The 57,671-nt window shown below is 38.0% G+C and carries 41 protein-coding genes (1 of these 41 running past the window's edge); 26 read left to right on the top strand and 15 right to left on the bottom strand.

Features of this window, described 5'->3' with window-relative positions; genetic code table 11:
• Together ACSQ6I_RS00205 and ACSQ6I_RS00200 are read right to left on the bottom strand one after the other, a co-directional pair.
• Window positions 1-4,871, bottom strand: partial view of a phytase gene (locus ACSQ6I_RS00205; protein ID WP_438888203.1) — the 5' portion only. The gene continues 247 nt to the left of window position 1, outside the view; the window shows 4,871 of its 5,118 coding nt (coding positions 1-4,871); its start codon is at window positions 4,869-4,871; its stop codon lies beyond the left edge, outside the window.
• 557 nt (window positions 4,872-5,428) lie between these two features.
• Window positions 5,429-9,379: a glycerophosphodiester phosphodiesterase family protein gene (locus ACSQ6I_RS00200; RefSeq protein WP_438888213.1), complete on the bottom strand. Its 3,951-nt coding sequence runs from the start codon at window positions 9,377-9,379 to the stop codon at window positions 5,429-5,431.
• A gap of 535 nt (window positions 9,380-9,914) precedes the next feature.
• Here ACSQ6I_RS00200 and ACSQ6I_RS00195 point away from each other — a divergent pair.
• The gene (locus tag ACSQ6I_RS00195; RefSeq protein WP_438888202.1) at window positions 9,915-10,130 is read left to right on the top strand and encodes a hypothetical protein; all 216 of its coding nucleotides are present in this window, start codon (window positions 9,915-9,917) and stop codon (window positions 10,128-10,130) included.
• A 72-nt stretch (window positions 10,131-10,202) separates the two neighbouring features.
• Here ACSQ6I_RS00195 and ACSQ6I_RS00190 read toward each other — a convergent pair whose 3' ends face one another.
• Window positions 10,203-11,705 (bottom strand): phenylacetate--CoA ligase family protein, encoded by a 1,503-nt coding sequence (locus ACSQ6I_RS00190; protein WP_438888201.1) that lies wholly within the window; start codon window positions 11,703-11,705, stop codon window positions 10,203-10,205.
• An 82-nt stretch (window positions 11,706-11,787) separates the two neighbouring features.
• Between ACSQ6I_RS00190 and ACSQ6I_RS00185 the strand changes: the two genes are divergently transcribed.
• A complete protein-coding gene (locus ACSQ6I_RS00185) occupies window positions 11,788-12,822 on the top strand; it encodes a WD40 repeat domain-containing protein (RefSeq protein WP_438888199.1) in 1,035 nt (344 codons plus the stop codon).
• 91 nt (window positions 12,823-12,913) lie between these two features.
• Window positions 12,914-13,420 carry a DUF1993 domain-containing protein gene (locus tag ACSQ6I_RS00180; protein ID WP_438888197.1) on the top strand — a complete coding sequence of 169 codons (507 nt, stop codon included), beginning with the start codon at window positions 12,914-12,916 and terminating at the stop codon, window positions 13,418-13,420.
• A gap of 306 nt (window positions 13,421-13,726) precedes the next feature.
• Here ACSQ6I_RS00180 and ACSQ6I_RS00175 read toward each other — a convergent pair whose 3' ends face one another.
• Window positions 13,727-16,135, bottom strand: a complete 2,409-nt coding sequence (locus ACSQ6I_RS00175) for a beta strand repeat-containing protein (protein WP_438888195.1) — start codon at window positions 16,133-16,135, stop codon at window positions 13,727-13,729.
• A gap of 497 nt (window positions 16,136-16,632) precedes the next feature.
• Between ACSQ6I_RS00175 and ACSQ6I_RS00170 the strand changes: the two genes are divergently transcribed.
• Both ACSQ6I_RS00170 and ACSQ6I_RS00165 read left to right on the top strand, forming a co-directional pair.
• Window positions 16,633-18,351: a protein kinase domain-containing protein gene (locus ACSQ6I_RS00170; RefSeq protein WP_438888212.1), complete on the top strand. Its 1,719-nt coding sequence runs from the start codon at window positions 16,633-16,635 to the stop codon at window positions 18,349-18,351.
• A 103-nt stretch (window positions 18,352-18,454) separates the two neighbouring features.
• Complete coding sequence (locus ACSQ6I_RS00165) at window positions 18,455-20,611, top strand: protein kinase domain-containing protein (protein WP_438888193.1); 2,157 nt, start codon at window positions 18,455-18,457, stop codon at window positions 20,609-20,611.
• Window positions 20,612-21,072: 461 nt separating this feature from the next.
• Here the strand turns inward: ACSQ6I_RS00165 and ACSQ6I_RS00160 are convergent, their stop codons facing one another.
• From ACSQ6I_RS00160 to ACSQ6I_RS00145, 4 genes are all read right to left on the bottom strand, one after another.
• The gene (locus ACSQ6I_RS00160; protein ID WP_438888191.1) at window positions 21,073-21,801 is read right to left on the bottom strand and encodes a hypothetical protein; all 729 of its coding nucleotides are present in this window, start codon (window positions 21,799-21,801) and stop codon (window positions 21,073-21,075) included.
• Entirely contained in the window at window positions 21,794-23,281 is a 1,488-nt protein-coding gene (locus tag ACSQ6I_RS00155; protein WP_438888189.1) for an AAA family ATPase, read from the bottom strand. The genes ACSQ6I_RS00160 and ACSQ6I_RS00155 overlap by 8 nt, the downstream gene beginning before the upstream one ends.
• A 77-nt stretch (window positions 23,282-23,358) precedes the next feature.
• Window positions 23,359-24,594: an LL-diaminopimelate aminotransferase gene (locus ACSQ6I_RS00150; protein WP_438888187.1), complete on the bottom strand. Its 1,236-nt coding sequence runs from the start codon at window positions 24,592-24,594 to the stop codon at window positions 23,359-23,361.
• 248 nt (window positions 24,595-24,842) lie between these two features.
• Entirely contained in the window at window positions 24,843-25,595 is a 753-nt protein-coding gene (locus ACSQ6I_RS00145) for a PEP-CTERM sorting domain-containing protein (protein WP_438888185.1), read from the bottom strand.
• Between the two features lie 560 nt (window positions 25,596-26,155).
• On the opposite strand from ACSQ6I_RS00145, the gene ACSQ6I_RS00140 reads away from it, so the two are divergent.
• The 3 genes from ACSQ6I_RS00140 (at window position 26,156) to ACSQ6I_RS00130 (ending at window position 28,696) form a co-directional block, all read left to right on the top strand.
• A complete protein-coding gene (locus ACSQ6I_RS00140) occupies window positions 26,156-26,866 on the top strand; it encodes a TIGR04283 family arsenosugar biosynthesis glycosyltransferase (protein ID WP_438888183.1) in 711 nt (236 codons plus the stop codon).
• A 66-nt stretch (window positions 26,867-26,932) separates the two neighbouring features.
• Window positions 26,933-27,709, top strand: coding sequence for a TVP38/TMEM64 family protein (locus ACSQ6I_RS00135; protein ID WP_438888181.1), 777 nt, complete (start codon window positions 26,933-26,935; stop codon window positions 27,707-27,709).
• 216 nt (window positions 27,710-27,925) lie between these two features.
• A complete protein-coding gene (locus ACSQ6I_RS00130; protein ID WP_438888180.1) occupies window positions 27,926-28,696 on the top strand; it encodes a TVP38/TMEM64 family protein in 771 nt (256 codons plus the stop codon).
• A gap of 138 nt (window positions 28,697-28,834) precedes the next feature.
• Here the strand turns inward: ACSQ6I_RS00130 and hisG are convergent, their stop codons facing one another.
• Entirely contained in the window at window positions 28,835-29,467 is a 633-nt protein-coding gene (gene hisG, locus ACSQ6I_RS00125; RefSeq protein ID WP_438888179.1) for an ATP phosphoribosyltransferase, read from the bottom strand.
• 55 nt (window positions 29,468-29,522) lie between these two features.
• On the opposite strand from hisG, the gene rppA reads away from it, so the two are divergent.
• From rppA to dusB, 3 genes are all read left to right on the top strand, one after another.
• Window positions 29,523-30,215, top strand: coding sequence for a two-component system response regulator RppA (rppA, locus tag ACSQ6I_RS00120; protein WP_438888211.1), 693 nt, complete (start codon window positions 29,523-29,525; stop codon window positions 30,213-30,215).
• A gap of 527 nt (window positions 30,216-30,742) precedes the next feature.
• A complete protein-coding gene (locus ACSQ6I_RS00115) occupies window positions 30,743-34,873 on the top strand; it encodes a response regulator (protein ID WP_438888178.1) in 4,131 nt (1,376 codons plus the stop codon).
• Between the two features lie 229 nt (window positions 34,874-35,102).
• Window positions 35,103-36,158 (top strand): tRNA dihydrouridine synthase DusB, encoded by a 1,056-nt coding sequence (gene dusB / locus ACSQ6I_RS00110; RefSeq protein ID WP_438888177.1) that lies wholly within the window; start codon window positions 35,103-35,105, stop codon window positions 36,156-36,158.
• 69 nt (window positions 36,159-36,227) lie between these two features.
• Here dusB and ACSQ6I_RS00105 read toward each other — a convergent pair whose 3' ends face one another.
• Window positions 36,228-38,762, bottom strand: a complete 2,535-nt coding sequence (locus ACSQ6I_RS00105; protein ID WP_438888176.1) for a VIT domain-containing protein — start codon at window positions 38,760-38,762, stop codon at window positions 36,228-36,230.
• 279 nt (window positions 38,763-39,041) lie between these two features.
• On the opposite strand from ACSQ6I_RS00105, the gene ACSQ6I_RS00100 reads away from it, so the two are divergent.
• The 7 genes from ACSQ6I_RS00100 (at window position 39,042) to ACSQ6I_RS00070 (ending at window position 45,331) form a co-directional block, all read left to right on the top strand.
• Window positions 39,042-40,289 (top strand): ATP-dependent nuclease, encoded by a 1,248-nt coding sequence (locus tag ACSQ6I_RS00100; RefSeq protein ID WP_438888175.1) that lies wholly within the window; start codon window positions 39,042-39,044, stop codon window positions 40,287-40,289.
• A gap of 33 nt (window positions 40,290-40,322) precedes the next feature.
• Complete coding sequence (locus ACSQ6I_RS00095; RefSeq protein WP_438888173.1) at window positions 40,323-40,808, top strand: hypothetical protein; 486 nt, start codon at window positions 40,323-40,325, stop codon at window positions 40,806-40,808.
• Between the two features lie 89 nt (window positions 40,809-40,897).
• Entirely contained in the window at window positions 40,898-41,242 is a 345-nt protein-coding gene (locus ACSQ6I_RS00090) for a hypothetical protein (protein WP_438888210.1), read from the top strand.
• 5 nt (window positions 41,243-41,247) lie between these two features.
• Window positions 41,248-42,726, top strand: coding sequence for an NB-ARC domain-containing protein (locus ACSQ6I_RS00085; RefSeq protein ID WP_438888172.1), 1,479 nt, complete (start codon window positions 41,248-41,250; stop codon window positions 42,724-42,726).
• Window positions 42,727-42,800: 74 nt separating this feature from the next.
• Window positions 42,801-43,712, top strand: a complete 912-nt coding sequence (locus ACSQ6I_RS00080) for a polysaccharide deacetylase family protein (RefSeq protein WP_438888171.1) — start codon at window positions 42,801-42,803, stop codon at window positions 43,710-43,712.
• Between the two features lie 246 nt (window positions 43,713-43,958).
• Entirely contained in the window at window positions 43,959-45,059 is a 1,101-nt protein-coding gene (locus tag ACSQ6I_RS00075) for a Gfo/Idh/MocA family protein (RefSeq protein WP_438888170.1), read from the top strand.
• Between the two features lie 131 nt (window positions 45,060-45,190).
• Complete coding sequence (locus ACSQ6I_RS00070) at window positions 45,191-45,331, top strand: hypothetical protein (protein WP_438888169.1); 141 nt, start codon at window positions 45,191-45,193, stop codon at window positions 45,329-45,331.
• A gap of 90 nt (window positions 45,332-45,421) precedes the next feature.
• Here ACSQ6I_RS00070 and aroC read toward each other — a convergent pair whose 3' ends face one another.
• Window positions 45,422-46,510, bottom strand: coding sequence for a chorismate synthase (aroC, locus tag ACSQ6I_RS00065; protein ID WP_438888168.1), 1,089 nt, complete (start codon window positions 46,508-46,510; stop codon window positions 45,422-45,424).
• 986 nt (window positions 46,511-47,496) lie between these two features.
• On the opposite strand from aroC, the gene ACSQ6I_RS00060 reads away from it, so the two are divergent.
• The 3 genes from ACSQ6I_RS00060 to ACSQ6I_RS00050 all read left to right on the top strand — a co-directional run bounded on the left by ACSQ6I_RS00060 (window position 47,497) and on the right by ACSQ6I_RS00050 (window position 50,029).
• Window positions 47,497-47,913 (top strand): XisH family protein, encoded by a 417-nt coding sequence (locus ACSQ6I_RS00060; RefSeq protein WP_438888167.1) that lies wholly within the window; start codon window positions 47,497-47,499, stop codon window positions 47,911-47,913.
• Window positions 47,901-48,236, top strand: coding sequence for a XisI protein (locus tag ACSQ6I_RS00055; protein WP_438888166.1), 336 nt, complete (start codon window positions 47,901-47,903; stop codon window positions 48,234-48,236). The genes ACSQ6I_RS00060 and ACSQ6I_RS00055 overlap by 13 nt, the downstream gene beginning before the upstream one ends.
• A 119-nt stretch (window positions 48,237-48,355) precedes the next feature.
• Entirely contained in the window at window positions 48,356-50,029 is a 1,674-nt protein-coding gene (locus tag ACSQ6I_RS00050) for a P-loop NTPase fold protein (protein ID WP_438888165.1), read from the top strand.
• Between the two features lie 27 nt (window positions 50,030-50,056).
• Here the strand turns inward: ACSQ6I_RS00050 and ACSQ6I_RS00045 are convergent, their stop codons facing one another.
• From ACSQ6I_RS00045 to ACSQ6I_RS00035, 3 genes are all read right to left on the bottom strand, one after another.
• The gene (locus ACSQ6I_RS00045; RefSeq protein ID WP_438888164.1) at window positions 50,057-51,250 is read right to left on the bottom strand and encodes an MFS transporter; all 1,194 of its coding nucleotides are present in this window, start codon (window positions 51,248-51,250) and stop codon (window positions 50,057-50,059) included.
• 57 nt (window positions 51,251-51,307) lie between these two features.
• The gene (locus tag ACSQ6I_RS00040; protein ID WP_438888163.1) at window positions 51,308-51,802 is read right to left on the bottom strand and encodes a hypothetical protein; all 495 of its coding nucleotides are present in this window, start codon (window positions 51,800-51,802) and stop codon (window positions 51,308-51,310) included.
• Between the two features lie 142 nt (window positions 51,803-51,944).
• Window positions 51,945-52,658, bottom strand: coding sequence for a rubrerythrin family protein (locus tag ACSQ6I_RS00035; RefSeq protein WP_438888162.1), 714 nt, complete (start codon window positions 52,656-52,658; stop codon window positions 51,945-51,947).
• A gap of 591 nt (window positions 52,659-53,249) precedes the next feature.
• Here ACSQ6I_RS00035 and ACSQ6I_RS00030 point away from each other — a divergent pair.
• The 3 genes from ACSQ6I_RS00030 to ACSQ6I_RS00020 are packed head-to-tail and all read left to right on the top strand — an operon-like array spanning window position 53,250 to window position 55,839.
• Window positions 53,250-54,248 (top strand): GDP-mannose 4,6-dehydratase, encoded by a 999-nt coding sequence (locus tag ACSQ6I_RS00030; protein WP_438888161.1) that lies wholly within the window; start codon window positions 53,250-53,252, stop codon window positions 54,246-54,248.
• A complete protein-coding gene (locus tag ACSQ6I_RS00025; protein ID WP_438888160.1) occupies window positions 54,238-55,416 on the top strand; it encodes a glycosyltransferase in 1,179 nt (392 codons plus the stop codon). Before ACSQ6I_RS00030 ends, ACSQ6I_RS00025 begins: the two co-directional genes overlap by 11 nt.
• A gap of 51 nt (window positions 55,417-55,467) precedes the next feature.
• On the top strand, window positions 55,468-55,839 hold the full coding sequence (locus ACSQ6I_RS00020; protein ID WP_438888159.1) for a hypothetical protein: 372 nt from the start codon (window positions 55,468-55,470) through the stop codon (window positions 55,837-55,839).
• A gap of 105 nt (window positions 55,840-55,944) precedes the next feature.
• Here ACSQ6I_RS00020 and ACSQ6I_RS00015 read toward each other — a convergent pair whose 3' ends face one another.
• Complete coding sequence (locus ACSQ6I_RS00015) at window positions 55,945-56,379, bottom strand: hypothetical protein (RefSeq protein ID WP_438888158.1); 435 nt, start codon at window positions 56,377-56,379, stop codon at window positions 55,945-55,947.
• A 389-nt stretch (window positions 56,380-56,768) separates the two neighbouring features.
• Between ACSQ6I_RS00015 and ACSQ6I_RS00010 the strand changes: the two genes are divergently transcribed.
• Window positions 56,769-57,113 (top strand): hypothetical protein, encoded by a 345-nt coding sequence (locus ACSQ6I_RS00010; RefSeq protein ID WP_438888157.1) that lies wholly within the window; start codon window positions 56,769-56,771, stop codon window positions 57,111-57,113.
• Between the two features lie 55 nt (window positions 57,114-57,168).
• The coding region (locus ACSQ6I_RS00005) for an RDD family protein (RefSeq protein WP_438888156.1) at window positions 57,169-57,671 on the top strand (503 nt) is incomplete at its 3' end.

Below are 57,671 nucleotides of genomic sequence, written 5' to 3'. Positions count from 1 at the left end.
AAGTTACCACCACCTTCTTGGACATAGAAGATATCATTACCGTCACCACCTAAAGCGCGACCATCTGCACCCAGGAAGAAGATATCATTGCCTGTACCACCGGAAAGACGGTAGTCGGTGGCATCTGTAGCATCTATTTCATCATTGCCACTACCACCAAAAGAGCGATCGCCATCAGCAACAAAAATGGTATCCTGACCACTACCTGTAAAGATGCGGTTGTCACCAACTAAACTCCCACCAAAGGGGATATCTACTTCATCATTGCCGGCACCAGTAAACACAATATCTTGAATACCGTCTAACTGGACAACTCCATTGACCGAAGCACCTGCAATTAAAGTATCTGCATTGGGACTACCAAACACAAGTTCTGGAACTTCTACAAGATTATAGGGTAATTCCAAAATACCCAATTTTTCAGGAGTTGTAGTTCCGGCAACGTTGAAGTCGTTATCGTTAATTAAAGCTAGAGTATTGGGTGAAACTAATGCTAAACCTTCTAATTTCTCAACTCCTGTGTAACCCAATTGGGCAGCATTAGCAATCAAACTCTTACTAACGGGAGTAATTCCAGCAGTTACTAACTCAGATGGGGTGAGTTGTTCAATAGTTTTACCAGATGGTAAATTAAAGTTGGCAGGATTATTGATATTAGTAGCTGTTGCTAAATCAATTTGGTAGATGAGTTTATTAGCAGTGTTATCACTTCTATCATCTCTTTCGACAACTGCGAATTTACCATTACCTAAAGAAACAGCATCACCAAGTTTATCTGTTTTCGCAGTACCACTACCTGTAATATCGTCGAGAAGGTAGAGATATTCACCTGTTACCTGTTTAGAAATAATGTCAAATTCTAGAATTCGTAAATTACGAGAATTTCTAGATGTTGTATCACTACCATTATCAGGATTATCAATGGGACTCTGAATAAAAGCATAAAGCTTATTACCCTCTAAAGCCACTGCTTCAAATCCCCGATTAGCGCGTCTTTGGGAGTAAACTGCTGGTAATACCTCAGTCCCAAAAGTTCCTGCGGCTTGGTCTGGTTCAGGTGCGGTGGCTGTTCCTTGGGGGATAAAACGGTCAAGTAATTTACCGTTAACATCAAAGTGGTAAATCGCAGGACGGTATTCATCAACCATCCAATAGTCGCCATTTGGGGCAACAACAATACCCTCTACGTCAGCACCTAAAGGATCATTTGGAAGAACTTGACCATTCAAATCTACACCAATTTCATCGGTGTAAGCTGTGTTTCCTGACCCTGCTTGCAGATTAGGAAGTCCAGTTAATGGTGTTGTTCCATCTGATGCGAATAACCCAGTTCTCTTGGTAATGCTGATGTCACCAGTAGTTTGATTAAGTTCAAAACTGACTATTTCTGGTTGGAAGTCAGGTAATAGAAATGGTCTATTTTGACCTGTGGGTTCTCCATTTGGCCCTCTGTCTGTGTGGGTAACAAATTTCAAGTTACCATTAGCTGCTACTCCTTGGAAATACAACCCAGAGAAGCCACCTAAAAAGATATCTTGACCTGTAGAGGTTGTTCCTAATTTGGGTAGGTTGTCAAATTCGTAATTAGTTAATCTGGGTTGAAGTACGGGGTTGCGGGGGTCGTAACTGGTGGTGTCAATTTTGAGGATATCAGGAAGGGTATTCGCAATATTTTCCCAAGGAACAAATTTAAAGTTGCTGTTGACATTTTCTATTTCCCCATCATCTTCAACTAGTTTAGCTGGGTCGTTGTTACCATCTTGGGTGACAAATAAACCATAGGGGAAATTTGCACCCAAGGGGACGTTGATGACATCTGCACCGTCTGATTCTTGGACGCTATCAATTGCACCGTTGTTACCGACACCAAAACGCCCTAAAAATTCGTTGTTTCCTTCACGGGTGTATGCTGCAAAGGTGTTATCTCCTTGACTGGATGCGAGTAAGTAACCTGTACCGTTAGCACCGTAGTAGATAGTTAGTCCTTCTACGTCATCTACGAGATTAGTACCACCCAAATTTTTGACTACATCAATCAATTTACCTGTGTTGCTACCGTTGGGTTCTGCATCAAATTTCCAAATACCAACATTTTCTTGACCGATATAGAGGAAGCCTGTTTCTTGGTCTACAACCATTCCCTCGGTTTGGGGGTCAATGCCATTAATTGTAGGTACAGTAAATTCTCGGACTAGTTCTGCACCAATTTTACCGTTGCCGATGTCAATTAATTTTAACTGGGCTATATCTCCAGTTTCTCTGCGTCCTGTGAAGACATAGTAATCATTGGTAAAAGGACTGCGATATATTGTGAGTCCGTAGGAACTGCGAGAAGATGGTTCGTAGGGAGGGTCAAAGGGTGCAGCTTGGAAAATTGTACCGATATTGCTGTCGGTGATATCTTCTAAATAGTTGCCGTTGGTAGAGTTGGGGTTGATTTTGAAGATTACTAGTTTATCATTATTGCGATCGCTCGCTACGGCAATATCAATGGACTCTCCACCCAGTTGGAAACCATATTGCAGGTCAATGTTGTTATAACGAATCCCCCCAGGATTTACTGTTTGCAATAAATTCCCAGACAAGTCATAAACCCGCAATCCGGCATTTTTGACCGCAGTTAATACCAGGCTATTCGCAGAATCTTCCGCATTGACATAGATTGCTGGGTCGTCCGCATCTGCATTTTGATCTACTGTAGCCTGTCCTGGGTCTTCATCATCAAATAAGTCGGGGCTGGTTTCAACTGTAGGTGCAGCACTGGGAAGTATTTCATAAAAGCTAACAGTATTACTAACTTCATTAGCAACTGTCAGCATTGGTTTAGCATTAGGACTATCTTCAGCAGAAATGAATTTTAAACCTTCAGGACTAACATCACCTTCGGTTCTAATGTACTGGACAAACTCAGGTGCAGATGGGTTACTCAGGTTATAAACTATTACCCCACCACCAGCACGTTCTAAGCCCACAAATCCATAAGTTTTGCCATCAATAACACCAACTACTACACCTTCTGGTTCAGGGCCTTTATTATCTGAACGAGTGTCAACCTCATCAGGATCTCCATCATTAGCATTGAAAAGTGCAGGTGTTTGTTGTGCCAGAATTTGTTCAATCTGGTCGCCACTATCATATACTAATTGACCTTGAGAATTCCAAATGGAGAAAGAACGAGCGCCGTAAGCATAAAGTTGATCAAAATCTCCGTCTCCGTCAATATCTCCTAGTGTATTAGTAATGAGCAAACGACCCAGATTTTCATCTTTTTGCAGTTCAGCTGCATTAGGAAAAGCCGTTGGATCAAGTATGACATCTTTAACCCTTGTTTCTTCATTAAAAATATCACCTTCTCCATCATTAGGCGCAGGTAAAATATCATCACCAGTGGGACGAATGCGAGCATCTCCTTCATTAGCAGTGATGTAGTAAGTGTTGCCATCAACTTGAAAAGAGTTGATAGCATCTGGCTGGTACATTCCCAAAACAGGCCAATTTTGGATATTTATACCATCATCTCTATCACTAGCATCAAGACCATTTCCAGCTAAACTATGGTCTTTAAAACCCAGAGGTACAACATCGGTAATAGTCCCGCTGGCTATATCAAGAACAGCAACAGCATTATTTTCTTGGAGAGTAATAAAAGCAGTTTGATTATCAGGTGAAACCGCTATATACTCTGGTTCCAAATCTTGAGCTACCGAAGCATTAAGTCCAAACAGTCTCACTCCTGCTGCTTTTAAACCTTCTTCTTGTCCATTAAATGCGGTGAAATTAGCAGTTTTAATATTCTGATCATCAAAGACCTTTTGTAGTTTTCCACTGTCAAATGAGACAATTGACTGCTGAGTATTGGATACAGGTTGGATGCCATGAATTTCAACGATCATGTCATCGAAGTCCTGATTGGACTGTGCAAATGGCAACTCCTCTGCACCAAGAACTAATACATCTTGATCCTTAGAATAAGTCACAAACTGTGAACTACTATCAGGATTTAGTAGATTATTGGTAGAAAAGGTATAACTATCAGCACCGTTGCCAGTTGGATCACCATTAGGGAGATTATTTATTAATCCAAAGTGAAATTGCTGAGTAAATCCTGTACCGACTTGTACGCCATCAATAGCTAAATTACCTGATGCATCAATAGTAATATCAACTGTTTTACCAGATCCATCTGGCCCTTCAAAAATAATAACTGTCTTACTAGGATCAGATGCATCCTGAAGAATAAACTGGTTGGTATCTCGGACATTACCAAACAAATCTAAAACATTTTGTGGACTATCTAGCCCAGGATTTTGTTCAGCTATTAATTTGACTGTAAAGGTTGTACCTGTGAAAGTTGCAAAATTGCTCTGGTCATTATTTACGTCAATTACATTAATTGCACCAGCAACATCAATAATGCTAATTGAACCTTCTGGATCAATTGTATAATCTTCATTTGGTTCTCCTTCGTTAGCAACAAGTAATTTGCTACCATCGGGAGTGAAGGTGATCATATCGGGTAAAGACCCTACTATCACTTCTGAAAGTTTAGTGAGAGTCACAGCATCATAAAAAGCAACTTTACCAGAATCGGTACTATTATTAGCAGAAATTGCCACAGCAAAAATGCTATTTGCTGTTCCTATACCTTTTCTGACGGCGACACTTTGAATTCCGCCACCTAAGCTAGAAAAATCAATGTTGGTAATTTTAGTGGGATTGGTTGGGTTAGAAACATCTACTACTTGAATAACTGGGTTGCCTTCAGATTCCCCAATCACGAAAAGGCGTTGAGATTTGGCATCAAAATCAGAAATTTCTGCACCGTCTAATTGAATTGTGCCTATTTGATTAAGTTGAATTGTATTTGTCATGGTAAATATCTGTAATTAAAAGATGAGCATTAGGGACTTCCAAATAAAAAAATCTCCAATTCGTAGGGTGGGTTAGCGCAGCGTAACCCACGATTATCCCTAAATTTATGGTGGGTTACGGACTAAAGTCCTATAGCCTGCGTGGCGTAGCCATACCCACCCTACGATTTTTGGGTAATTTATTTTTTGGTGTTCCCTTAGTTAGTTTGTAGTCAGGACTTTAGTCTTCTGAAAATTTAGAGGAAAGGGTTAAAACCTTGGCTACAAACAAAAAGCTATCCCAATAAAATTAAGAAATAAATAACAAAAGGTTAAGAAGTGAGGTGTTACAGAATTTTGATATTGCATTTTAAAATGCTACTATTTAAATAGTGATTTTTTGCGTTTGTGAATCAAGTGTTTTCATAGCAATTCCATCCATTAAAAAACATAGGAGAGGAAAGAAAACCTTTCTCTCTCCCTTTACTTTAAGACTTACGCAAAAACTCTCCCAAACGCCTATTCCTCTGTGTCCTCTGCGTCCTCTGCGGTTCGTTTCTCCATAAAAGAGCCGCTTTTTACAAGAAGGCGAAATTAGCAGCAGTCAAGCTAGTGGTATTAATTCCATTGAGAACTGCAATAGTTGTACTACCCACAGCAATGCTGTTACCACTTAAGGTCAAGTCAGTGAAGTCAAAACCTGCACCTTGACCACCAATACCTAAAACATCAGTACCGATTTCAAAGTCAAGGACGGTGTTAGCGGCACTGGGTAGATCACCAGTGAGTATCCAGAATTTGTCAGCACCTGCACCACCAGAAAGCAAGTTACCACCACCTTCAACAACGTAGAACTGATCATCACCGTCACCACCTAAAGCACGACCATCTGCACCCAGGTAGAAGATATCATTGCCAGCACCACCAGAAAGACGGTAGCCTGTGGCTTCTGTAGCGTCGATTTCATCATTTCCACTACCACCAGAAGTGCGATCGCCATCAGCTACATAAATAGTATCAGCACCACTGCCTGTAAAGACGCGATTATCACCAGCTAGGATACCACCCAAGGGAACATCTACTTCATCGTTTCCAGCACCAGTGAAAACTATATCGCTGATACCATCAAAGTCAGTTCCAGCTATCAATATATCTGCACCGGGAGTTCCTGTAACTAAATCTTTTGCTGGTTCACCGACACCCGCAGCCAGGTTGAGGGTTTGATCTAATTTGAGGATGATGATTTCGTTATTGTCGATATCTGGACCACGACCGACAGAGAAAGGATAGTTGTTGTCATTGGCAACCAAAATGGTATTTGCGTCAATAACTAACACATTTTCAATGGTGACAAATGGGAAGTCAAATGTAGTTTGGCCATCTCCGTTGAGATCATTGGGGTCTTGGATATTCAGAAGATCCACTACTTCGACTTTTTCTACAAAGCCGTTGGCATCTTTTTTAGACAAATCAACTTTGTAGACTTTCTTGAATTCAGCAGAGTCACCTTGACCATTATCTCTCTCAACTATCAGATACTCATTGTTATTAATGACTGTGAAATCACCAATGGCATGGCTAGAGTTTTCCAACTTGTAGAAGCCTTGTAACCCTTGATATTGTTGAGAAGCGACATCAAATTTATAGATTCGCAGTGAACCGACAGGATCACCGAAAACAGTTCCTTCTAGTAAAGGATACAAAGTTTTTTGATCAGCACTAATTGCCAGTCCTTCAAACCCTTTGGAACCACCAAGATTAGAAACAACAATTTCACCTACAAATTGGTCACGCACCAAATCGCCTGTACTGGGGAAGTCGGTAAAATAACCATCAATTCCCAATTCGATGAACTGTTCATATTCAGCTTTCGGATCACCGTTGTAGTCTGATGCTAGAAAAAGTCCTTCATTACGGAAGGTGTAGGGATGGACAAGCAAACCTGCTTCATGGGCATCTTGAACTAAGGTTGTGGGAGTACCAAGAACTCTATCGGCTTCGTTAATTGTGCCATCACCATTGAGGTCATCTGGTTGACCATCACCATTGTTATCTACGGTGTTAGCAGGGATAATTAAACGTTTATTAGGGCCAATACCAGAGGCATATTCGACAATTTTAGCTAGTTCTGCTGGTGTGGTCAGATCGCCGTAGGTGCGAGAGTCTCCACTAACTACAAAATCATAGGGCTTTTGTGTGGCTCCCCCATATAATTGAATTAGCGGGATGTCAATATTCTTGGCAGGCATGATCACATCATGTAGTTCTTGAAGATTGCCTACTTCAAAAGATTGGATAAATACCCGCTTTGGATCTGTGAAGTTATTAGCAACTAAGGTGTCAACTAGCAACTGTCCTAAATTGGTGTTGATTTTGGTAGTCCCATCTAGGAGTGTACCTTCAGTTGCAAAGTAAGTGGGGTGTTTGGTTTCTGGATAAATACCAATTTTGCGACCTGTTTCTGTTTCTACCTGTTTGACTAAATCAATGATTTCTTGGAGAGTGGGAACTTCTAAGTTGTCATTGTCATATTCTGTTCCCCGCAGGTCTGGTAGACGTTCGATCGCTTTGAGGGTTTTAATTTCTGCTAGGGTCAGGTCTTCGGTAAACCAACCGGTAATGGTGCGACCATCAACAACTTTAGTGGTTTTACGGTCTGCAAATTCTGAACGGGTCGCAATATCTGTGCTGGTATCAGTGCGGTTAATTGTACCATCAGCATTGAGTATTGCTAAGGCGTTTTCGTGACGTGCTACTAAAATTCCATCTTTGGTGGCTACCAAATCAGGTTCAATAAAATCAGCCCCATCTGCGATCGCTAATTTGTAAGCTGCTAAGGTATGTTCAGGACGAGAACCACTTGCACCTCTGTGACCAATAACTAAAGGTGCATTACCATCTAGGGTGTTAAATTCGGTTTTAGCAAGTACATCGGGGTTTTGGGGCGATCGTACAAACTCTGCGGTAATTTGGTCGCGTACTAAGTCACCAGTGTCGGGAAAATCGGTAAAATAGCCATCAACACCCAAATTGATGAACTGCTTAAATTCTTCTTCTGGGTTGCCATTATAGTCTGAAGCCAAATAACGTCCTTCGTTGCGGAAGGTGTAGGGGTGTACCACCAAACCCGCATCATGGGCATCTTGGATTAAACTAGTAGGAGCAGTTAAAGTTTTATCAGCATCATTAACTGCACCATCACCATTCACATCATCTGCAACACCATCACCATTAGCATCCACACCCTTAACAGAAACAATCATTCGTTTCCAGGGGCCAATACCATCCGCATAGGTAGCAATTTCCTGCAAACCTGCAACTGTTCGCAAATCTGCATAGTCGCGGGTGTCACCACTAACCACAAAATCGTAGGGTTGAACTTCTTGCAGAGAACCATCAAGATTCACATCATAAGCATCCAACAACTGAACCAGAGGAATATCAGTTTTCCCATTTAGTTCTTTGAGGTTAGCAACTTCAAAAGATTGGATGAATATGCGATTAGGATCAGTGAAATTTGCTGCTTCTAAAGTTGCTAACAGCGGTTCTTCTAGAGACAATCCTAAATCATCGTGAAAAGTTGGATGTTTGGTTTCTGGATAGATGCCAATTTTGCGACCCGTATCTAATTCTACCTGTTTAACTAATTCAATGATTTCCGCAAAGGTAGGAATTTCATACAAATTATTAAACACTTGAGGGCGGAAGCTTTGGGGCATTTTTGCCCGCAGAGTTTTGATTTCTGCCAAAGTAAAATCAGAAGCAAAGTATGCCGTAACTTCGACACCATCCAGCATTTTGGTAGATTTGCGATCTGCACCAAAAACTTCTGCTACATTGGTAGTATCATCCAGCATTGGTTCGTGACGGGCAATCAGCACACCATCTTTAGTAGAAACCAAATCTGGTTCAATGAAATCTGCACCTCGTTCAATTGCTAACTTATAAGATCCTAGAGTATGTTCTGGTAATTCACCACTTGCACCCCGATGTCCAATAACAATTGGCGCTTCCCCATTTAAGGTATTTAGTGTAACGGTATTAGGTGTAGAAATAGGTGCATCTAACAATTTGCCATTGGCATCAAAATGTAACAGATAAGGTCCAAATTCTTCACCAATCCAGATTGAACCATCTTTAGCAATTACAAATGATTCAATGTCAAAATCTGCACCAGTTAATAATCTAGCGCTAGTTCCTTCATTGACAATTGTGAAAGGAATCTTGTTATCAGGATCAGCAAGTTGAATAAAATCTAAAGTATTAACAGTGCCATCACCATTTTCTACTCCCTTAAAGTTGGGGTCTACCCGATGGATACGCAGTAAATAATCTGCACTATTATTTTTTGCACCGTAACCATTATCTGACAAAAAATAGAAACTATTATCGTCCGCAAATTGTACACCGCTGAAACCTTGGATTGGTTGTCCTGGAAAAGGTCCAGTTCTACCATTGCCAGAAATACCATTTCCTGATGCGGGCCCTTCAGCAAAGGTATCAGCAGGGAGAGAAGCAAAACCTATCAACTCAACTTGGGAAACCATATATTTAGTATCTCTACTTTTTGATTTTCGCTTTTCAGGCAATATTGAATTTCTTTTGACTCATTGCAATCGAGTACTCCCCTCAGTTCAAAAAGAGGAGTTTATAGAAATGAAATTTTTAATTCAATTTGCTCGAAATGAGTATGGTAAAATCCTCACCTCACCAGCAATAATTTCATGAAAAGATTAAGATAATACTAAGTTAGGTAAAACACAAGATTAAGATAATACTAAGAATTTATGAGTCAAAATAATTGTTAAATCAGGAATCAACGCTTTCAAGTTTATTCTGAAACCCTCACAAATAATGTTTATAATCTTCAGCTTTTTGCCAGCAATAACAAGGCATCTAGCAGAAATTTACAACTCCGATCAGCATGAGGAGATTTTATGATAAAAATCTTTTTATTCACGAATAATTTTTGGTGATAATATCTATTTAAAGCTTGATTGGAATCTCCGCTTCGTCAACTTCCTACGCTCGTAGAAATAATTACTGACTCTTCAAAATATACCTATGAAACGTATTGCATCTGTTGTTCTCGCTACCTTGATAGCGTCTATGTCAGTGTTGGGTATTGTGGAAGATGCTTCTGCACATAATAGTTATCGTCGTCACACACATACGCAAGTCAGACGTTATCGGACTTGTACTGGCAGAAATCGTTACAGATATTATCATGGCAGGTATTACAGATGTCGTTACTATAGAAACAATAGACGACATCATTAGACCTTTTGCAAAATAAATCATACTCTAGAGACGTTGTTATTCAACGTCTTTAGTGATGATGCACCCTAAATCCTATTTTCGTGTATATCTATGTTTGACACCCACAGGGAAATACTCAATATCACCAGTAGGTTTTAATTCTACTTGTGGTGTTTGATATTCTGGGGGAACATAATTCGCAAATTCACTATTTAAACGTAAGAGTTGAGAAAGAATGGAAGCAGTGATAGTATTACTTTTTTCTTCACTACTTTCTACACCCGATGCTAATTCCACAACTACAGATAAAAAGCGATTTTTGTCTGAGTCTTCTTTTACCTGTAAAACAAATTTACCTGTTACCCATTCTCTAATTATTGGTTGTTCTAAACCGACTGTCACATTTTCTGGGTAAATATTTGCACCAAAATAAGAAACTGTAAAATTAGAACGTCCAAAAACGTAAACAAACGGTAATTGATGAATTCCTCGATTTTGCTGTAATTCTGCAAGGGGGTTAAAATCCCATTTCGCTAAAAATTTTAGCATCTCTTCATAACTGATTAAACCACCTTGGTCTAAGATATTATATCTAATTAAAGGAATGCCATTTTTACCAGAAAATAGCAAATTCCCATTTTCAACTTCAAAGAAGCGACTACAAGGATCATATTGTACTAATGTCGGTAAACGAGATTCACCAAATAATGCTTTAGCTGCTTGAGGATTTGCTGCTAAAAACCGCCGAATGCAAATACTTAAAGGTGTTTCGTTACCTAAAACTCCTGCGTCTGCTGTTCCATACATGGAAGCAAAATCATAACAGGGATTTTGAGAATTTACTCTTTCACCAACTAGGTTACGCCATTCTTCACTAAATACTTCTCCAGCCATCACTAGTTTAATTTGATATTGCCCCCACTGCACATTATTGGCAATACCACTATCAATTACATCTTTAAGAAATGGTGGATATCCTAATAAGACAACTTGTTCAAAGTTATTACCAAGTTCCTGGACAATTCGCAATATTTCGGTTTTGTTGTTGCCTGGTGTAATGACTGTGATAGGATAACCTTTACAAGCAAGATATCGGCAGCAATTGGTGGTGAACATTCCCCCCACCCATGTTCCCAAGGTGAAACAAATTACAGCTAATGTCTGTTTATTATCTGCATGAAAACTATCGTGAAATATCTGTTCAAATCTTGTGGCTATTTCTAGTTCATCGGTAAGGAAGCGCGGCCAAAATGTAGGTTTACCTGTTGAGCCAGAGGAAGCTGCGATCATATCACAGCTTCCTAATTTTCCATTATTACACAATTGGGGCAAAGGATAACGAGAAATATAATTTTCTTTATTAATTTTTGGTAATTTCTGGAAATCTTCTAATGTTTGAATATCTCTAGGGTTGATGCCTTGTTCTGTTAAAAAAGCCTGGTAAGCGGGTACACTGGCAGCGACATCTTGAAATAATGTCAAAGCTATTTCTTGAGAGTCAATGTTAAGATGCTGTTCTAGTTTCTCTGCTAAGGGAGTCGATATAAAACTTTCTAATCCCAGAATTGCCCTTTGCGGTGGTGTTTGGGGTTTCATAAGGCTTGTGCGTGGAAAAAATCTGGTCGCTCTTTCTCAGTATTTTATCTATAAATGCAATTTTTTAGCGTGCTATTCACCTATGAATCTAATCTCCTGGAGAATTTTGACAGCAGCCACTTTCAGCCTGACTATTCCTTGCCTTCCCTCCAACTCATTGATGCCTACGACTCCTCGTTCAACAACTCACTTGAGCCAAAGTAGTCAACCAATTTTTACATTAAAAGAGTCGGAAAGAGTTCCAGCAATTATGATTAGCTCTGATGGCAAAAAATTAATTGGTGGTAGCCGGTCAGGAAGCATCAAAATTTGGAACTTGCAAACTGGTAAACTTCTGAATACTCTGACAGAAAAATCAGAAGGAATTACCTCCATTGCTATGGGTGCAGCAAACAGTCAGATTCTCGTCAGTGGAGATATTGATCATACCGTCAAGGTTTGGAATCTGTCTACAAAAAAACTACTTTTAACTATCGGGGGACATTCACTGCCAGTAGAAACAGTCGCTATCAGTGCTGATGGCAAAACACTTGTCAGTGGTAGTGATGACCGTCAAATCCAGGTTTGGAATTTACAAACCGGAATACTACTCCATACTCTTGTAGGACATTCAGATTATATTAGTCGTGTTGCCATTAGTCCCAATGGTCAAATTCTTGTCAGTGGTAGTGGTGGAGCAGCCACAGAAGAGATTAAACTGTGGAATCTGCATACTGGAAAACTCTTGCACAGTATGAATCATCCACCGGGTATTGGTGCATTGGCTATCAGTTTAGATAACAAAATTTTGATTAGTGGGAGTTTTGGTCAGCTTGTGGATAAAGATAGTGCCATCAACACTATCAAGCTTTGGGAATTGAGTACAGGTAAATTGTTGCGCGATTTCAGTCAGAATACAGATTCGATTAATTCAATTATCCTGACTCCAGATGGAAAAACCATGATTACCGGCAATTTTAATGGCAAAATAAAATTCTGGAATTGGCGAACTGGGGAACTAATTTCTACTATCAGAGGTGATTCAACTCCGGTAGAGGCAATTGCTATCAGTCCTGATCAAAAAATTCTAGCTAGTAGTAGCGAGGATGGGACAATTAGAATTTGGAAACTCCCATAATAAATATTAGCTTTTTACCTACTCTTAATTAATCCTTTAAGATTAGATGGGACATATCGAACTTGTTTGAACTCTTTCTGGAGAAATATCAATGACCATTTCCATGTACAAAGCTTCAATACCCGTATCTATTCACTCACTGAATAACCTGATAGGTATTCTTGAAAAAGGTGCTAAATATGCAGAAACCAAAAAAATAGATCCTGCTGTTTTGATTAATAGTCGTCTATATCCAGATATGTTTCCATTATCAAAACAAGTACAAATTGCCACCGATATAGTAAACAGAGGTCTTGCCAGACTAGCAGGAACAGAAGCACCTAAATTTGAGGATACTGAAACTACATTCCCTCAACTGATTGACCGTGTTCAGAAAACTATCTCTCATTTAAATACATTTAAACCTGAGCAAATCGACGGTTCAGAGGAGAAAGCAATTACCCTAGAGGTGGGTGGTAACACTCTTTCTTTTCAAGGAATGCCATATCTCCTGTATTTTATTTTACCAAACCTTTATTTCCATGTCACAACAACGTATAACATTCTCAGACACTGCGGTGTAGAAATTGGCAAAAGAGACTTCCTTGGTGAGCCATAGAAAGTTTCAATAGGCTTCATAGCAGTAGGGAAGAGATTTGGTTTCTCATCTGTTAATGTTTTTAGTCCTTGGGATTAATATTTGACAGGATGCTTAGGATGTTTATTATTCGAGAAGCTGTTGGGTTTCATACTTCAACTCAACCTACAGCGAGCGATCGCACTAAGGCTGTAACCCTTGCTGGATAAGCATTTTGTTAATCAATATTTTGAGCAATTCTCAATGTAGCAATTGAAGCCTATTTTGGCACAAGAAAAATATCCCCAGCTTTTTTGATAAGCTGGGGAACTATGGGTATCTACAAAGTTAACTAAACAAGAAATTGCCACCAAACAGATTAACATTCACATCACCAGAAGTAAAACCAGATGTACCGGATAATGTTACCAATAACAGACCTGTACCAAAACCTGTATTACCAACAATGCCATCACCCAGTTGCAGTTTGGTAGAAGTACCTGATGTCACTACATCAATATTAGCAATGTTGGAGAAATTGAGTTTATCACCACCCGCACCCCGGACAAACTGATAAATTGTATCCATACCATCATTCAAAACATAGTTAACGATATCCACTGCATTATCGTTTAAACCTAAATACAATTTATCGTTACCCGACCCACCAATTAAGGTATCTGCACCTGCATTACCTGTGAGAATATCATTACCCGCACCACCTGTAAGAAGGTTATCTGCTGTATTGCCTGTAATGTTATTATTCAAACCATTACCTGTACCGTTAATTGCAGTTGTTCCTTGTAAAGTCAGGTTTTCTAGGTTATCCCCCAATGTGTAATTGATAGTGCTGAAAACCTTGTCTGTTCCTTGGTTCAATAATTCTGTAATGCTATCTCCGGCATTATCCACATAATATGAATCGTTACCAAGTCCACCAATTAGAGTATCCGCACCAGCACCACCATTGAGAACATTATTACCAATATTGCCAATGATGATATTATTGAGTTTATTTCCTGTACCGTTGACGTTGGCTATACCGATGAGGGTTAAATTTTCTAAGTTGGTTTTTAATGTCCAAGTGATAGAGGATTCAACAGTATCAATTCCCGAATTAAGACTTTCACCAATGATATCGCCAATATTGTCTACTACAAAGGTATCATTGCCGGCTCCACCAATTAAGAAATCTGCACCAGTTCCCCCGTTCAAATAGTCATTTCCATCTCCACCACCTAAATCATCATTTCCCGCACCTGCTTTAATCCAATCATTACCAGCAGTGCCAATAAAGTTGATTGTACCAACAAAGCTGTTTAAATCAAAGCGTTCAAATCCGAGTACCGTTGTTCCAGGAATATCTAATTGATTGGTGGTGTTATTGACATCAATGGCAATGCTGTCATTAACTGTTCCCCCGGTAATAATTAAAGTATCTGTGCCAAAACCACCGTTAATTGTGTCATCTTGTTGTAAATTAGCAAAAGTGCTGGTAATTATGTCGTCTCCACCTTGCACGTCAATAATATCTTGTTGCGGTGTGGTAGTTAAGGTGTCGTTAACATTTTCAGCAACATCAATTAACTTGGTGATAAAGGCATCCATTCCACCACTATTCGTCTGTCCACCCAGGTTTCCACCAGTAAAACCACTGACATATATAGCACCGTCGCTGCCTGTGGTTAGGGCATTAGCATAGTCGTAATCGCTGGTTCCCAAGAGCTTAGTCCAGGCTTTGGTACCATCAGGATTGTATTTGGTGATAAAGGCATCAGCCTCACCAGTACCGCTATAGGTCTGTCCATCCAGGTTGCTAGTAGTAATACCACTGACATAGATAGCACCGTCGCTGCCCGTGGTCAGGGCATTGGCTTCCTCGTAACCGCTGGTTCCCAACAACTGAGTCCAGGCTTTGCTGCCATCGGTATTGTACTTGGTGATAAAGGCATCATAGCCACCGCTATTGGTTTGTCCATCCAGGTTGCCATTAGTAAAACCACTGACATAGATAGCACCGTCGCTGCCTGTTGTCAGGGCTTTGGCAATGTCGTAACCACTGCTTCCCAACAACTGAGTCCAGGCTTTACTGCCATCGGTATTGTACTTGGTGATAAAGCCATCATAACCACCGCTATTGGTCTGTCCATCCAGGTTGCTATTAGTAATGCCACTGACATAGATAGCACCGTCGCTGCCTGTGGTCAGGGCAAAGGCAATGTCGTAACCACTGCTTCCCAACAACTGAGTCCAGGCTTGGCTGCCATCGGTATTGTACTTCGTGATAAAGCCATCCCAGCCATAGCTATTCGTACTTCCACTGACATAGATAGCACCGTCGCTGCCTGTGGTCATGGCTGTGGGTTCGTTGTAGCCGGTTCCGAAGAGCTTAGTCCAGGCTTTGCTGCCATCGGTATTGTACTTGGTTATAAAGCCATCCATTCCACCGCTATTCGTCTGTCCATCCAGGTTGCCTTCAGTATTTCCACTAACATAGATAGCACCGTCGCTGCCTGTGGTTAGGGCATAGGCAATGTCCTGACCACTGGTTCCCAAGAGCTGAGTCCAGGCTTTGCTGCCGTCGGTATTGTACTTGGTTATAAAGCCATCATAAGTACCGCTATTGGTCAGTCCATCCAGGTTGCCATAAGTATAACCACTGATATAGATAGCACCGTCGCTGCCTGTGGTTAGGGCATAGGCTTTTTCCTCACTGCTGGTTCCCAAAAGCTTTGTCCAAGAGATAGTAGGGTTCATAATTTCGGTGTGTGAATAAGGTTATGGGTATTGTGTAAATTAAACTTTAGGCTGAAGATAAAATGCGATCGCTTCGCTCTCTTTGAGACGCTCCGCATAGCTTGCTTCCCCGGAGAGGTACGCCGTAGGTATGGCATACCGCCCTGCCGTAGCCTTTGCACAAAACTAGACCTCAGTATATATCTGTAAAGCAGTATTTTTACTGAATTAAACATAATTTAATGTTTGTCAATCTTTAGTGGACTGGCTCTCTAGGAAACGAGATTTCCAATAGTTTTTGTAAAATTATCGAAGTATTTAAACGGCTTTGAATATTTCTACAACAAATCTGCGTAAATTGCTTTTTACCTGTTGTAGCCATCAATGAATATCTGGAAATATTGACTTGCTGGGAAAGAGGAAAGGTAGAAATTTCAGCCTTGTCTATGTCATATTGTTTCCAGGTGATACAATCTAAAATCCCAAATCTAAAATTGGTTAATTCATCCTCCCGTACCATGCTGGTATATTGTAGTAAAAAACACGCAAATAATGATAGTCACAGTTTTTGTACTAACTGTGGGGAAGCATTACCTTTAACAGTAGGACAGGTGATAGATAATCGCTATGAAATTGCGCGTATATTGGGACAAGGTGGTTTTGGCAGAAGCTATTTGGCGATTGATAGGCAAAAATCGCGCCAAACGTGTGTTTTAAAGGAATTTGCACCCCAAATTGTGAAACCGCAGGATTTACAAAAAGCCAAAGAACTATTTGAACGGGAAGCAAGTGTCCTCAAAAAAATCCAACATCCCCAAATACCGCGTTTTCACGCTTCGTTACAAGCAAAGATTGGCACTAAGGATTTTTTCTTTTTAGTCCAAGATTATGTTGAGGGTGCAAATTATTACCAATTATTTGAACATCGTCAAAGTCAGGGAAAATCTTTTAGTGAGGAGGAAGTTGTTAACCTCCTGCACAATATTCTCCCTGTGCTGACTTATATTCATTCTCTAGATATTGTTCACCGGGATATCTCACCAGATAATTTAATTTTACGCCAAAGTGATAATTTACCCGTTTTGATTGATTTTGGTGGGGTGAAACAATTACCAGCTTCTCAGGGTTTTTGGCAGACTCAGTTGGGAGGTAATGGGACTTTGTTGGGTAAAAAAGGTTACGCACCTGAAGAACAGTTAATTCAAGGCAAGGTATTTAGGAGTAGTGATTTATACTCTTTAGCAGTGACGGCTTTGGTGTTAATTACTGGGAAGGAACCGCAATCACTTTACGATAGCTATAACGGGAATTGGTATTGGGGAAAGGAAATTAAGGTAAGTCCCAAATTAGAAGCTGTCTTAAAAAAGATGTTGGCATATAAGCCGAGCGATCGCTATCAAAAAGCTGAACAAGTTCTCAAAGACTTACCTGCATCATCTTTTATCCAAACAGCAAATACCATTCCACCGACTGTTAATAGCCAAAATGTCTACATGACTAAATTGAAAACAATGGTAGCTGCACCAGGTATAAAAAGTGTTAGAGCTATCGGCAGTAAATTTCATAGTCGGACTCAACTTGCTGTTCAACAGATACCCATGCCAGTATGGCTGCGTCCTTTTGCTGTCAGCTTTTTGGGAACCAGTGCCATTGTTTTAACTGGTGCGGGGGTTTTTGCAGCAGGAAATTTTGTCTATCGTTCAGTCACATCTATTACAGTTCCGACAATTTCACTTCCACAAATACCCTTAGGAGGAAAACCAAACACTCAACCCGTTAGTGATAAACAAACAACTCCCAGTCTGGAAAAAATTTCTAATCGTCGTCAACAGCTAGAAATTCCTTCAGGATTTTTTACACGAACTGTAGACGAGATATTTTATACTAGCAAACCAGAATTAAGAGGACGTACCCTCACCGACAAACCAGAAGATGCAGCATTACGTGAACAATGGTATGGCGTTGCGGAGGAATTGTTGAATAAAATAGAACGTGCAAATCTCAGTGTTTCAGCCCGCAGGAAACTGGGAAGTTATACTAGACAAGATTACGAAACTTGGGGGCAACTAGCACAGTCAGGTAAATTGGGTAAATATAAAACTATTGAACAACTGAGATCAGATACATATCAAAAATTTGACCCGTTGTTTCCTGGTCAAGTGCGTGGGAAACTAAATCAGCAAACCTTTTTACAAATTTGGTATGCGATCGCATCTGATAAAGTAGGGAACAGGTGATTAGGGACTGGGGACTGGGTAATGAGTAATAACCTGTTTTCTCAATTACGAATTACGTTCGCGCAGCGTTTCCGAAGGAAATATTACGAATTACGAATTACCAATGACTAATATTTATTGTTCTCAAGGTCATCAAAATCCGTCGGGTAGTAAGTTTTGTCTCCAATGTGGGGAGAAAATGTCGGAGATCCCTACAACTTCTGGTAGCAATGGTATTCAAGCAGGACAAACTTTAGGCGATCGCTATGTCATTGTACGTCAACTCGGACAAGGAGGGTTTGGACGTACTTATTTAGCTGAAGATATCAACCGCTTTCGGGAACCTTGCGTTTTAAAAGAATTCTCTCCCCAAGTTCAAACTCCCTACGTTGTCCAAAAGGCAGCAGAACTCTTTCAGAGAGAGGCAAGTGTTCTTTATAACCTACAGCATCCCCAAATTCCCCGCTTCCGGGAACTGTTACGCATCAACTTAGTAGGGAAAGAATACCTGTTTTTGGTGCAAGATCATGTAGATGGCGACACTTATAATACTTTATTAAATAACCGCAAACAGCAAGGTTTACGATTTACAGAAACAGAAGTACGTCAGCTATTACAGCAACTTCTACCAGTACTGGAATACATCCACTCTGTCGGTGTCATTCATCGTGATATTTCTCCTGATAACTTAATGCTTCGCACTGTTGATCAATTACCCGTATTAATTGATTTTGGTGGTGTCAAACAAGTAGCCGCAACGGTCGCTTCTCAATATTACCAAAGCGGTGCTATGACATCTCCCCCAGCAGCAACCTTATTAGGGAAAATAGGATTTGCACCCCCAGAACAAATGCAAACCGGTGTGGTGTCTCCCCACAGTGACTTATATGCTTTAGCTGTCACGGTGTTAGTTTTACTGACAGGTAAACAACCCCAAGAATTAATTGATAATTATGATTTTAGTTGGCAATGGCGACGAGAAGTAAGCCTCAGTCCCATGCTAGGACAGATACTAGATAAAATGTTATCGTCAAACGTGAGCGATCGCTATCAAACAGCCCGTCAAGTTTTAGACGCACTCAACCCCCAACCAACAAACTATCCCCCCACAGAACTACCACATCATACCAACCCACCAGTTCCTGCTTACGTTCCCACCTCTGCAACTGTCGCTGTATCGTCTCCCTCTTCCCCCAAAAACCCAGTACCTCAACCTGTCAATACACCCATTCCTCAACCCCCAAGCGTTTGGACTCCAACAAACATCTTCATCGTTACCTTAGCTTTATCAGCCAGTATCGGTCTACTGTGGTGGGGAATCAATAACCGGACAAGGAATCTAGCAGGAAGCGACCCTTTAATTACATCTAGTCCTACCCCTAGCGAAAGTCCAACCCCAGAACCTTCAGATAATTATTCTCCAGCGGAAAAAGCACGCAAACAAAAATTAAATAATCTCCGGGAACAGTTAGATATAAATAATGGCTTTTATGTAAGTTTAATTAATCAAGTTTTTTGGGAAAAGAACCCCAGCTTAAAAGGGCGTACCCTGAGCGATAGTCCAGAAGATGAAAGTTTGCGCTCAGAATGGGATAAAACCGCCGCAGAAGTCCTAGAAAAGCTCTCAGGACTCACTTCTAACGCTCGTCGTCAGCTAGGAAATTACACTCCTTCAGAACGCGATCGCTGGAAAGTCGAAGTTAATAAAGTCAACGTTGGTAGTCGTTCTTTATATGATTTAGGTGATGCCGCTTTTTTAAATAAATTTCCTGAACAGAAGGGTAAAGATTTTCTCAAACAACCCATTGGCCAAGTTTGGTATGGTTTTGTCAATGATCAACTTAATGCTATCCTCTCAAATAGCGCACTTCAAAGAATAGTTTTTCCTGAAGGTGGTATCAGTAAAACAGTTAGCGGAACTCTGCAACCTGGTAGGGGTAAAGTATTTATCGCTGGACTGGCTAAAGAACAAAATATGGAAGTTGAACTAGAAGCAAATTCCCAAATTTTGCTATCAATTTATTCTCCTTCTGGGAAAGTGACATTTTTAGAAGATTCTCAACAACGTACAGTTTCTAAAACATTACCAGAAACAGGATTTTATGAATTTGTAGTTGTTTCCACAGCCACGAAACCATTAGATTATCAACTGACTCTGACAGCAGAAACTCCGACACCACCAGAACCAACTGCAACTCCCACCGAAACTCCGACAGCAAACCCAACCGAAACCCCAACAGCAACTCCCACCGAAACTCCAACCGAAGCCCCGAAAAACTAAACCGATCTTCCGCACCCTCAACTGTCACAATCGGTTTTTACTGTTTTTTATGATGATATAAAGCCGTATTATATACCAAGCCTCAAAGAATTAACGGATGCATGATGCTGGGAAAGCATAATTTGTATCCGAAAAACAAGAGAAAATCAAGTGATAATACTATGTGACACCCCAGGGTGCGGAATGTGGGCTAAAAGTAGAACTAAAGCGTGTCACACTTGATTAGGGATTACGCAATTGTCACATTGAATATCTTTTGTAGGTGCGTCAGATATCAAAAATCCGTTGACAATAACCAATTTAGAAGTTTGACGCATTGCAATACTTGTTGTATTTGAAAGTGACTACATCAAAGGCAGATATGGTGCTATTCCTTTTATCGGTAATTTAAGTCAAATCCTCGGTGAATCTAATGCCTAAAAAAATTTCAAGTAGAGTGTCATTGCGTGGTTATTCTGAAATTATTGATATAACAAGTCTTTTAAATTTCTCCTTATTTCTGTTTCTAAATCATTATCTTGATGACAAAAACACTGAACTTTGATTTTATCTTGATCTGTTAAAATTGTCTGACAAGTTAATATACCTGATTTATTATAATTATTTAAAATTAGATATAATTGGCTATCCCTATGTGCTTCAAACTTCCTTTTTTCAGAGAATGTTTTATAAAATAAAATTCCTTTAAAATCTACATATATTTCTTCTTCATTATAACCTTGCTTGAGATTTAAGTGATTATTGAGAACGAGTAACATACATACTCTCGACATTGCAGAACTAAACTTTTCTTCAATTTTCTCTAATTCTTTGTTGTCTATGCTAGATTTTAACTCAATTAAAATAATATTTAATCTATAACTACTTTCATACTTTTGTAAAACTAAAATAGCGCATTCCGTAGTTTTGCTGCTAGTTGAGATACCGCGTATATCTTTTTCTAAGTTAATTTTCCAAATTCTTTCTACTTGGGACTTCTCATCAACATAGTTTAATTCCTGAATAGATACCTTTTTCAATTTTGCATTAGCATTTTTTTCAGTAATTTCAATTATTTCATCTTCAGTCACAGGAATTTCAAGAATAAATTCTTGTTGAGATAAAGCTTTGTGCAATTCATCCCTGAGTAAAGGAACATTTTTATTGTTGGGATTATTTAAAAAATACTTATTTTTCTGGCTTTTACTCATCTTCAACCTTATCTTCCTGACGGTAAATATAATCTGTCAGAATGCGAAGCGATTTATCTAAATTATTTTCAACTTCTCTAAAGTTTCTAAAATAGATACCATAATCACTGCTTTCATAGTCGATAATTTTATCACCTGTGAAGAAATAAACACCCACCTTTTCCTTTGCTATAGATACAGATGAATCAACATATTTTAATTGATTATCTTCAATAATTTTTTCCACCTCAACACCATACTGATTTTTCAGAACATCCAAATATATATTATTATTAATAGCATTGGCTAAAATTGAACTATGGGTTGTGATTAATACTTTATTTCCTGTTTGACTTTGAATAAACTGGATTAATATATTTAAGAGTTTAATCTGATTTTCTGGATGTAAATTTACTTCTGGTTCATCTATCATTAAAAAATTGTCTTTTTCTGATGCCCAATATTTTAAATATAAATAAATAAGTGTTAATTGATTAACAGATGAAGAAGCTAAATACATCGGCAAAGGTTCATCAATTGAATTAATTTGAAAATAAAATTCTATAGGACTAATTCCTTTTAAACTAATAGGTTTTATTTGCCCTCCAATAATTTTTTGTAACTGTTGAACAAGATTGATATAATGTCCTTGAATGCTTTCTTCAAGATTAAGAGAAAAAAGTTTTTCAAAAACCTGATTCATGGGTTCTGTATATTTTCTTTTAAAAACATCTAATTCTTCAAAATCGTCTAATTTAATCTTACCTTTTTTACGAGGATTTTCCAATAAATCTACAAGTTTTTTGATATCTTGTTCACGTTGCTTTCTATCAACTTCATAAATATAACGATAGAATGTAGGAAAGAAAATTCGACTAGCAGGTAAGAAAAAAGTCTCATGCTGATGTTTCAACATTGTTCTAATTATTGTCGAAATTAGGAGAAATTTTTTTTCATCCTTTAAATCTCTGTCTAAATATTTTTTAGGAATTATTTCTTTAATACTTTCTGGTAATTGTTTTTCTTCAAATCTATATATTAAATTACCTTGATCTTTCTTAACTTCTATATACTCTAATGTATCCTCTTCATCATGTCCTATTTTGACAACTACTTTAACTGGTTGCTCCTTTAATTCAGATATTTCATAAACAAAATTAATCTCAACATTATTTAATATTTTTGACTGCTTACCTGTATTAAATATCTCTTTTTTTGTTTCTTTTTGCAAAAACAAACTATATCTATCCAAAATTTGTCCCAGCAATTCGGAATTCACTTCTACACAGTTGACATTTTTAATAAATTGATTATCAATAATATCTAAATTATTACGTGCAAATTTATGAATTATATCTTGATTGAAAATTGCCCATAATAATTGAGCGACATAGCTTTTACCACTGTTATTGCGTCCAACAAACACAAAAAAATCTTTGGATAAGTCAATTGCTTGAGTATTATTTTTAATAGGTCCCAAATTTTTGATTATCAATTTCATATAAATTCGCCTCTAAATTAATTTACTCATAGATCAAGTCTAACAAAAATAGGGTGGGCATCGCCCACCAAAATTTACTAAAGCTTAAACTTCTCAGTTATCCGCTTCATTGCTTCTTCCACATTTTCCCGACTATTAAATGCAGAAATACGGAAATAACCTTCACCAGCAGCACCAAAACCTGAACCTGGTGTTCCTACAACGTTAACGGTTTGCAATAGCTTATCAAAAAATTCCCAACTAGATAAACCATTAGGAGTTTTCACCCACACATAAGGTGCATTTACACCCCCATAAACTGATAAACCTGCGTTGGTGAGTTGTTCACGGATAATTTTAGCGTTTTCTAAATAGAAACTTACCAAAGCTTTGATTTGCGCTTGTCCTGCTTCTGAATAAACCGCTTCTGCACCTCTTTGGACAATGTAAGAAACGCCGTTAAATTTGGTAGATTGACGACGGTTCCATAGTTTCCATAGTTCTACGTCGGAACCGTCTGCGGCTTTAGCAGTGAGGTTTTTAGGAACAACGGTTAAAGCGCAACGTGTGCCGGTGAAACCTGCATTTTTGGAGAAAGAACGAAACTCAATTGCACAATCTCTAGCACCTTCAATTTCATAGATAGAATGGGGAAGGGCAGGATTTGTAATGTAGGCTTCGTAAGCAGCATCAAAGAAAATGATAGAACCGTTGGCTTTCGCGTAGTTTACCCACGCTTGTAAATGTTCTTTGGTAGCAGTTGCACCGGTGGGGTTGTTGGGAAAGCAGAGATAAATTAAATCTACTTTCTGGGCAGGAATTTCTGCTGTAAAGTTGTTATCTGCGGTGACAGGTAAATAAACTAAACCCTCAAATTCGCCTTTTTCATTAGCGTCTCCAGTGTTACCCGCCATCACGTTGGTATCTACGTAAACGGGATATACAGGGTCAGTAACAGCGATAACGTTATTTTTGCCAAAAATTTCTAAAATATTGCCTGAGTCGCACTTGGAACCGTCAGAAATGAAGATTTCATCAGCTTCTATTGCTGCACCTCGTGCTTGGAAGTCTTGGATGGCGATTTTTTCCCTTAACCAAGCATAACCTTGTTCTGGGCCATATCCTTTGAAAGTAGAGCGATCGCTCATTTCTTCCACTGCTTTAATCATTGCAATCCGGCAAGCTTCTGGCAAGGGTTCAGTTACATCACCAATTCCCAATCTGATAATTTTAGCATCTGGGTTAGCTTGGGCGAAAGCATTCACCCGACGGGCAATTTCTGGGAACAGGTAGCCAGCCTTGAGTTTCAAGTAGTTGTCGTTAATAGTAGCCATTCTAGATTTTGAAGAAACGCACTAAAATAGCTTACTGCAAATAATTCCAGGACTTATGCAAAAACTCTCTGAAACCTTCTTTTCTTCCCTTCGAGACGCTACGTAAACATAGTTCATTATAGAAAGAAGAATTTTCATCACCAAATAAAATAAGCCGCTACAGGTCTTATCCTGAGACGACTTGGGAATTTTAGGCTACATACAAGTTTGAATAATCTTGAATGTAAGCCATCAAATGTTATGGAGTATTAATTACTAAGGGTGCGACGACGACGAGCCATTACCATACCACTAGCTACTAAACCTAAACCTACTAAAGACGCTGGTTCGGGAACTTCGGTAACAGGAGGCTCTTGAGGTTTGATATTAGAAAGAAACAATGAAGCGTGAGATAAACCTTGAGCGGTTCCTCCGCCATTCTGAGAAACACCAATGGTATTATATGCTGCCTCTAAAGTTGTACCTTGGAAATTTTCAAAGAGATAGGCACTATAACTGGTACTAGCTTTCAGACTCACGACAAATGTCTTGCCTAAAAAGCTTGTCAAGTTTCCTGCCAATGTCAAATCACCAATGGCAGAGCTGCCTGCGGTAAAAGCATCACTGGCACTATCATCTGATTTGCCAGCCAAAGTCCATTTTACGCCAGTACCAATTTCGCTACTAAACAAATTATTATTTAATTTACTCAATAAAGTACCTCCATTGCCTGTATCATTACCTTCAAATGCACCCTCGCAAGCTGTAGCACTCAGTGCGCCAAACTTAACATCTGAATTATTACAAGCAAGACCAGTTAGACTGCCGTCAGCAATGCTAGTGCCGCTACCACCATTATTGTTGCCACCGCCACCACCACCGTTACCGTTGCCGCCACCACCGTTACCGCCGCCGCCACCACCGTTACCGTTGCCAGCATATGCTGGTGCAGCGATTGAAGTATAAACAATTCCGGTTGCTAATAATGCAGAAGCTAGTAGAGTAGAGAATTTAGATTTCATTTAAGTCGGTTTCCTTAGTTGTTTTTTTAACTTTTCGTTTGTTTGTCCCGATGTATTCCACCTTACAACCAATTGAAAAAATATCAAATAGATAAAGTAGCATTTTTGTCATCTCTTTAAATAAACAGAGCTTGTTTGAAGGCAACATAAAGTTGCTCTAGGGTGATTGAAAATACTAAACAACGTAGAAAAAGGGGTAAAGAAAAACCTTTAAGCTTTGCCCAGCAAGCTTTTTCTAACTAAATTGAAATTTATACGTGTAAAATTCTGTGCAGTATAGGGGTGTCTTGAAAACTCGATCAAAATAGATAGTGGTCAATTTCCATGAAAACAAATTACGGAAAATTACGTATATTTTCTCCATATAGAGAGATGATAGTTAATCCATTCCCATTTACTTATGTATGTGAACGGCTGACAGCATGATAAATCAATCCTGTAATGGCTACAGAAGTCATGATCATGACGACAAAAGTCGTGAAAATATGTATCTTACTGATATTTGACAGAGAATACCCTGAAGGTAAACCAAATCATAAAAACCCGAAATCACATCAACTATGATTCAAAATCTTGATCATGCGAGAATTTCTATCATCATTCCGACTTTGAATGAAGCGGAAAATATCAAAAATGCGATCGCTAGTACCCAACCCAGTACAAATATAGAAATAATTATCGTCGATGGTGGTTCTCAAGATCGTACAACAGCGATCGCACAATCATTAGGTGCAACTATCATCTCCTCTCAACCTGGACGCGCTATACAAATGAATATCGGTGCAGCAGTCGCTACTGGTGAAATTCTCCTCTTTCTCCATGCTGATACCCGTTTACCACCTGGGTTTGATGACATGATTCGCACCATCTTACAACAACCGGGGATTATAGCTGGTGCTTTTGCATTGCAGATAGATGCACCGCATTGGGGTTTGCGACTGGTAGAATGGGGAGTGGAAGTGCGATCGCGCTTTTGGCAAATGCCTTATGGTGATCAAGCAATTTTTTTAACTCAAGTAGCATTTGCAAAAATTGGTAACTTTCCTGAATTGCCAATTATGGAAGACTTTGAACTCATCCGCAGGTTAAAACATCAGGGTAAAATCTCTATTATTTCCATACCTGTAATTACATCCTCCCGCAGATGGTTAAAAAAAGGAATTTTCATCACCACCTTCCTTAACCAAATTATCATCTTTGCCTATCTACTCGGTATTTCACCAGAACGCATCCGTAAATTGTATCGTTGGGAAAAATTCAGGAGAATTTAATCTCTTTCTCATTTAAAGAGCGTATTTTAGGAGATGATAATTGGTAAAAATCGTATTAATCCCATAATGCCAAAGCATAAATCCAGATTAAATAGCAAATTACAACTATTATTATTAAGTTGCCTAATTGCCACCCTGATTATTGCTACTAAATTGATTAATTTTCAGGAACTTTTACAAATTTCAGTAACTTGGGTACAAAAATTAGGCATTTTTGGACCAATTACATTTATCATTATCTACAATTTGGCAACCTTGCTGTTTATTCCTGGTTCCCTACTAACCCTCAAAGGTGGTTACTTATTTGGCCTATTTTGGGGGTCTATATATGTATTAATAGCCGCACTTATCGGATCTATTCTAGCTTTTGCCATTGGACGTTATCTATCACAAGACTATATCTGCCGACAGCTTGAAAAATATCCTAAATTTAAAGCCATTGATTTAGCAGTTGCTAAAGAAGGATGGAAAATCGTTTTACTAACTCGGCTTTCTCCCATCTTTCCTTTCAATTTATTAAATTATGCTTTTGGGGTAACAAAAGTCTCCCTCAAAGACTACATATTCGGTTCACTTGGCATAATTCCTGGTACTGTAATGTACGTTTACATTGGCTCAATAGCTGGTAATATTGCGATGATTAACACACCCAATCAACCAACCAATCCAGAAACGCAAATTTGGCAATGGGTAATGCAAGTAATTGGTCTAATTGCTACAATCAGCATGACTTATTACATAACAAAAATTGCTCAAAAAGCTCTCAATCAAAGTGTGTCAATAATCGAAAATAACTCTCAGACAAGTTGGGAATCTGCACCCCCTAAATTACCAACCAAATAGCTAAGAGAACTCCACAAAAAAGATGACCTAATCTTGTTGTGGGATGGGCATACTTCGACAAGCTCAGTACAAGTCCTGCCCGTCCTTCCATTCTTAGCAGGCAAGACTTCGGCAGGATCAATCCAAGGATGCCTGCACCACAAGAAATTTTGGGATATTTTTTTCGTTGGCAGTCTCTAAATAAAAATAACCTACATTCCCAAGCACTTTTAAATTATGAATAATCGAATTTCCACAAAAACCTTGATCATTAACAAAAACTTGCAGAAATTAGCAAAGCTGTGTACTTTTACTTTATTCGCATTTAGCATAGCTGGCTTATTACATACAGACTTGGCCTTAGCACAAGAATCTATTAATTCATCTTCTTTTAATCCTCAAGAAATTTTACGCAATGCCTTACAGTGGATTGATAATTTGGGGACAGTGGGGGCAATAGCCTTTATTGGCATTTATATTATTGCCACAGTTGCATTTTTACCCGGTTCAATTCTCACATTAGGTTCTGGTATAGTCTTTGGCGTAATTTGGGGATCTATATATGTTTTTATTGGTGCAACGATAGGTGCAACAGCAGCATTTATAGTAGGACGTTATCTAGCTAGAGGTTGGGTTTCTCAGAAAATTGCCGATAACAAAAAATTTGCTGCTATTGATCAAGCGGTAGGTAGAGAAGGATTAAAAATTGTTTTATTAATGCGACTTTCGCCAATATTTCCTTTCAACTTATTAAACTACGCTTTGGGAATTACCGGCGTATCTCTCAAAGATTATATTATCGGTTCTATAGGTATGATTCCCGGAACAATTATGTATGTTTACATTGGTTCCCTAGCTGGAAACTTAGCACTAATTGGCACTGAAGCTCAACCAGGTAATCCTACTTTAGATTGGGTAGTTAGAATCGCAGGTTTAATAGCCACAGTTGCAGTTTCATTGTACGTTGCTCATATAGCCAAGAATGCCCTAGAGGAGGATATTTTGTAAAAAATATTATCGCTGTTTTTATATCAGTAAGTTACAGTTTTTTATCACCTGTAGGGGCGGGGAACCCCCGCCCTCTATATCTATTGCATCCAACCGAAAACCGTCATAACAGCAAAAAGATTAATAACTGAATAACTGTTAAACTTCTTTTCTTAACTGTTCCACCACTTTATGCAAATCACCCGTATTCAGACGATAACTCAAAGGATGAACAATTAACCTGGCCGTACTTTCATACAAAGTTGCAATTTCTACCAAACCATTTTCGCGCAAAGTCTTACCTGTAGATACTATATCCACAATCGCCTCAGACATCCCCGTAATTGGTCCTAATTCTACTGAACCATACAAAGGAACTATTTCTATAGGCAAATCCAGACCTTGAAAATATTCCCGCGCACAATTGACATATTTAGAAGCAACTCGACCATGAGCAGGTAAATCTACAGGCAACTTGTAGGAACTAGAAGCTTTTACCGCCACACACATTCTACAATAACCAAATTGCAAATCCACTAATTGTGCAACTTGCGGTTTTTTTTCTTGTAGTACATCGTAACCAACAATACCCAGTTGCGCCTGACCATATTCTACATAAACAGGTACATCCTGCGCCCGTACTAGCAGACCTTTCGCTTGTCCACTAGCATCAGGAATTTGCAGTTGGCGGTTTCCAGAATCTAAAAAAGCACTAAAATCTAATCCTACAGATTGCAGCAGCCGGATGCTATTTTTAAGTAATTCCCCTTTTGGTAGTGCAACAGTCAGCATTCTTTTTCTTGGTGTCTTTATCTTTGCGGTTAATTATATGCTTACCACAAGCAGCATGAGAATTTTATTAGTTGATGATGAAGTTGAACTCACAGATCCCTTAAGCCGCATCTTAACTCGTGAAGGATATATTGTAGATACTGCTTATAATGGAACAAGCGGTAGTCAACTGGCACAAGCAGGAACTTATGACTTACTAATTTTAGATTGGATGTTGCCAGGAAAAACAGGGTTGGAAATTTGTCAGGAATTACGCCAACAAGCTAAAACTACCCCTGTTCTATTTCTCACAGCCAAAGATACTCTAGATGACCGTGTGCAAGGTTTAGATGCTGGTGCAGATGATTATTTAGTGAAACCCTTTGAACTGCGGGAGTTACTAGCAAGAGTCCGTGCTTTGTTGCGGCGCTCAGGTGTTGAGTTACACAGCACTTCATCAGTACGCTTAGTAGTAGCTGATTTAGAACTAGATGTAGAAAACCAAATATCTTATCGTCAAGGGAGAATTATTGAGCTATCACAAAAAGAAAGCCAGCTACTACAATATTTTATGGAACACGCTGGACAACTGCTGACTCATGGGCAGATTATGCAACATTTGTGGCAAGATGATGAACAACCAGGAAGTAATGTCATCGCTGCCTTAATTCGCCTGTTGCGGCGTAAAATTGAAGTAAATAGTGAATCTGCACTGATTCACACAGTTTATGGTAAAGGCTATCGTTTTGGCTCTGCGGTAGTGGAATAAGTTTACCCTCATATCCCCACTAACTCTCAGTTAATATACAACTTTAAAAGTGGGTTTTTAAAAAAATAAAAATCCATATAGCAGTCCTAAATGATTCATGAACACTTCTGTTAAGAGTTCCCTTCCCATGACTTACGTCATGCTACGCTATCACCGATAAGTTCTCAACTCAAATAGGATTGCTATATCAGCAAAATTTTATCTAAGAAATCATATAGCGGTTCTCGGTTGATTGAGATACAAGAACCCAACCCCCAACCCCCTCCTCCTTCGGATTCACCAGTCGCCTACAGCGCTGGTTCACCGCAAGCGATGAGGGAGCTATAATGTATTTCATTCACGTGCATACCGCTATAAATAAAAATGTAAGAATTCAGGAGTCAAGAGTCAGAATGCTTATGAAATGAAGAATAGAGAGAAGTGAGATTTTATCAAAGTTGACTAAAAAAGCCTTTATTCTCCTGACTTCTGTATTCTCTATCTTGAATACTTACATACAAATATTAATCTAATAAGAATAAATTAATATGCAGTTGCTACCTAAATTATTAAAATTGCCAGAAGTATCTCTCAAGCAAAAACAAATTTTGCTACTTATAGTATTAATCATTTTAGGTTATCTTGGTAACTATTTTAAATTAACACTTTTTTTTGGAGTGGACTTTTTATTTGGGAGTATAGCTGTTTTACTTGTGGTAGCTATTTATGGATGTTTTTGGGGAACAATTGCTGCCATTATTAGTAGCAGTTATACTTGTATATTATGGTCACACCCGTATGCGATGATCATTTTTACTTGTGAGGCACTTTTTGTAGGATTATTATTACGTAAAAAAAGCCAAAATCTACTTTTACTAGATGGTATTTACTGGGTTTCAATAGGTATATCACTAGTGACTATATTTTATAGTGGCATATTAAAGATTTCGGAAATAGGAACGTTGTTAATTATAGTTAAGCAAGCTGTTAATGGTTTCTTTAATGCCATAATTTCTAGTTTAATAGTTAATTATTTACCTATTGAAAAATGGTTAAAAGGGAAAAAAACAAAACATCCAATTTCTTGGCAACAATCCCTATTTACTTTATTGGTAGCCTTTGTATTTTTTCCCGTCATGGCTATTAATACAAATAATGCTATACGTGCTGTTGACGATCTTGAAAAAAACATTATTAAAGATATAAATTACTTTTCAGTAGAGTTAAGAAATGACATTAAAAACTGGCAAGATAACAATGTAATGAGTTTAAACACAATTGCCAATTCTTTTTTTCAGGTAAATCAAAATACTGTCATTAAAGTTGATAAATCAATTATAAAAAATATTCAAACTCTATTTCCTCAATTTAATGAAATTTATATAGTTAATAGCTTAGGAGAAGTCATTACATCATCTCCAATGAATATAAAATCATATGTAAATATTAGTCAAAGACCTGATTTTAAGAAATTAAATAAATATCAATCCTTAGTCACAACTGATATATTATCTGTATCTATACAAGGTAGAAAACATGATTTTTTGAACTTAGGTGTAGCAATTATTCAAGATAATAAGTTTCTGGGCGCTGTTTTTGGTGAAATAAATCTAGAAGAATTAAGTAAAATAATTCGGCTAAAAAGTTTAGAACAAAATTTTCAGGTCACAATTTTAGATAAAAAAAGCCGTGTACTTGCCACTAGTTTAGACACAATCAAGATACTACAAACTTTTAATCCTTACCAAAATCAAAATATCACCAAACTGAATCATAATGTGGTTCATTTACTACCAAACTTATCCAATATACCAGTTATATGGAGGTGGGAAAAATCCTTATATTTGCAAGTCAGTTCTTTAGATAATATTTTTCCAGCCGAATTACTTATTCAAGTACCCACTAAACCCCAAATAGATTATATTCGTAAAATTTATATCAAAAATTTATCAATCATGTTATTTACTGCTATTATAGCTCTGGTGGCTGCTATTATCCTTAGTAACAGATTAGTCCAGCCTATGTTGAGATTAACTCAGGTTACTACTGATTTACCACAAAAAATACTGGCACAAGAAGAGATTTTTTTAACAGATAGTAATATTGCAGAAATAGATTCTCTGACTCGCAATTTTCAATCTATGATATTGGCGCTAAATCAAATGTTTCAAAACATTATAAGTACCAATGAAACACTTGAAGAACGTGTAGAAACTCGCACCCAGGAATTATCTATTATTAATGATGAACTAGCATCTGAAGTACACCGCAGACAAAAAGTAGAAGAAATTTTAAGGGAAAGAGAAGAACGTTATGAACTAGCAATTTCTGGCACTAATGATGGGATTTGGGATTGGAATATGCTCACTGGGGAGGTTTATTACTCACCTGCTTGGATGAGAATTTTGGGATATGAGAACGAACCACTACCTTATTTATTATCTACCTGGTCAGATAATGTTCATGCTGATGAACTAGAAGAAGCAACGCAGTATATAAATGACCACTTGGAGGGGAAAACAGATGTTTACCAATGCAGCTATCGCATGAAACATCGCAATGGGAATTATATTTGGATAGCTGCAAAAGGAAAGTGTATTCGTGATGAACAAAACCAAGCGTATCGCTTTGTGGGTATAATTACAGATATTACAGATAAAAAAATAGCTGAAGAACAACTCAAATCTGCTAAAGAAGAGGCGGAAGTTGCAAATCTTACCAAGAGTGAATTTCTAGCAACTATGAGTCATGAAATTCGTACACCAATGAATGCAGTAATTGGTATGACTGGACTGCTACTAGACACACAACTAACACCACAACAATTAGAGTTTGCAGAAATCATCCGCAATAGTGGTGATGCTATGTTGATATTGATTAATGATATTCTTGATTTCTCTAAAATTGAGTCTGGTAAGTTAGAGATAGAGGAACAAATCTTTAACTTAAGAAATTGTATTGAAGAATCTTTAGATTTAGTAGCTCCCAAAGCTAGTGAAAAAGGCTTAGAACTTGCTTATCTGATGTATCCAGAAACATATGAAGTGATTAGTGGAGACGGTACACGTTTAAGGCAAATTTTAGTCAATTTACTCAGTAACGCAATTAAGTTTACTAATTCTGGTGAAGTGATCCTCTCTGTTACTAGCCAGATCAAAGATCAGTCAGATTCTAAATTTATTTCTCAACAAAATTCTCAGTTATACGAACTTGAATTTACTGTTAAAGATACAGGAATAGGTATTCCTGAAGAGAAAATGCATAGACTCTTCCAGCCATTTAGTCAAGTTGATGCTTCCACAACTCGTCATTATGGTGGTACAGGTCTAGGATTGGTAATTAGCAAGCGACTAACTGAACTAATGGGAGGTAAAATGTGGGTAGAAAGTGCGGTTGGTCAAGGATCTAATTTTGTATTTACTATTGTTACTTCATTTGTGGGCAAGTCAGATGTTAAATATGATTATAATCAACAATCAATTACTAATAAACGTTTATTGATAGTTGATGATAATGTGATAAATCGCCAAGTATTGATGCTACAATCGCAGTCTTTTGGTATGGTTTCCGTATCCGCTACATCAGGAAAGGAAGCGCTTGAGTTTCTTCGGCAACAACAATTTGATATTGCTATATTAGATATGCAGATGCCAGAAATGGATGGTTTGACTCTGGCATCAGAAATTCGCCAGCTGAATAATTGTGAGCGATTACCCTTGATATTGCTAACGTCTATTGGTAATGGGCAGAGCAATACAAATTACCAGAACTTCAATCTTGAGTTTGCAGCTTATCTGAGTAAGCCTATCAAGAAGACCAATCTTTTAAATATCTTGATGAGCTTTTTTAAAAATAATGTTGTCATACCTAAAGAGAATATCTATCAGGACACGCCATCAAAATTTGATTCTCATATGGCAGAAAGAATTCCCCTAAAAATTCTTGTAGCTGAAGATAATGTAGTGAATCAGAAAGTAGCTATTAATATTTTACAACGGCTGGGATATCGTGCTGATGTAGTAGCAAATGGTTTAGAAGTACTAGTGGCTTTGCGTAGACAATCTTATGATGTAATATTAATGGACTTACAAATGCCAGAAATGGACGGTTTAATGGCAACTCGTCAAATTTACCAGGAATGGCCATTATCTAAACGTCCTTGGATTATTGCTATGACTGCTAATGCTATGCAGGGAGATCGGGAAAAATGTCTAGAAGCAGGGATGAATGATTACACGACAAAGCCAATTCGCATCGAGGAATTAACTAAGGCTTTGAGTAATTGTCAAAACCAAGGTATAACTAATAATAAAACCGTTGAACCTATGACTAATGATGTGCTTGATCCCAAAGTTTTAGAAGAACTCAAAGATATTGTTTGCAGTAATAACGTAGAAGAATTTATCCAACTAATAGAATGTTATCTGGAAGATACACCCCAACGGTTACAAGCGATTAATGATGCCATTTTTCAAGAAAATGCAAAAACACTGCAATTAGAAGCTCATGCTCTCAAGTCTAGCAGTGCTATTGTTGGTGCTAAAAATTTATCTCAAATTTGCAAAAAATTAGAAGACTTGGGACGGGATGCTAATTTAGCAGATGCAACATTATTACTATCCCAAGCTATGACAGAATATCAGCAAGTAGATGCAGCTTTAAAATTAGAATGTCAGTAAGCCGTCAGTGACACTTTTTAGTAAATTCTCATACCATAAAATCTTGTGCTACGGTATAGAAGTTAATTAATATTATTATTTCGATTTATTTATTTAGGTTTGCTGGAAAGACACATACAACCAGGATCACCACGCGATCGCTCTTCGTTGACACCAGCAGGTACTAAAATCCTCATGGAACATCAATATCATCAAGATATGGTATCCCCAAGCTAAATTCAAAAATTGTATGCTTTCCCTCTCCCCCACTCTCCAAGCTAGACTCTCCCAACCTCTAAAAATTGGCTCATTTGAGGTTAAAAGCCGTGTTTTGCAGTCCCCATTATCGGGAGTGACAGATTTGGTATTTCGGCGCTTAGTGCGTCGTTATGCACCAGAATCAATGATGTATACCGAAATGGTGAATGCGACGGGATTACACTACGTCACGCAGTTACCCAAAATCATGGAGGTAGATCCCAACGAACGCCCAATTAGCATTCAGTTGTTTGATTGTCGTCCAGATTTTCTTGCCGAAGCAGCAATAAAAGCCGTTGCTGAAGGTGCGGATACTGTTGATATTAATATGGGTTGTCCAGTTAATAAAATCACCAAAAATGGTGGTGGTTCTTCCTTATTGCGACAACCGGAAATCGCAGAAGCAATTGTGCGAGAAGTTGTCAAAGCTGTTGAGGTTCCCGTGACAGTAAAAACCCGAATTGGTTGGAATGATCAGGAAATTACTATTCTTGATTTTGCCAAACGCATGGAAGATGCTGGTGCAAAAATGATTACCGTGCATGGACGTACCCGCGCTCAAGGTTACAATGGTAACGCCCGTTGGGAATGGATTGCACGGGTGAAGGAAATATTATCAATTCCAGTCATTGGGAATGGGGATATTTTTTCTGTGGAAGCAGCAGTGAAATGTCTAGAAGAAACTGGTGCAGATGGAGTGATGTGTTCTCGTGGGACTTTGGGTTATCCGTTTTTGGTAGGTGAAGTTGATCACTTTCTGAAAACCGGGGAATTATTACCAGCACCAAATGCAATTCAACGCTTGGAATGTGCCAGAGAACATTTATATGCTTTATGGGAATATAAGGGTGATAGAGGTGTGCGTCAAGCCCGTAAACATATGACTTGGTATGCTAAAGGCTTTATGGGTGCGGCTGAATTGCGCGGACAGTTAAGTTTAGTGGAAACCGTGCAGCAAGGTTTGGATTTAATTGATAGATCAATGGAAAAACTAGCAGCTGGTTATGAACCAGAAGCAGATGAACCAGCACATTTAGCAATAGTGTGAAGGATTTTCAAATTCGGGAGTTATTAAAAAACCGGGATAGTTCCCGGTTGCATTGCCCTTAATTTACTATTAGGATTGAATCCGGATGCTTAAAACGACGGAACTGCTGATAATTTGGGAGGGTCGCCAAGTGAGGAGCGATCGCTTGATTGCATTAATCAGACTTTGATCTTGAAGAGAAGAAGCTTGCTCATCCAGAACTAACTGTCTGATTCTGCCCTGATTTATCTCAAACTCAAACACTAAATCACCTCTTAACCCTGTAGGTAATTGAATTGATTGCAAGTGTTGAAAAAGCAGAGAAACCATCTGTTGATCTAATCCCGTGACCTTGATTTGCAGAGGAGGGACAGCAGCATTTCCTTCCCAATAATAGGTTTCTAATTCTGCCAATTCTTCATCTATAGAGCCAGTAGCAGGTGAAGCAGACATCATTGACGGATTGATCAAACCCAAGTCATAGGATTCGTCGTCACTAGATAAAAAGGCTTCAAGATTAGCAAACTCGTCATCAATAGACCTTTCTAAAGAATCCATCTCTAAAGGTTCATTCCTAGCTCCTGGAACAGGGGGTAAAGGTGGAGCATATTCCCTTTCAGGTGCAGGCATAGAAGGCATTTGTGGGCGCATTTTTACATCTTCTGTACTCATAGCCCTCTTCCTCAACTCAGGTGCATTAGATTGAACCACCGATTGAGCGACTTTTTTGGCAGTAGCATTACCAAAAATACCCTGTTGGCTGACACCTGCCGGCATTTCTACAGATACTTGCACAGATACAGAATCTTGGAAAGGATTAACTCTGACCTCATCACTAACAGCAACAAAGGCAGTATATTGGGATAGCAATTGATAAGTCAAAGCAGTCTGTGTCACTGCTTCCACACCGACCTTTGTATCACCACTCACCATCTGATTCATCAAATCCTTAATGCGGGAACGTCCCCAAAGTTGGGCAATAGCAGGATTATCCATCACCTGAAAATTGATATTAAAGACGTATTGAGAGCGTCTACCATCCCCACTCATACCTGTAACGTGCAACTTGCCAGCACAACCATCGAGTTTACGTCCAAATAACACTAACGGCTGTTCTGCAAATAAATCTGGTGGTGTAGAAGGATACATAATGGGAAATTCACCATCACCTTCCCAATGCAATTGGATATTAGCAAAAACAGGATGATTGATTTGACGGAAGAATTTTTCCACCACCTCATTCACAGGCTCATCATCGCGGATAATGCGAGCTATACCCCCACCTATTTCCGCAACTCGATTTAGCAAGAACCGATTTACAGAACTACCAGCACCAAAGCTATGAAGTCTAGTTCCTGGTTGGAGACGGCTTTGCACTTCGGCAATAATCTGATTCTCATTACCGATATAGCCATCAGTGAGTAGGACAATATTTCGTAAACGTCCAGGATCTGTGACTGGGAAATTTAACACAGTCTGAATACCCCGTAACATCTGCGTTCCCCCACCTGCATTTAAGCGATTGATATAATTAATTCCCCGTAAGCGATTTTCGGGAGTATTGGGAAGGGGAACAGGTGAGAGTTGCTGTGTGGTATCGCAAAAATCAATAATGCTAAAGGTGTCATGGGGATTGAGTCCAGCGATAAACCGGCGCATTAATTCCTGACATTGCATCAACGGTGCGCCACTTTGAGAACCGGATCTGTCAATCAGAAACACCATATCTTTGGGGACAAACTGATCTGGGTTGTACTGGAGAGCAGGAATTAGGTAAACTGCAAAATGTCCACCCCGTTCATCGGCTTGGGTGAGTACGCTGGCTTGTGTGTTTTCACTTGCTACTTGGTAACGAAGAATTAGGTCTTTATTGGGTATGGTGTCTCCACCTCCTAGTTTTATTTGTGCCAGATTTCCGTCACGGGTAATTTGGATATGGTGAGAGGGTGAGCTAATATTACGTATTTCTACGCTAGCGTTAATTTCCACTGTGACATTAATCTCATGGCGAGAACGTGTACCTGCTGGGAGGATGGGAGCATTCAAGCGAGAAGCATCTGGGACTAAATCAGTATCTTGATTGAGAGACATGGGTGCAGGTGCAGAACCACCACCAGAAGTATTTCCTTCAATACTTATCCCTGGAATGTAACGGGGACCAACAACCATCGGAAAGACAAATTCATAATTTCCACCCTCAAATTTAAGACTTTCGGTGTAGCGGATAATCACATCAATTTGTTCACCGGGTCGAATGTTAGCGAGGGATTGGGTGAAAATATTGTCTCGTTCTTGTTCAAGAAGTCCAGCAGTGCGTCCTTGTTGTTTAGCTTGCTCGTAAATTTGCTGTGCTTCTTGGCGTTTTTTGATACTACCTTTAATAATTTTGTCGCCAATCCGAATCAGCATATCATCAACAGCAGCTTCATCGGGTAAGGGGAAAATATAGGTAGCTTCTAAGGTAGTGGTAAAGGGGTTTTCAAAGCTTTGGGTTACTTCCACCCGTGAGATATTACCAATAACTTGAGCTTTGACTTCGGTGTGTTTGAGAGGAAAAGCTATAGGTTGTTGGTTGGGGGTGTAGATGTATAAACCACTGGGTTGTTGTTCTAAAGTGCTAATCATATTTTTTACCTGACGCTTGTTTTTCTATGTCTCTAGCGTAGGTGGGTTTTTCGGGGATATATGCTCAGTTTTATGCTCAATTGATGCTCAGTGGTTGGTTCAGGGCGATCAATTTTTAAGCTTCAATTTTTAATTGGGAGTATCATTGATAAAGTATGAGGCTAATACATGGTTAGACATATTAAATATGTCAGTGTAAAGATTTGTCTAAAAAACAGTGAGCTTTAAGTAGCTGCTAGACTAAACAAATATTTACTTCAGATTTCAGTAATCTTTCTTATGTACGCCTACAAGCTAAATCGCATTATATTCAACAATGGCTTAGAACTGCAACCGGGAAATCTTACTGTTATTATTGGTCCTAACAATGCTGGAAAAAGCCGTGCTTTAAAGGATATTGCTTGGAAAACGACACAAAAAAAACCTTTACAAGGAATTGTTGTTACTGACGTGGAGTGGACATCTCCAGCTACTTTACAAGAAATACGCGATACCTACAATGTAGAGCGATATCGAGATGAAAATGGTAACTGGATGTTCCGTACATTAGCCCCTGAACTAGACCAAGAACATAGTACCGTTTTCAACGCAGAGTGGCCTAGCTGGTACGAACAGACATTTCCGAGTGTTCTGACTAATAAGGACAAGTTTGCTCAGTATTTTGGTAGTGCTATGGTTGCATTTCTCACTACAGAACATCGTCTTCGGTTAGTAAAACAGTCTGTTAGTGCAAATCATGAAAGGGAAGAAGCAAACCTACTACAAGTTCTCTATAACGCAGGTAGAGATGTAGAAAGTCATATACAAAAATTAGTAAAACGTGCTTTTGGAAAAGAAATAAAGCTGGACTTTACTGGACTTCAACGGTTACTTCTGCGAGTTGGAGATAGCTTTAGTACAATCCCTCAAGACCCCAGAGATGCTAAACCTATTCTCAGGAAGTATGACAAGTTAGATGAGCAAGGTGACGGAATTAGGAGTTTTGTAGGAATTCTGACTGCTTTGTTAGCAATTAAGCGAAATGTATTTTTAATTGATGAACCAGAAGCATTTCTCCATCCACCTCAAGCCTTCCGAATAGGTGAGTTAATTGCAGAGGAAGCTAATAGTTCTCGTCAAATCATTTTAGCAACACACAGCACTGATTTACTAAGAGGTATTTTAAGCAAGACAACTGATGTCACTATTCTCCGAATTGCTCGGCAGAATCAAACTAACTCTTTCCATATACTTGATCCAAATCACCTACAAAAATTGGTGAATGATCCTCTTCTCAGTTCGGCTCGTGTCCTTGATGGACTTTTCTATCCTGGTGTAGTCGTAGTAGAGGCTGACAGTGATGCACGTTTTTACCACACTGCCTCCAATAAATTGAAAAATGATATCGACTTTCATTTTGTTAAAGCCGATAATAAGCAAACTGTTTCACGAATTATTCAAACATACCAACATATGGGAGTAAGTTGTGCAGGAATTGTTGATTTTGATGTTTTGAATGATCGGGCAGAATTTGAAAAGCATTTTTAATCTTGGGAACTCAACAATGATCAAATAAATCAGTTGTTATCTATTCGCCAAAGGATTGCAGAAGCCGCTAAAGAGATTTCTCCTGATCAGAGGCTAAAGAGCGTTACAGAGAAATTAAAAACATTATTATCCTCTATTAACGAGATGGAAGGTAGAGAGAATGTATCTACATCTGACAAAGCAAAATTATTGAAACAAGTTGAGAGCCGAGCTAACGAAATTACAGCTTCTACAAAGAGTTGGAAAGAGTTTAAAGAGAAAGGTCGTGCAGCCTTATCAGTAGAGCTACAATCTGAATTTGATATTTTATGGGAGATTTGCGCCCAGAAAGGATTATTTATCAACCCGTGCGGTGAGTTAGAGTCTATGCTGGTACAACAAGGTATCCCATACACAACAGACAAAAAAGGATGGATTACAAGTGCGTTGAATCTGTTACCTAGACTTGAAGTTAATGAAAATGAATACCCTTGGAAATTTATTAAAGCAATCCAAGATCATATTGCAGGTTTAAATTAAGTACATAGTACTGCTATTAACACTAGTTTATTTAGATGTTAACAGGTAATCATTTCAAGAAAATGTTAAAAAATATTGTGGTTAAAAATATGAATTTAAAGGATATCAAAGAAAAACTGTCACCAGTAATAAAATTAATATCTATAGTAGTTATAACAATTGCAATATGTTTAGAAATATGGGATATCCAAACATTAATAACTAACAATCATCTACCTATTGCCTTAAATCCGATTTTGATAATTGCTCGCTTTGCATTGTCGGCTCATTTCGTTGAAGCAATAATGGCCGCTTTTTATGCACCTGCTAAAAATCATAACCCAATCCAATATGGAGTTTATACTTTTTTTGTAGGCACAATTGGTTTGTTAGAATTGTTTGAAAATCATTCCCAGATTCCAGATGTATCTAAGAAATCAGAATCTGAACCATAAATGTTATGTCCAATTCTCTCAAAGCATCAACCACAGGATTAGAAATTGTCGATAAAGCCCGTCAACGTTTAGGATGGACTAAAACCAGCACTGCGCGTTGGTGGCAAGATGCCCATACTTCTAAAGCTACTTTACGACGGTTTTGGCAGGGCGATCGCATTCAGAAAGAAATCTTCATTGCTATCTGTCAAGCTGTGGGTATTAGTGAGTGGGAAACTATCTCAGATTCATCTGATATCCAATTAGATGTTACCACTCCGTTCATTGACTGGAATGAAGCACCTGATATTGAAAGTTTCTATGGCAGAAATGAGGAATTATCACAATTAGAGGAGTGGATTAATAATGGTTGTAAATTAATCAATATTGTGGGAATTGGGGGAATTGGGAAAACTTCTCTAGCATTGGCTATAGCAGACCGAATGCAATCTAAGTTTGATTGCTTAATTTGGAAATCCCTTTATAATATACCTTCGCTCATTTCTTTGCTCGATAATTTATTAAACAGTTTTAATCAATCTGCGGTTAATAATATTCAAAAAGATACTTTTAAATTAATAAGTTATCTACAACAACATCGTTGTTTATTAATTTTAGATGGATTGGATGCTGTTTTATCAAATTCAGAATTAACTAAATTTATTCAAGAATCAAGCCTTCACCGTCATCAAAGCTGTATCATTACGACTAGCCGGGAAAAACAAAATTCTCTGGAAGCTAATACAAAAACTGTTTGTAATCTCACATTAAATGGTTTAGCAAAAACCGAGGCTTTAAATTTATTCAAATCTAGAGGATTTACAGGTAAAGAATTGGGTTTATCGGCTTTAATTCAACTTTATCGTGGTAATCCTTTAGCAATGAAACTTGTAATTCCCTTGATTGAGTCTGTATTTGGTGGGAATGTGGCAGCGTTTATAAATCAAAATACCATAGTTGTGGGCGATCGCTTGCGTGTCATCCTCAAACAGCAATTTCAGCAGCTTTCCGGCTTAGAACAAGATATCCTGTACTGGTTAGCAATTTGGCAAGAACCCATCTCTTTCTGTCGATTGCAGACCCATTTGCTGCTATCCGTTGACCCTGCTATGGTATTAGAGGGCATTATGGCGTTAGAAAAGCGATCGCTCTTAGAAAAATGGAACAGTGAACAAGAACCCGCATTTACACTGCAACCGTTGGTAATGAAAGTGGCAACTGATGAGTTAGTGGAAAATGCTGTTCAGGAGATTCGTCAGGTTGTGCGGACTAATGACATACATTATTTTCAGATATTGCGGACGCATTGGTTACTGCGACCGGGTACAGACGATATTGCAGGCGATCGCATTTTAAATCAACTGTGTGAAAAATTATACCCTGTATATGGTGCGACTCTGCCACAAATTCTCAATCAAATTTTGCCACTTTTACAAAATCAATCTCCTTTAGCAATTGCTTACATCGCTTGCAATATCTCAGCATTGATTAATCGAAATAATTAATTGCAAATTAGATGCAGTTTCTTATTAAGTTCATGCTGACCACTAATGTTAATTAAAAGGTAATTTTTTTTTAAATGGACGAAGGTAATAATAATCAAGTTAGCAATTCTTCAAAAAAAACAAAATTCCCGATTACCATATTTTTGTTAATGGCAATAATTTTTCCATTGCTTAAATTAGGATCTAATCCACCCACAATTCCGATTTTGGGTTTTCATGGTATTGTGAAATCTCAAAATAATCTTCGTCAATCTTCCAACTTAGAGATGGATTATAAACAGCAAGAGATAGAGAAATTATTAGAGTATTTAGTTACTCAAGATTATTGGTTTTTAACTACTCAAGACTTGTATGATTTTTTTCTTACTAAATCTAAAGAAATACCTTATGAGCATCGAAATAAAAAAATGATTATGTTGACTTTTGATGATGGCTATAAGACAGTATATACAAATTTGTTACCTATTTTATCTAAGCTAGAAAAAAAATATGGTCAGAAAATTAAAGTGGTTTTATTTATCAGTCCTGGTACATTAGCTAATAATGATGGCATACCTGCAACCCATTTGAGGTGTCAGGAATTAAGAAAAGGTTGGCAACAAGGATTTTTTGATATTCAATCTCATGGAAATAATCATCAGAATTTAACTGAGATTTCTCAGCCACAGGTAATTAGCGAACTATTATTAGCTAGAATTAAACTGAGAAAATGTCTAGATGATTTAGATCCAGAACAAAAAGTAGCCTCCCATATTGCTTATCCTTATGGTGCTTATAATAAACAGGTAGAAAAGTATGTCACCAAGTATTATTTATCTGGTTATCTATATAATGATAAATTACTCAATTATACTTGTTTAAAAGATAATTACAGAATACCAAGATTAATGGTTAATCGAACAAAATCTAGTCAAGAATTGATAGGAATAATTCAAAGATTTTCAACTGATCCTCAACAAAGTTTGAAAAAAGATATTTGTAAATAATACCAACTTTATGTGAGGCTGCACATAATCCTGAAATTCATTGATTGATCCATCTTTATCTGTGTTTATCTGCGGTCATCTGTGTCCAATTATTCTTGCCTGGAGGGTTGGAAATGACGAACTTTAACTTACTGAATATGAAAACAGCTATAATTATTTCTTAAACTCAGTCAATCTTGACTAGGTAATGTATAGTTATGATAATCTGAAAATTACGGTTTTGCAAAAATTAACTTTTAACTATTTATGATTGGTGTTGCAGTTGTCGGTACTGGATTCGGTCAAAAAGTGCATATTCCCGCATTTCAATCCCATCACAAAACAGAGATAGTTGCTATTTATCATCGAGATATTAATAAAGCTCAATCTATCGCTACAACAAATAATATTCCCCACGCTAGTGATAATTTAACAGAAATTCTTGCGTTGCCAGAAGTCCAAGCAGTCAGCATTTCTACACCGCCATTTCTACATTATGAAATGGCCAAACAAGTCCTGCAATCTGGCAAACATCTTTTATTAGAAAAACCTACAACTTTAAATGTAACTGAAGCTAAAGAACTATACTATTTAGCTAAAAATAAAGGTGTGATTGCAACTGTAGATTTTGAATTTCGCTTTGTTCCCGGATGGCAATTTTTTGCTCAACTTTTATCATCAGGCTATGTTGGTGATTTACGCTTAATTAAAATTGACTGGTTGGGTGCTTCTCGCGCTGATGTTTCTCGTCCTTGGAATTGGTCTTCTAATCAAGAACAAGGTGGTGGTGCATTAGGATCTTTAGGTTCCCATGCTTTTGATTATATTAATTGGTTATTTGGCCCTGTTCACAAATTAAATGCATATTTGAGTACAGCTATTCCCGAAAGAAGTGATCCGGTAAATGGAAAATTAAAGCCAGTGAATACAGATGATACTTGTATGTTATCTCTGGAATTAGCAAATGGTACACCTTGCCAGGTTGCGATTAGTGCAGTTGTTCATGCACCCAGAACTCATCGGGTAGAGGTGTATGGAGATAAGGGTACATTGATTTTAGGTAGCGACAACCAAAAAGATTATATTCACGATTTTCGTGTTTGGGGTTCTCAAATTGGTCAACCTTTAACAGAAATAGAAATTCCTCAACAATTGCTGTTTCCACAATATTATGTTGATGGTCGCATTTGTGCTTTTCTTCGTGTTGTGGATGAATGGATAAAAGGAATTGAAACTAAACAAGAGATTACACCATCTTTGCGTGAGGGGGTTTATTCTCAATTATTAATGGATTTATCTCATCAATCTCATGAGTTGAAAACCTGGGTAAATGTGCCAAATTTAGCAACTTTTTTAAATGATGTTTGAAAATTTTAGGTGAATATACAGCGGATTTCGCTATCAGGAGGTACTTACATAGCGGGCAAGACTTGTACTGAGCTAGTCGAAGTATGCCCGCACCACAAGAGTTTCATTATTCAAGTTTGTATCTCATTTAAATGAAATCCGCTGTATCAGATGCCAAAAATCTATTAATTGTTACCGAATTTTGGAGTCTGACGCACCAGCAAAAGACATTAGAGATAGGAGTGGAAAAGGATGTAGAGACGTTTCAGGAAATGTCTCTACAAGGATTATAAGAAATGCACATTTAATTTTCACGCTCTTGTCTATTAAATGTGACACTTGTTTAAAGTGCGATCGCTCTACCCCTAACTTATCAGTCCCCTCTACAATACCTTACACTGCCCATAATGCCGTAACAGATGGTCACACAACACCAAAGCCACCATCGCGTCAACCATTGGTACAGCACGGGGTAAAACGCAAGGATCATGTCTTCCCTTGGCTGCCAAAAGTGTTTCTTCTCCTTCACGAGTCACCGTTTTTTGCTCTTTTCTAATAGTTGCAGTTGGTTTAAATGCAACTCGCAAAATGATATTTTCGCCGTTAGAAATTCCCCCTTGAATCCCCCCAGAACGGTTGGTTACGGTGCGAATTTCGCCATTTTCATCAATGTAAAATTCGTCATTATGCTCAAAACCAGTTAACAAAGTTCCCGTAAAACCAGAACCAATTTCAAAACCTTTACTTGCAGGCAGAGACATCACAGCTTTTGCTAAATCTGCTTCCAATTTATCAAAAACCGGCTCACCTAAACCCTTGGGAACATTCCGCACCACGCATTCAACTACCCCACCGATGGAATTACCATCTCTACCAGTTTGCTCAATTAATTCAATCATGCGGTTGGCAATTTCGCCATCTGGACAGCGGACAATGTTACTTTCTACCTGTTCTAAAGTTACAGTATCAGTATCAATTACGCTTTCTAAATCTTTAATACACTTAACATAGGCGATAACTTCCACATTTGCGACTTGACGAAGAATCTTTTTAGCGATCGCACCAGCAGCAACTCTCCCTATTGTCTCACGGGCTGACGACCTGCCACCGCCTTGCCAATTTCTCAATCCATATTTTGCATCATAGGTAGCATCTGCGTGGGAAGGGCGATATTTCTGCTCCATCTCATCATAATCTTGGGAACGAGCATCTTTATTCCTCACCAAAATTGAAATTGGCGTTCCCAGGGTTTTCCCCTCAAACACCCCAGATAGAATCTCACAGGTGTCCGCTTCCTTGCGAGGAGTGGTTATTTTGCTTTGTCCCGGCCTTCTTCTATCTAACTCAAATTGAATTTCCTCAGCCGAAATTTCTAGTTGTGGCGGACAACCATCAATAATAACGCCCACACCGCCGCCGTGAGATTCGCCAAAAGTCGTAATTCGGAAAAGATGACCAAAAGTGCTGCCCATGATGTTGAGGAAATACAGTCTGGAATCTGTATTTTACATGGAGTTGGGGGTTTTGCTGAATTTCACTCTTAATCCAGGCTCGTCAATATTCTCAATCCGCTTAATCTAATTATTGTATAATTAAACACTTTATTTAGTCCAACTTTCAGCCTAAAGGTACTATCAACATCCACATACTTCTATATCAAGCGATCGCATAGCAAACTGTTGAGTTAACCATTTCAATTCGATAATCAAGACTTTTAGAAAACTGTTTATAGATTAAGGAAGGGTTTCACCCCTCATAGCTAAAACCTTATTTTAACAGGATTAACTTGCTTTAAAATAGCTTTTAGGCAAATAAATAAAGGGGGTTAAATTCCACTGAAATCAAGTCAGAATAGGGATAAGGGGTGTGACCCCCTATTAATTTACAAACAATCTCTTTCTAGCCATCCGGAAAATTTACAAGAAATTTATCTACTAATTTTATGTTGCATTAACAGAAATATAGGTGGTTAAATGTTAGCAATGAACAATATAAAAATTTTAAAAAAATGCCAATTTGGCAACCACCTTCTCATGAACCAAGTTAAATTGTATTAGACAAACGAAAGCAAGGCAGTTGAGAAGAAGTTCAACAAATTAGCAAATGACTCTTGTGAAGTTTGTCAGACAACTAAATAGAATTAGCGTTTGCTGCAATAGGAATACTCACTGAGTAGAGGCGTTATCGTTAATCTGTAAATTACCCCCCTAAGTGACGATTAGCGTTATGTGTATATTCCTGAATCGCTTCAGCAGCAAATAGTAGAGTGGGAGTGAAAGGCGCTTGATAATGCCTCCTCCCACTCTCTTTTTTGGGGGTATATTTCGCGCATAGACACCTGGAGGTTGGCTTCCCGCTTTCTGAGACGCATAGACAGATTTTTTTGATAACTGCAAATAAACAAGTTACTTAAGCTACAGGGGGGTTTAAGATAAAATTAGAGATTTTGTGAGCATAAATGGCTGCTAAAGACTTATTCCATGATGCTGTTAAAAAAGCACTTTTGAAAGAACAGTGGGTGATTACAGCAGATCCCCTTAAAATTAGAATTGAGGGTGTAAAGTTTGAGATTGACTTAGCAGCTGATAAAGTTTTTGCAGCTGATAAAGCAGGATTAAAAATTGCAGTTGAAATCAAAAGCTTTCTTAATAGCTCTGTTATTACTGATTTTCACGCAGCATTAGGGCAGTTTTTGAACTATCGCCTCGCACTACAAATGAAAGAATCTGATAGAATACTGTATTTAGCAGTTCCCTCAGATACGTTTGAATCTTTTTTTCAAGAGCTATTTATTCAGGAAGCTATCAAGCTTTATCAAGTGAAGTTAATCATCCATGATCAATTTCAGGAGATAATTGTCAAATGGAAAGATTAGAGCATTATCGTCAAATTATCCGCCAAGTATTAATTTCTCATGCTACTTTTGAAAGTGGTGATTCAGATATTGAATGTCAGCTTGTATTTGATACAGAAAATGATCATTACCAGATTTTAGATATTGGTTGGGAGGGAATGAAACGAGTTTACAACTGTTACATCCATTTAGATATTAAAGATGGCAAGATTTGGATTCAGCGCAATATGACAGATGTAGATATTGCACAAGAATTAGTCGAAATGGGTGTAGCAAAGGAGGATATCGTTTTAGGTTTGCATCCGCCATATAAGAGACAGTATACAGGTTATGGTGTAGCTTAGGATGTGATGTAAACTTACTACTACGGTGATTAAAGACACTTGACATCAACGCTTCTAAGATAGGAGAATTAACGTATTACTAATGAGTCTACTTTTATCATTGGAGTCTAGAAGCAGTTATGTCTGAAAATACAAATACAGCAAAATCTGGAGTTAGTCGAGAAAAAGTAGAAAGCATTATCAATAATTTCTTAGAGAATAAGAAAAATTATAAAGTTTTAGCTCTCAAGGGACAGTGGGGTGTTGGTAAAACTTATCTATTACAGAATATTTTATCTAAACATAAAGAAGATAAAGAAGAATTTCATTATTATGCTTCTGTTTTTGGTATTTCTTCAATTGAACAACTGAAAGCAAGGTTATTAGCAAATTACAAAGATAATCCAGAGACGAATAATCAAGATTCTAAAATAACAAAAGTCAATGATTTTAATAAATTTCTAGCTATTGCTGTTGAATGGTTAAATCGTAACTACGAAAGAATTAAGGGAACTCCAAAAATAGATGTAGCATTAGCAGGACTACCTTCTATCCCAGTGGTAGGATCATTAATTTCTGTGGCTGGAGACTTGGGACTTAATCTATTGTTTAATTTAAAAGCCAAAGAGTCGATTATATGTATTGATGATCTTGAAAGAAAGTCTAGTAATCTTAATTTAGATGAGTTACTTGGATTTGTTGAGTATTTAGTTCAAGAATTAGAATGTCAAATTATTCTCATTTATAATGAAGATTCTCTCTTGGAAGACGAAAAATCGAAAAAGGCTTTGCAAGATTATCGAGAAAAAGTTATTGATATTGAAGTTGAGCTAAATCCAACAGTAAAAGAAAACTTAGATTTTATTTTTAATAATCATCCTGACAAAGAGGTGATTGAATCAGTTTTTATAAATACTGGTACAAATAATATTCGTGTTTTACGCAAAACTAAATGGGTTATAGATAAACTTATTCCCTTAATGTCAGGTTGGGAGGATAGTCTACGTAATCAAGTCATAAAAAATACAATAGTTATTAGTTTGACAAAACTTGACAGTAAATTTTCTAAAGAGTTTTTTCTCGAAATCAATACAATTGATAAACAGATAATTGATCTGATACAAACATCATTATTTAACGAACAAGCGTTTATTCAAGAATGCAATATTCTTAATGAAAGAGAAAAAAAGAGCCATATTATTGAAAAATTTAGTAGTCTTTATGAGCCATATTCCAGTTCATTTGGAGCTTCAGAACAGGAAATAGGTGAAAAAATCATTCAATTTCTTGAAAAACATTATCTCGATTTACCTATTGACAAATTTGAACAACTTGCCAACTTAGCATCATCTGTTGGAATTTATGATGAATATAATGATTACAAGAAAATATTTTTTACAAACTTAATCAATAATGAATCTGATCTAAATTTATTGAATTTATTAAAACATAAAATTAGTCAATTTCCTGATTTACTTGAAAAATTAGAATCAATAATAGCATCATTAGAAGAATCAAAAGATATTACTGTAGTATTAAGTACGATTCTCAAAAATAGCGGCTGGAAAAATGAAGATATTCAATTTCTCGATAACCGCACTGTCGATGAATATTATAAATGGCTTCAAAAAGGTCATCCTGACTTAGTTAAGATGGTAAGAGAATGCCTTCAAATAAGTAATATTAGTGCATCTCAAAAATTAAGAGAAGCTATTGTCAAATTGGCTAAAGAAAGTAAACTTAATGAAATGAGAGCTAAGTTTATTTATAACATAGATATAGATGATGCTAACCTTCCTAATATTTCCAACTGATTCTCAATAAATAATTCACCTAACTCTTCACTCACAAGTCAAATACTTAAACAGGAAAAATATCAAAATTGCAAAACCCACTGCTGCAAAAAACACGCTATTAATTCCCCCAAAACCAAACGCAACACCCATTAACAAAGGACCCAGAGTTTGTCCTAAACCCAAAAATGTCCCATTCACTGATACAACCGTTGCTAAATATTCTTTTGGTGCTAACTCCGCTAACAAAGTTTGAATGCTAGGAAACCCAATTCCTAAACCAATACCAAATATAGTTGTCGGGATTAATAGTAACCAAATACTTGAAACAAAGGGCACAATTACCATTGCCAAAGCATACAAAATATAAGATGCTTTAATTAAATTTGTTGGTTGATATCTTCTCGCTAATCTCCCTAACTGAGAAGATGTAATTGTAATTGCTACAGACACACTCGAAAGTATTAAGCCAATAGTGGCAGGTGGTTCTTTAAATGTATCACTAATTAATTGTGGTAAATAGGTGACATAAGCACCATAAAGAAGTACAAAATTAGATGCACTGGCAATAAATAAACCAAATAATTGCCGATTTTTGATTATTATTCCCGCATTACTCAAATATTCTTGTAGGTTGCGTTGATTCTTCGATTCTGGATTCTTCAAAGCAAACAACACCAGCAAACCTACAGGAATCGCTATCACAGGCAACATAAAAGGATAATACCATCCCAATGTCGCTAATGCACCACCAATTAACGGATAACTTGCAGTACCAACACTGCTAAAACTGGCATTGTATCCCATTGCGGCAGCACGTCTATCTCCTTTATATAAATCACCAATTAAAGTAATACTTAAAGACAATAAAGAAGCTGCACCAATTCCTTGCAATAAACGTAAAAATAACAATAAATTAAAATCACGAGCAAAAGCACAAGCTGTACCAGCAATTCCAAATAAAAATAGAGAAGGGGTAATAATTATTTTTCTACCCCATCTATCGGCTAATACTCCAATAACAGGCCCTAAAATCAAGGCAGGTAATGTAAATACTGTAATTAATAAACCTAGATTTTTGGGGTTGATATTTAAAGATTTAGCTAAATAAGGGAATGCTGGAGTAACGCTAGAAACTCCAATCACAGCAATCATCGTAACTATACAAATAATCTGAAAATTCAACTCTTGATAAACTGGTTTAAGGTCTTCAAATTGTTCTTGTTCTTCTGATGAACTCATAATTATGCACCTCTCGATATTTAATTAAAACCCCATATTATTAGTGGATGAATAACCTTATGTATTTGCTTTTAGAAACAAAATGTAATCAACTATTTTTTGCTTGTTACTAAAAAGAGTAGTGTCATAATAAGTCAGGCGATGATGTTCACCAGAATATAAAATAAAAGTAATCCAATATAACTGACTATTAATTTGAATCTTTTTGCCAAACCTGCTTTTAGTAGTCAAAGAAGAACTGCGCGAGTTAACTTTTACTGTTTCAATTTCAGAAAGTGATAGTTCAATAACTCCCTGAGCAAATATATTTCTTTGTTTCAAAGTAATTCGACCCAGTGCTGAATTGAAATTGCAAGTTAGTACTTCATAACAATTATCAATATCTAAAAATAAAATACTAATAAATGCACCCACTAATAAATAAAAACAAAGCATTGTCCAGCCACCAAAAATAGATAAAAGTATTCCCAAACTGGGCGTAAAAGAATGATAAAGTATATCTTGCCGAGAATATTCTTCAATTCTGTAAATTCTTTTTATTTTTGGCAGCATATTTATTTCTCTCTTCAGCAATATCGCCTAGCTAGTAGAAAGAGAAATAAAATCCCCCTTCCGTATTTTAGACATTATAAAGGAAGAGGGATCAGGCTAGGATTTTTTGAAATTCAATAGAAGAACTCAATTCAGTTCTGTCTTAAGCAGCAACTTTTTCTTCAAGAGGTTTAAAAGTCTTTTTAGTAGCACCGCAAATAGGACAACTCCAATCATCAGGAATTGCTGCAAACGGTGTACCAGGTGCAATTCCTGAATCAGGATCACCAGTAATGGGATCATAAATCATGCTGCATTGTCTACAAATCCATTTCTGAGTAGCAGGATCTTCTCCTGCTACTTTGGTTACAGCTTGTCCTCCATTTAATACTTCTAAAGCTTCAGAGTAGCGATCTGCATGGTGATTTTCAATGAATTTGAGCAAACCAAAACGGTGTGCTGCGGTGCGGAATGTGTTGGCGTGTTCGCTAGATTCTTGTGCTTGTTTAAGAAATTCTTCAGCTGCGGGGTTATCTCTATCGCTTTGAGCAGCAGCAGCAAAATCAGGATACATTGTAGTGTATTCGTAGGTTTCACCTTCAATTGCTAAAGACAAACAGCGAGAGATAATTTCCTTTTTTTGTTCTTCAGTTAAACTTGCTGCATCTTTAACAACTAGTTCTGGATGTAATAACTCAAAATGAGCAAAAGCGTGTTCAGTTTCTTGATCTGCTGTTTCCTTAAAAAGTTTGGCTAAGTCTGAAAAACCCAGTTGACGCGCTACGTTAGCAAAAAACAGGTATTTGCGATTTGCCATCGATTCACCACCGAAGGCAGATTCTAAGTTTTGGAGTGTAGTAAAGTTTGACAAATCCATAATTATTTGTACGTGCCTGCGAAGTGATATTTCTGGAAAAAACAGATTTTCAAACTAGGGTAGATGAGGCTATATCTAGTATATTTAGACAGGTTTGATGCAACCAGCCTCAGCCCTTATTTAATTACCCGGTTTCTTAACTGTTCTAAACAATTATAAAACCGAAAATGGTGATTAGGGTATTGATTTTTTGCTGAAATTTATGCTTTCTTTGTGAAGATTCTCAGCTTTTAGTAAGGGATAATCTGTATATCCTATGGCATCTGGAGCGGAAAATGTCTTCGGATCTAGGGTATTCAATTCGGCGTTAATTTGCAACTGTTTTGGTAAATATGTAATTAAAGATCAAGAGCTTGCCAAAAGATACTAAATCTGCATTACTATTGGTGACAATGCGATCGCGTTTGCGGAACGTCTGCTTCAGCTGAAACACTCCGTAGTAATCGCTCTTAATGGCATCATACTTACCATTAGTGATGTAACTTCATTCATGGCAAAATTCTGCACCTCACGGGTAGCTAAATCAACTACATTATATACTGGATACATAATTTTAGTAGACTAAAACTGTCATAATCAAAAAGTATATCTATGACAAAGACAGCCCTAATTACAGGCATTACAGGTCAAGATGGTTACTATCTCAGCCATTTGCTCCTCAATCAAAATTACAGGGTTGTGGGTTTGGTATCTCCACACCGACAAGCCAACTTGTCAAAACTGGGAGACTTGGCAGACAAAGTAAAAATTTACACCGTTGATTCTAGAGATAGTGCGGCCTTATTAACCGCTGTCGAACAATTACAGCCCCACGAAATTTACAATTTAGCAGCACCTAGCTTTGTTCCTGATTCTTGGCATGATCCTCTAGGAACTCTGGATCTAATCACAGGTACTGCTACTAGATTGTTAGATGCAATTAGACAAGTTGGTCTATCTACACGTTTTTATCAAGCTAGTAGTTCAGAAATGTTTGGGGATGTTGATGTTGCTCCTCAAGATGAAGAAACTCCTTTTCGTCCTAAAAATCCCTATGCAGCAGCAAAATTACACGCTCACTGGACTATGGTACATCACCGACAGCGTTATGGCATATTTGCTTGTAGTGGTATTTTGTATAACCATGAATCTCCTCTGCGTCCTCCTCAGTTTGTCACACGCAAGGTTTCTTTAGCAGTCGCATCAATTAAATTGGGTTTAGCCAAAACTTTAGAAATGGGTAACTTGGATGCCAAACGTGATTGGGGTTTTGCTGGAGATCATGTGGAAGCAATGTGGCGAATGCTACAGGTAGATGAGCCAGAAGAATATGTAATTGGTACAGGTAAACTCCACAGTGTTAGAGAATTAATCGCCACAGCTTTTGATTGTGTGGGACTAGACTGGCAAAAATACGTAGTTACTAATACCAATTTATTACGAGCAGATGAACATTTTCAACTTGTTGCTAACCCCAATAAAGCTAAAAATAATCTTGGCTGGGAACCTAAAGTTAGTTTTGAGCAACTTTTAGAGAGAATGGTAAATACTGATTTGGATAAATTGCAAAGTGGTAGAGTGTCACCAGAAATATCCCAAAATGCTAATTAATCAAGTGACAGATAATTTAAAGCCTGGTGAGAAATTGAGTAGTAAAGCCAATCATGTATTCGTATTCTTAGAAATTTTTACCCTTGAAGGTGGTATTCAATCCTATGTTAAAGATATTTTTAACGCCTATTTGGGATTAAACCAAACCTGTAAAGCAGAAGTTTTTTTATTACGTGATAGTGATGATTGTGTAAATCCTTTTGCATCAGAAAATTTAAAATTTCATTATTTCCAAAGTGATTTGCCCCCAGTAGGAAGAATCAAATTTACCTTGGCGTTACTTCGTTATCTCTTGCAAAAAAGACCGCAACACGTTTTTTGTGGTCACATTAAATTGGCGGTACTGATAAAAACTTTATGTCAACCTTTGGGGATTCCCTATACTGTACTCACTTATGGGAAGGAAGTCTGGGAACCGCTCAAAAATCAAGAACGAAGTGCTTTAGCTTCCTCTGCGGCAATTTGGACAATTAGCCGCTACAGTCGAGATTGTGCTTGTGCTGCTAATGATATCAATCCTGATCAGGTAAAGATGTTACCTTGTGCTATTGATGGGGATAAATTTACTCCTGGTATCAAAGCACCAGAATTAGTTGAGAAGTACGGTTTAAATAATGCCAAAGTGTTGATGACAGTGGCACGGTTGTGGTCTGGGGATATTTACAAGGGTGTGGATGTCACAATTAGAGCATTACCGCAAATTATGCAGGTGTTTCCAGAGGTAAAATATTTGGTAATTGGTCGTGGTGATGATCAACCGCGATTAGCTGAGTTAGCAAAAGAGTTAGGTGTGAGCGATCGCGTGATTTTTGCCGGTTTTGTCGCTACAGAAGCATTAATGTTACACTATCGTCTAGCGGATGCCTACATTATGCCCTCTCAAGAAGGCTTTGGTATAGTTTATCTAGAAGCAATGGCTTGTGGTATACCAGTGCTATCTGGTGATAATGATGGCTCGGCTGACCCCTTACAAGATGGTAAACTAGGATGGCGAGTACCACACCGTAACCCCGATGCCGTAGCAGCAGCTTGTATAGAAATTCTCCAAGGTCAGGATCAACGTTGTGATGGTGAATGGTTACGAGAACAGGCGATCGCTATTTTTGGCATAGAAGCCTTTCAACAACGCCTACAACAAATGCTTCTCTCCCCATCGCCACTAAACTAATGACCCTTAACTAATGACTAAGATAGAGTGATAGTAAAACAAATTTGAGAAATGCGCCCTAATAACTTGCAATTGAATCTTGAAAAACTCCGTCCTTGGCTCACTTTGTTAGCTATAACCTGGTTATTAGCATCATTAGGCTTAGGCTGGTTAGTTAATTCCCTGCTAATTATTTTTGGGCTGTTGTTAGTCACACCAGTTGTCGCCTTTTTCGGATTTCGCTGGTGGCTACAACGCAATTTGGTTGCTGGCCAGTGTCCCGTCTGCGAATTTGAATTAACAGGTTTAAATAACAGCAAATTACAGTGTCCAAATTGTGGAGAACAGCTATCAATCCAAAATAGTCAATTCAGCCGCTTCGCACCAGAAGGCACAATTGATATCACAGCCATTGAAGTCACAGCCAAATCACTAGAAGATTAAAATAATTCGTAACGGTGTGAGTGCTGAGTGCTGAGTACCGAGTAGTGAGTACTTACTAGCATTCATCATTCTGCCCTCTGACTCCTGACTCCTGCCTCCTGCCTTCTAGTTCCGTTTTTGTGAAATCGAGAGGGCATAAGGGTGCTGTTCTGGGGATAAATCACCTATATAGAGCAAATATTGCCCAGCCTGCCAGAAACCTGCAAGTTCTGGTTTATTATTTTCAGAGTAACTATCTGCCAATACACAAAATTTACCACCGGGACCATCAATGAATAGCGTGGGCTTTCCCTGACTCTCAACGGTTAATCGCAAATAAGGTAGTGATTCTTTAACTTGAATAACTTGACTTGGTTTAGTGGTAATATTTCCGCAGTTACTTTTAACTGTTCCCCCTGACATACCATTGACAACCATCGGGTCTGACTGGGGTTTGTTATTAACTTGAATTACTGGAGTTTGGGCTAAATTAGCTTGGTTAAATACCAAACACATTGCCAAAGTTGTGGAAACAAGAGTCAATAGCTTTAAGGTTTTCATTTTAGTTAATGCTCCTGACTGTTAATAGAGCAATATCTTTATATATATTCTGGACTACTTGACGCAGACAAACCGTTTTTGTTCCCAAATGTAATGTATAAATTTTTATTCTGAAATTTAACTACTTTGTGACTAAATATTAAAATATCCTGAAATGAACGGGGAAAGGCAGAAAAATTCTACTGAATACTCAAGCACTAATCATCTTGATCCCCCTCAATAATGGCTAGTCAACAGCAACCTTTAGCAACTCACGGGTAATAGATTATTTTCCCTACCTACAAAGGTGTTGCACACATAGATATTAGTTAAAATCACTAAGACAACCGCCAAATAAAGGATTTAGTTGGTTGTAAAACCAGAGTATCCTAGCTGAGGTAAAAAAAATCATGAATCCTCAACCCGAAGAAGAGTTGCAACGTCGCCTCCAAAAACTAGAGGCTGAGATTAATTCATTTTCCCCAACCCAGTCTCAACCAGAGGGAGAAAAACAGACACCGACCTCTGGGTTTGCCAAATTCAACTTATATCTAGAGCGATCGCGCTTTTGGTTCCAAGGTTTATCGGGGATGAAAAAGCTGGCCGTTGGGGGAGCAGTGATGGTATTGGGATTATTGATGTTACAAACAGTGTTTAAACTCGTAACATCTGTAATTAGTCTGGCACTGTTAGCGGTATTAGTGTATCTTGGATACAAATTTTTTGTGTCTAATAGCTTTCAACGTAAGCAATAGCCTATTTTAACCGCGCCGAGATTGGCGTAAACATAAAGTCAAAGGGAATTATATAATGGCGACCCCAACTGTCGGGACAAATATTCATCAATCTAGCCAGTCCAAAAAACCAGAAAAAGCTCATTCCCTGCCCTTAGGAACAAGGCGCTTGGCCGCTTGGGCAGTGGAAATCACATTAGTAGTTGCCAGTGGGTTAGTTCCCTTTGGACTAGGCGTTTATGCCAATTCTCGCAGCGATCTCAACCGAGTACCTCTCAACCCAGTGTTGGTACTCACAGAAAGAGCGATCGCACGACCACTAGCCCTACCCGTTAGTTATGGTATTCGTAACGTTGCCAGCCCGACTAATTTCTTGTGGACAGTTGCCCTATTAGCACCAATCACCCTCTCGTGGTGGCAATTGTATTTACTAGGTAAAACCGGCAGCACCATTCCCAAACGTTGGTTTGGTGTACGGGTAGTTAATGACGAAGGTACAGCCCCTGGTTTAGGCGCAGTTGTCGTCCGTGAAGGTCTAGGACGGTGGACAGCACCAGTTTCTATCGCCTATCTGCTGTG

This window comes from Anabaena sp. WFMT, assembly GCF_051781005.1.
Lineage (GTDB): Bacteria > Cyanobacteriota > Cyanobacteriia > Cyanobacteriales > Nostocaceae > Anabaena.
This window is presented reverse-complemented; position numbering and strand designations above follow the sequence as displayed.

Bases quoted from the DNA above. Each gene is read 5' to 3' on its own strand.
- ACSQ6I_RS00150 (WP_438888187.1), bottom strand. From the start codon at position 24,594: ATGGCTACTATTAACGACAACTACTTGAAACTCAAGGCTGGCTACCTG.
- ACSQ6I_RS00155 (WP_438888189.1), bottom strand. From the start codon at position 23,281: ATGAAATTGATAATCAAAAATTTGGGACCTATTAAAAATAATACTCAA.
- ACSQ6I_RS00190 (WP_438888201.1), bottom strand. From the start codon at position 11,705: ATGAAACCCCAAACACCACCGCAAAGGGCAATTCTGGGATTAGAAAGT.
- ACSQ6I_RS00040 (WP_438888163.1), bottom strand. From the start codon at position 51,802: ATGCTGCCAAAAATAAAAAGAATTTACAGAATTGAAGAATATTCTCGG.
- ACSQ6I_RS00080 (WP_438888171.1), top strand. From the start codon at position 42,801: ATGGACGAAGGTAATAATAATCAAGTTAGCAATTCTTCAAAAAAAACA.
- ACSQ6I_RS00025 (WP_438888160.1), top strand. From the start codon at position 54,238: ATGCTAATTAATCAAGTGACAGATAATTTAAAGCCTGGTGAGAAATTG.
- dusB (WP_438888177.1), top strand. From the start codon at position 35,103: ATGCTTTCCCTCTCCCCCACTCTCCAAGCTAGACTCTCCCAACCTCTA.
- ACSQ6I_RS00180 (WP_438888197.1), top strand. From the start codon at position 12,914: ATGACCATTTCCATGTACAAAGCTTCAATACCCGTATCTATTCACTCA.
- ACSQ6I_RS00020 (WP_438888159.1), top strand. From the start codon at position 55,468: ATGCGCCCTAATAACTTGCAATTGAATCTTGAAAAACTCCGTCCTTGG.
- ACSQ6I_RS00085 (WP_438888172.1), top strand. From the start codon at position 41,248: ATGTCCAATTCTCTCAAAGCATCAACCACAGGATTAGAAATTGTCGAT.
- ACSQ6I_RS00160 (WP_438888191.1), bottom strand. From the start codon at position 21,801: ATGAGTAAAAGCCAGAAAAATAAGTATTTTTTAAATAATCCCAACAAT.
- ACSQ6I_RS00090 (WP_438888210.1), top strand. From the start codon at position 40,898: ATGAATTTAAAGGATATCAAAGAAAAACTGTCACCAGTAATAAAATTA.
- ACSQ6I_RS00185 (WP_438888199.1), top strand. From the start codon at position 11,788: ATGAATCTAATCTCCTGGAGAATTTTGACAGCAGCCACTTTCAGCCTG.
- ACSQ6I_RS00045 (WP_438888164.1), bottom strand. From the start codon at position 51,250: ATGAGTTCATCAGAAGAACAAGAACAATTTGAAGACCTTAAACCAGTT.
- ACSQ6I_RS00035 (WP_438888162.1), bottom strand. From the start codon at position 52,658: ATGGATTTGTCAAACTTTACTACACTCCAAAACTTAGAATCTGCCTTC.
- ACSQ6I_RS00070 (WP_438888169.1), top strand. From the start codon at position 45,191: ATGAAATCCGCTGTATCAGATGCCAAAAATCTATTAATTGTTACCGAA.
- ACSQ6I_RS00115 (WP_438888178.1), top strand. From the start codon at position 30,743: ATGCAGTTGCTACCTAAATTATTAAAATTGCCAGAAGTATCTCTCAAG.
- ACSQ6I_RS00165 (WP_438888193.1), top strand. From the start codon at position 18,455: ATGACTAATATTTATTGTTCTCAAGGTCATCAAAATCCGTCGGGTAGT.
- ACSQ6I_RS00050 (WP_438888165.1), top strand. From the start codon at position 48,356: ATGTCTGAAAATACAAATACAGCAAAATCTGGAGTTAGTCGAGAAAAA.
- ACSQ6I_RS00135 (WP_438888181.1), top strand. From the start codon at position 26,933: ATGCCAAAGCATAAATCCAGATTAAATAGCAAATTACAACTATTATTA.
- ACSQ6I_RS00170 (WP_438888212.1), top strand. From the start codon at position 16,633: ATGCTGGTATATTGTAGTAAAAAACACGCAAATAATGATAGTCACAGT.
- ACSQ6I_RS00100 (WP_438888175.1), top strand. From the start codon at position 39,042: ATGTACGCCTACAAGCTAAATCGCATTATATTCAACAATGGCTTAGAA.
- ACSQ6I_RS00060 (WP_438888167.1), top strand. From the start codon at position 47,497: ATGGCTGCTAAAGACTTATTCCATGATGCTGTTAAAAAAGCACTTTTG.
- aroC (WP_438888168.1), bottom strand. From the start codon at position 46,510: ATGGGCAGCACTTTTGGTCATCTTTTCCGAATTACGACTTTTGGCGAA.
- hisG (WP_438888179.1), bottom strand. From the start codon at position 29,467: ATGCTGACTGTTGCACTACCAAAAGGGGAATTACTTAAAAATAGCATC.
- ACSQ6I_RS00175 (WP_438888195.1), bottom strand. From the start codon at position 16,135: ATGAACCCTACTATCTCTTGGACAAAGCTTTTGGGAACCAGCAGTGAG.
- ACSQ6I_RS00030 (WP_438888161.1), top strand. From the start codon at position 53,250: ATGACAAAGACAGCCCTAATTACAGGCATTACAGGTCAAGATGGTTAC.
- ACSQ6I_RS00055 (WP_438888166.1), top strand. From the start codon at position 47,901: ATGGAAAGATTAGAGCATTATCGTCAAATTATCCGCCAAGTATTAATT.
- rppA (WP_438888211.1), top strand. From the start codon at position 29,523: ATGAGAATTTTATTAGTTGATGATGAAGTTGAACTCACAGATCCCTTA.
- ACSQ6I_RS00145 (WP_438888185.1), bottom strand. From the start codon at position 25,595: ATGAAATCTAAATTCTCTACTCTACTAGCTTCTGCATTATTAGCAACC.
- ACSQ6I_RS00140 (WP_438888183.1), top strand. From the start codon at position 26,156: ATGATTCAAAATCTTGATCATGCGAGAATTTCTATCATCATTCCGACT.
- ACSQ6I_RS00075 (WP_438888170.1), top strand. From the start codon at position 43,959: ATGATTGGTGTTGCAGTTGTCGGTACTGGATTCGGTCAAAAAGTGCAT.
- ACSQ6I_RS00195 (WP_438888202.1), top strand. From the start codon at position 9,915: ATGAAACGTATTGCATCTGTTGTTCTCGCTACCTTGATAGCGTCTATG.
- ACSQ6I_RS00010 (WP_438888157.1), top strand. From the start codon at position 56,769: ATGAATCCTCAACCCGAAGAAGAGTTGCAACGTCGCCTCCAAAAACTA.
- ACSQ6I_RS00130 (WP_438888180.1), top strand. From the start codon at position 27,926: ATGAATAATCGAATTTCCACAAAAACCTTGATCATTAACAAAAACTTG.
- ACSQ6I_RS00105 (WP_438888176.1), bottom strand. From the start codon at position 38,762: ATGATTAGCACTTTAGAACAACAACCCAGTGGTTTATACATCTACACC.
- ACSQ6I_RS00015 (WP_438888158.1), bottom strand. From the start codon at position 56,379: ATGAAAACCTTAAAGCTATTGACTCTTGTTTCCACAACTTTGGCAATG.